The organism is Cobetia sp. Ld8 (assembly GCF_045066615.1).
GTDB classification, from domain to species: Bacteria; Pseudomonadota; Gammaproteobacteria; order Pseudomonadales; family Halomonadaceae; genus Cobetia; species Cobetia amphilecti.
Map to the genome: position 1 here is coordinate 56916 of NZ_JBISHF010000004.1, position 57481 is coordinate 114396.

Here is a 57481-nt window from a genome sequence, read left to right on the forward strand (position 1 = left end):
AGTCGCGACGTCCCGCTGTCCACCGAGTCATTGACCTGTTCGAGGTTGTAGGCGAACAGGCGCACCAGCCCGACCAGATCATCCGTCTCCCACTGGCCATCCATGTAGGCCTCCGCCGCCGCGACGGTGCCACCCAGTGCCATGCGCCGCCAGGCGCGTGAGTCATGGATACGCAGCGTGACGTTACGCGCGCCGCCCTTGCCCAGCACGTGGCGCTCACGGCCTTCCAGCACCGTCAGGCTGCCACCCTCGAGCTTGTCGAGCATGCGCAGCAGGCGTGGCCGCAGCAGCCGAGTCAGGCGGTCTGCCGGTGCCCGGGTCGTGGCCAGTGTGGGGGGAGCGGGTTCGAATTGGCTCATGATGAGTTCCTCATGATGAAGACGGCGAGCGCGGATGGTCGAAGATCGGCACGCGCTTGAGCGCCAGACGCAGCGCCTCGAAATGAATGCCTGCGACCGTCTTGAGCGTCATCCAGGGGAAACGCAGCAGCAGGCGATGAAAGGCGCGCGGGGTCGCCGGTTCCAGATGCAGGCTCAGGCTGGCATCGAACAGCGAGTGCTGCGCTATTCGCGCCGTATCCCCGGTGAGGGGGTGGTTTTCCATGTGCAGCAACAGCTCATCTGCGCTGGGGTCGTTGAAGCGCCAGTGATAGCGCATGCCCATCGGCATGAAGGGCGAGACATGCATGCGCTTGTCGAACTGCGCCGCCTGCATGCGTCGCTGCGGGTCCGTGCGGGCGGCATACAGCACACGCTCCCCCCAGGGAATATTGGTTACCTCACCGAGCACGGCGCCCAGCTGGCCTGAGGCGTGATAGAGGTAATAGAGGCGGATCGGGTTGAAGCCGATCCCGAAGTGGCGCAACTGGGTCAGCAGAAAGATGCGCCCCTGCGGCAGCGGCGCGTGATCGCCACTGCGGGCAAGTTCGCGCTGGCAGGCGGTGCGCACCCGTTTCTCGAGTGGGCCATCGGCAATGTCGTGGACCGCGGCCGGCAGATGGTCACTGTCGCGAAAGGCCAGTGGCGCGGCGTGACTGGCGCTCACCAGACGCTTGCCGGCCATCAGCGTCGGCAATTCATCCAGTGCCAGCCACGCCATGGCGACGCGATAGCGAAAGGCATGCTGGCGCGGCGCGTGGCGACGGTGGCGCAGCGTGCCATAACCGATGCGGCTGGCGGGCGCCTTCAATCGTCTGCCTCGCGCGCACCCAGTGCCTCGGCGACCCGCAGCGCACTCCATACACCATCCTCGTGAAAGCCATTGCGCCACCAGGCGCCACAGAAATGGGTGTGGCCGACCTTGCCGTTCGGGGTTGCCTGAACACCGGAAATCTCCTCGAAGCGGGCCTTGGCGGCTTCGGCAGCCAGCGTGAAGCGTGGGTGGTCATAGGCATAACGCCCCAGCACCCGAGCGGGATCAATCGCGTCACTGTCATTGAGCGTGATGCAGAAGGTCTCACGAGGCGGGTGCGTACGCTCCTCAAGGCGTTGCAGGATGTTCATGTCGTAGGTGACGCTGGCCCGCTGGGCGTCGTCGCGCCCGTCGAGGCGATAGTTCCAGCTCGCCCAGGCCGCCTTGCGCCTGGGCAGCAGCGAGGTGTCGGTATGCATCACCACGTCATTGCGCTGGGTCGTGATCGCCCCGAGCACTTCGCGCTCCTGCTCGCTGGCATCGCCGAGCAGCGCCAGTGCCTGTGGCGCATGACAGGCCAGCACGACCTGGTCGAAGCGCTCGCGGCGACCATCGGCATGCTCAAGCGTCACGCCGTCGGCATCGCGCAGGATCCGGGTGATCTTGCTGTCGAGCTGAATGCGCTCGGCGTAGCTTTCGGTCAGCGGTGCGATATAGGCGCGCGAGCCACCGACCAGCGTGAACCACTGCGGGCGGTCATTGACCGACAGCAGGCCGTGATGGCGGAAGAAGCGCACGAAGAACAGCAGCGGGAATTGTGTGATATCCGCGATGCTGGCGGACCAGATCGCCGCGCCCATCGGCAGCAGGTAATGCTCACGGAATACCTGCGAGTAGCCATTGGCATCCAGGTAGCTGCCCAGGGTCGCGCCCTCGGCGAGCTTGCCGTTGTCCAGATCGGCGGCAGCCTGCTTGTTGAAGCGCAGGATGTCGCGCAGCAGGCGATAGAAGCGCGGACGCAGCAGGTTGCGTTTCTGGGCGAACAGCGACAGCAGGGTATGGCCGTTGTACTCGAAGTCCTCGGCGGTGGTATGGACAGAGAAGCTCATCTCGGTGGGCTGATAGGCCACGTCGAGGCGTTCCAGCAGGCGCTGGAAATGCGGGTAGGTGCGGTCATTGAAGACGATGAAGCCGGTGTCGATGGCCCAGTCGCTGCCATCGGCGCACTGCACATCCATGGTGGCGGTGTGACCGCCCAGGCGCTCGGCTGACTCGAAGACATGCACTTCATGCTTGCGACTCAGGTAATAGGCCGCTGACATGCCGCTGACGCCGCTGCCGATGACGGCGATGCGCTGGCGGTCCAGAGGTGCTGTCGCGTGTGTCGTTGTTGTATTCATGCCACTCCAGAAGGAAAACGAGTCGAACCATGTCGTCAGCAGCTGGGCTGCGGGAAGGTGCACTGGCAGGCCTGTTTGCCTCACCGGCAATGAATCGTCAGTCGCGGGTCATGCGCAGGCCGATGCTGCGTCGCAAGGGGGCGGGCAGGATGCCCAGCAACTTGACCAGCAGCGTGAAGCGGCGCGGGAAATGGATGTCGAGCCGATGACGCGCGAGCCCCGCCACGATCGCCTCGACCGCCTGATCGACAGTGACCTGCATCGGCATCGGGAAGTCATTGCGCTCGGTCAGCGGTGTCTTGACGAAGCCGGGGTGAATCACGCTGACATCGATGCCCTGGTTGTCGAGGTCCAGCCGCAGCGACTCCAGGAAGTAGCTCACCGCGGCCTTGGAGGCGCCATACGCCTCCGCGCGTGGCAGCGGCAGGTAGGCCGAGGCACTGGAGACTGCCGCCAGCTGCGGTCGCTCACCGCCGTCTGCCGCTGCCATGCGCAGCAGCGGCAAGGCGCTTTCGATCACATCCACGGCGGCCTGGAAATTGGTCGCGAACACGCGGTGGACCAGGTCTGCCTCGAATTCCCGTGCATCCAGATATTCGCAGGTGCCAGCGTTGAGCAGTGCAAGGTCGAGTCCACCAAAACGGGCCTCTATCTGGCTGGCCGCCGCGCGGATGGCCTCACGGTCGGTGAGGTCGAGCGTCACGACCAGCGCTTCCCCGGGGCCTTGCTCGGCATCGGCTGCGATGGCCTCCAGCTTGTCGGCGGAGCGCGCGCTCAGGGCGACTCGGTGGCCATCCGCCAGCAGCCGGCGCGCCAGCCCTTCGCCGATGCCGGAGCTGGCGCCGGTCAGCCAGATGCGTTTGCGAGCCTTTGTGGACGTCGATGCGGTCGTCGATGTGGTGCTCGAACCATGACTGGCCATTTCCCCTCCTTGGCATGTGTGTGTCTGGCGTGCCTGTGCGTGTCTGCGCCTTGCCTGTCTGGCCTGGCGAATCTGGATGGCACTGATTCAGAGAACGCTGGGTTTGTCCGTATGGATGTCACCAGTGGCCAAACCCTCTGCTGCTCAGTCCATGCGACGTTTCAGCAGGCCGATCACGTTGCGCAGTACGGGCACCTGCTCGTAGAGCAGCTCACCGGCATCGAAGAAATCACGGTGCTGGATGACCTTACCGTCTCGGAACTCGATGCGTGAGGCACCCTGCACGCTGATGTCCTTGCCCCCGTTCAGGCGGGGATGGCGATAGGTCATCGTCCAGCTGAGCCAGGCAAGTCCCTGTTCATTGCCTTCATTCGCATTGCCTTCATCCGCAGGGCCGGCGGCTTGCGCAGGCATCGGCCCCAGCGGGTGATGAAAGACGAAGTCGATGGCGGCGACATTCATGTACAACCCTGAGAAATAGGCGTTGAGTGCCGTCAGACCGCGGACTTCATGCAGGGGGTCGCGGAAGACGATATCGTCACTGTAGACTGATTTGAGCAGTTCTGTAGAGGTTTTGTCCAGCTTTTCGTAAAGACGACATACCCGAGTCAGGGCCGGGCTCATCTCGTCGGGTAGCGATTGCATGGCAATGCTCCTGAAGGGGAGGGATACAAGAGCGGCCTGCTGAAGATCAGCAGGCCGCTTGAGGGGTCATTCGCTTTTTGATAGCGCCTTGAAGGTATCCAGCGCCCGCTGGCGGGCGGCCTTGTGATCGACGATCGGTCGTGGATAGCCCGTCTGTTGGCAGTCATCCGCACTGGGCTGGTGGCGCCGCTTGGCCGGCAGCTCGGCCAGTTCCGGCACCATGCTCGCGATGAACTCGCCGTCCTTGTCGAAACGTTGACCCTGGGTGGTCGGATTGAAGATGCGGAAATAGGGCGCGGCATCGGTGCCGGTGGAGGCTGCCCATTGCCAGCCACCATTGTTGGCGCCCAGCTCACCATCGACGAGGTGGGTCATGAAGAAGGCCTCGCCACGTCGCCAGTCGATCAGCAGATGCTTGGTGAGGAACATCGCCGTCACCATGCGCAGGCGATTGTGCATCCAGCCGGTCTGCACCAGCTGACGCATGGCGGCATCGACGATGGGGTAGCCGGTACGGCCCTCGCACCAGGCGGCAAAGCCTGCGTCGTCATCGCGCCACTGCAGGGCTTCGGTATGACGCTGGAAGGGACGGTGGCGATTGACGCGCGGGAAGCCGACCAGGATGTGCTGATAGAACTCACGCCAGATCAGCTCGTTGACCCAGCTGGTCAGGCCGACATCGCCATCGGCGAGGCTGCCGTTCTCTGCCAGCACGGCGGCGTAGCATTGGCGGGCCGAGATCATGCCCAGTGCCAGATAGGGCGAGAGCTCGCTGGTGCCCCGGGTGGCGGGGATATCGCGCTGTTCGTGGTAGCGGCGCGCTCGGAAGGTCAGGAAGCGTTCCATACGCTCCTGCGCGGCCTCTTCGCCGGCCGGCCACAGCTCGGCGTCCAGCGCTGTCGCCGGCTCGCCCTTGAGCGTCTCGGGCAGTGGCGGGATGGCATCGTCGTGGATCTCGCGCCCCTGGGCGTCTCGGGGCGTGGCTTGCACTTCAGGTGCCTCGTTCAGCGCCAGACGGCGGGAATCGACTTCCTTGTGCCAGCGCTTGGAGAAGGGTGTAAAGACGCCGTAGTAATCGCCCTTGCCGGTCAGCAGCTCGCCGGGCGTGAAGGCCAGCATGTCGGTGTAGCGATGCAGGCGGACGTCGCGCTCGGCCAGGCGCTCACGCACGCGCCGGTCGCGCTCACGCTCATTGACGGCATATTCGTCATTGAAGTGCAGGCCCTGGGCTCCCAGTTCGTCGCACAGCGCGGCCAGCGCCTCGGGCACCTCAGCGAAGGTGTCGCAGTCGAGCACCTTGAGCGGGATGTGATAGCCGGCGAGTGCCTGTTGCAGGACATGCAGGCCGCGGCGCAGGAAGTCGAGCTTGTTGGCACCGTGGCCATGCTCGACCCACTGCGCCAGGCAGGGGGCGACGACGGCCACGACCGGGCCACGTGCGGCAGCCTGGGAGAGCGCGGTATTGTCATGTACACGCAGGTCACTGCGCAGCCAGACCAGCTGCAGGGGAGCCCCCGCTGGTGCGTAGGCGGGGGAAGAGGCGGATGGTGAGTCAGATGACATCGGGGCTCCTTGGCGATCGGTGAAACCAATGCCGAGCAGGAGCCTGCGATCAACGTGCCATCAAGGACCTCAGGCGAGCGACCGCCTGAATCGGGTCGGCTCCCAGGCCTTCAATGGGCCCGTCTACCAGCTCCTGCTGGCGAATCTGGGCGGCCGGGCCAGCGATGGCCAGCGGCACGCTCAATTGTTCTGCGACCCGCGGCAGCTGACGGCGCATGACATCCGAGCGCTCGGCCTGGGTGCCGACCAGTACCACGGCCTGTGCCTGCAGGCGCTCTGCGGCCAGCGGCAGCTCCGCCAGCGGCAGTGGGCCATCCAGCAGGCTGACGTGATAGCCGGCGTCGCTGGCGACCAGCGCGAACAGCAGCAGCCAGCTCAGGCCCGGCTCTTCCGGCAGGCGCGTCAGCGTGATGTGCGGGGCGTGACGCTCCTGATTGGCAAACACCAGCCGGGCACCGATGCGCGAACGCAGGAAGCTCTCGAAGAAGCACTGGGCCAGGCGGGTGCCGAAGGTGGCGGTACCGCGCTCCTCGAGCTGCTCGAGCAGCGGACGCCACAGGCGCTCGACCACGCTGCTGACCGGGTACAGCGCCAGACTCTGGTTGTACAGCTCGGCCAGGCGCGCCTCGTCCTGGGCGTCGATGGCGGCCAGTGCCAGCTGCTGCTGGCCACTCCAGCTTCCTTCGTCCGGCATCGGCGTGCTTTCCGGCTGCGGCTGGTCGAGCAGCTCGCGTACCTGGCTGACAGGTACTCCGCGGTTGAGCCACTGCAGGATGTGTTCGATCCGCTCGATGTCCTCGCGGGCATACAGGCGATGCCCCTTGGGCGTCCGGCGGGGCTCGATCAGTCCGTAGCGGCGTTCCCAGGCTCTCAGCGTGACCGAATTGACGCCGGTCAGGCGAGAGACTTCGCGGATCGGAAACAGCGGCGAACTGGCAGTTTCCGTGGCCTTGTCAGTCATGAATGGTGTTACCTCTGGGTGACGAGGCATCCCGGGTGAAGCACAGGTGAGGACGACACACAGGGTAAAGTTGAAGTGTCGTCACTTGGGGCGCTGTGGGATACCGGCAATGCATCTTGTGCACTAGCTGTACATGTGGGCATCAGGATGGCGCAGCCGCCAGAGCCTGACAAGAGGCAAGCTGCGTCGCATCCCCGGTGCGCATGTTTTGAAGGTGCATCACAGCGCCTTTGACGCCGAAGGTCCCGTCATGAAATCGGCCGTCTAGGCGTTGTCCTGTTGCTCCACAATCTGGATCAAGGCCTCGACAAAGGCCGGATGTGCACCCACCGGGTCAAGCAGACTGATGGGGCAGTCGGGGTGCTGGCGCTGCGAGTCTTCCAGCATGGCGGGCACGTCCTCGCGCAGATGACGGCCGGCCGCGAAGAACAGCGGCAGGATGTCGATACGCGCGGCACCGTCTGCCGCCAGGGCATCGATGGTGTCGGTCAGCAGCGGATCGCACAGTTCCATATAGGCCAGACGCGTCGGGCGCTTGAGGCGGGAAGCCAGTGTGGCTTCCAGTGCCTCGAAGGGCTCGCGCCAGCGCGGGTCACGTGACCCATGGGCCAATAGAATCAAGGCGTTGTCGTGATCAGTGGACGTAGTCATGCAGCTATCCTGTGGGCGATGAGGGGTCGAGGCAGCGTATCAGCTGTCGGCGAGGGTGTTGAGCAGCTGTTCGGCTACCTCGTGTCCTGACAGCCAGGCGTCTTCGACGCGCGGGCCACGCAGGGCGTCTCCGGCCAGCCATAGCCCGGATCTCCTCTGGCCGCAGACATTGTGGCCATGGACATTGTGGGCATGGGCATTGTGGCCGGTTGCCGCTGAGGTCTGCAGCAGTGTCTGGGTCGGGTGAGCGTAGCGCCAGCGATGCGCCGTGAGGGTGACCTTGCCCTGGCTCCAGCCCGGCGCCAGCTCGCGGATCTCCGGCAGTGCCTCGAAGGCCTGCCACAGCAAGGTCGCGACTTCCTGTGGCGACTTCTCCAGATTCGCTCGGCTCCAGCCGGCGGTCGCCAGCAGGCTCAGGGTTTCTTTGCTCAGGGTCTCCTTGGCATGTGACGGTGTCTGGCGGCCGGGGCGCGAATGCTGGCGCATCACGCAGCGCAGCGGGCCATCATCACCGCGACTGACCAGCAACCCTTGCCAGTCGGCGTCGCCCCCCAGTGCGGGTAGCGGCGTCTCCAGAGTGGCCATCAGTGTCCAGGTCGGCGCCATCTCCACCTGCGCCAGCGCCTCACTCAGGGCCGGGGCCAGCGAGTCCTCGCAGAGCGCCGCCCCCTGGGCGTCGGTACCGGCCGTGCTCAGCAGGGCGCGTGCCTGCGGCGCCGGTGCGCTGATCGCCACGTGATCGAAGGGGCCGTGGTGATCTCCGTGACTGTCCTCGAGCCGCCAGCGCTTGCCTGATGCTGTGCCTTCGTCCGCGATCAGGCGCGTGATGCGCGTTTCGCTGTGCAGACTGGCGTGGGCCGGCAGCTGTTCACTGAGGTGGCGGCTCAGGGCGCTCATGCGCGGACTGGCCACGTAGCGGGTGGAATCATCGCGCAGCCGCTGCCATTGGCTCTCGTCAGATGGCGACTTGCCGAGGCTCAACAGTCTCTCACCCCAAGTTGCGACGACGCCTGCGGTCCGCCACTGCTCGAGCGCGGACTGGAAGCGTGGGTCACGCGCCGTGAAGTATTGCGCGCCGATGTCGATGGGGCCTTCGCTCGTGCGGCGACTGGCCAGGCGTCCGCCGGGGCCGCGTGCCTTCTCGAATATCGTCACCGCATGGCCCTGTGCGGCCAGTCGGGTAGCGGCTGACAATCCGGCGATACCGGCACCGATGATGGCGATGGACGATACTGGCATCTGGAGGCGACTCCTGCGCGGACGGTGTTCAGGGGGGACGGGTCGTCATGTGACCCGACAGCAGATACGCTAAAGTTAACTTCTTGCGCATAATTGTACAATGTAAGTATAGATTTATGGCGGAAGTCGGCACACTCGATGCTTCATCGCCGAGGAGGGCAACATGCGAATATTGATAACGGGTGCAACGGGGTTCGTCGGCCAGGCGCTGTGTCAGTCACTGGCCGCTGCGGGTCACTCGCTGGCGGTCGTGTCGCGCCGCCCGGAGCGTGCTGAGCGCCAGTTTGCCGACCTGGGGCTGACGGTGGTCGCGGCGGATTCGTCGCTGGCCTTCAAGGATTGGCAGCCTGAGGGCATCGTCAATCTGGCGGGGGAGTCGATAGCCGGACGGCGTTGGAGTGAGGACCATAAGCGTGAGCTACGGCGTTCGCGGCTGGAGACCACCGAGCATCTGGTGATGCTGTGTCAGCAGCTGGCCGCCGAAGGCCATCCACCGCAGGTGATGGTGTCCGGCTCGGCGATGGGCTATTACGGCGCACAGCCCAAGGCGGGCGAGCCGGACGATGTCGAGATCGACGAGCAGGCGACGCCCCACGACGATTTCAATCATCGCCTGTGTCGCGACTGGGAAGCGGCCGCCATGCCCGTCACCGAATACGGCGTGCGGCTGGCCATCATCCGCACTGGCCTGGTGATGGAGGCCGATGGCGGCACGCTGGCCAAGCTGCTGACGCCCTTCAAGCTCGGGCTCGGAGGACGGCTGGGTGATGGGCGCCATTACATGCCGTGGATTCACCGCCACGACATGATTCGCATCATCGAGCGTCTGCTGGGGGATGACAGTCTCAGCGGTGCCTTCAATGCCAGCGCGCCGCATCCGGTCACCAACATGGGCTTCACCCATGCTCTGGCTCGCGGTCTGGGGCGTCCGGCGATCCTGCCGCTGCCGGCCAAGGCGCTTGAGCTGGGGCTGGGGGAGATGAGTACCCTGCTGCTGGAAGGCGCCCGCATGGTGCCGGCGCGTCTGCTGGCTGCCGGTTTCACCTTCGACTACCCGACCCTCGACGTGGCCTTCGCCGATATCCTGTCACGCAAGTGAGCCTTGGCAGCAAGGCGCCGCTAGAAGGGCAGCGGCGCTTCCAGCACCAGTGGCGGCGCATCGCTGTCGCTGGCTGGCGGAATCACCAGGCGCGCCGCATGCAGCAACAGGCGCGGGCTGGCATTGAGTGCCGCTCCGCGCGCATAGAAGCCATCGCCGATGATCGGATGGCCGAGCGCCAGCATATGCAGGCGTAGCTGGTGTGAGCGCCCGGTATGCGGCGTCAGCGATACACGACTGGCGGCGAGGGTCTGGGGCGTACCATCCGGGCGCCGGCCCTCGAGCGTCAGATGCTGCTCGACCCGATAATGCGTCAGTGCCGACTTGCCATGCGTGAAGTCGACGATCTGACGCGGGCGGCGTGGCCAGTCACAGCGCAGCGGCAGGGCGATGCTGCCCTCGGCGGGCGTGAGATGACCTGCCACCACGGCCAGGTAGCGTTTCTCGATGGTGCGCGACTGGAAGAGCCGCGACAGCCGCCGCTGGCCCTCGACATTGCGCGCCACCAGCAGCACCCCGGAGGTCGCCACATCCAGACGGTGCACGGCGCGGGTATCGTCGCTCAGCTGGCACAGGCGCGAATGGACACTGTCGAAGCGCGAGGGATCACGCCCCGGCACCGAGGGCAGCTCAGCCGGCTTGTCGATGGCCCACCAGTCATCGCCTGCGGCCAGCAGCGACAGCCCCACCTTCGCGACACGCTCGCCTTCCTCGGCCAGGCGCTCTCCCTGCCAGCTCTGCCCTGACGCTGCCTCGTCGCTCTCTGGATATGATCTCGCCATGAGGGTGCTCTGTAGTAATGAAACGATAGGATGAAACGATAGGGGTGAAGCGGAAGTGATGAAGCGTACGTGATGGGCCGCGAATCGTGACACGCAAGCGATGGCATCGTCGCGGCCGCTGGTCGATCTGGCAAGTCCAGCGGGGCATTGTCGCTGGCGCACACGGCAAAACGCCCCACCTGCCGATGGCAGGTGGGGCGTTTCAGGTGCATCACTGACGCCTGGGGTCAGCTCAACGCTCGTGGGCATCCACGGTGACGATGACGCGCACGCTGTCCAGACGCAGACGGGTGGTCTCGATGGCGCCATCCAGCGCGGCACGCTCCTGACGCAGCGCTTCGAGCTCTTCCTCGCGCACGGCCGGGTTGTGGCTGGCCAGGGCTTCCAGGCGCGCCAGTTCGGCACTGAGCTGCTCGCGCATCTGCTGCTGGGCCTGCTCGACGATGGTCGGCAGTTCGCGCTCGGCTTCCTGCTCGGCATCGCTCATCAGCTTGCGCAGCGTGGCGTGGCTCTGCTTGATCAGGTCGCGCGCGACCGCCTTCTTGACCGGCTTGAGGTTCTTGGCCAGACCGCCGAAGGACACCTTGTCGGACAGGTTGCTGCCGGTTTCATCCAGCAGCACACGGATGGCGGTCGGCGGCAGGAAGCGGCCCAGACGCAGGCCGCGCGGCGCGGTGGACTGGGTGCGGAACACCACTTCCGTCATCAGGCGGCCACCGGGAATCGCCGGGTGCTTGAGCAGCGCCAGCGCGGTGTTGCCCATCGAGCCGTCCAGGATGCGGACCAGCATCTCGCGTACCAGCGGGTGCTCCCACGACAGGTGCTGCACGTCTTCGCGTGACAGCGCGGTGGCGCGGTCACTGGTGACGCTGAAGCCTTCCTCACCCTTCACCAGCCCCGGCAGGCCGTCGAGCATGTGCGGGCCCGGCGCCAGATAGGTGATGCCGTCGCCGAGGTCCCGGCTCTCGATGCCGAAGATGTCGAAGGCGCGCTCCAGATAGCCGGGCAGTGCCTTGTCGTTGTCCAGCGTCTCGATGGCGGCGATGACTTCCTCGGCGCGCTCGTGACGGCAGGCATTGAGTTCCAGCAGGCGGTTGCGGCCGGACTGACGCTCTTCCTGCAGGGCGTCGAAGCGCTCGCGGGTCTGCTCGATGATGCTGTCGATCTCTTCGCTGTCGAGCAGGGCTTCTTCCAGCTCGTCGCCGAACTGGGCGTAGAGCTCGCTGCCGATGCCGTGCGGCGCGCTGAAGGCGTCCATGCCGTCACGGTACCAGCGCAGCAGCTGGGCACCCGGCGAGCCTTCGAAGACCGGCACGTGGATCTCGATCGGGAACTGCTGACCGATGCGGTCCAGGCGCCCGATGCGCTGTTCGAGCTGGTCCGGGTGTACCGGCAGGTCGAACATCACCAGGTGGTGACAGAACTGGAAGTTGCGACCTTCCGAGCCGATTTCCGAGCACACCAGCAGCTGCACGCCTTCCTCTTCGGAGGCGAAGGCCGCGGCGGCGCGGTCGCGCTCGACCAGGCTCATGCCCTCATGGAAGACCGGTGCATGCACACCGCCCAGTACGCGCAGGCCTTCGGACAGCTCACGCGCGGTATCGGCGGTATGGCAGATCACCAGCGCCTTCTCGTTGCCGAGGTCGGTCAGGGTTTCCAGCAGCCACATGACGCGCGGGTCGATCTGCCACCAGGGTTCCGCGTTCATGCGGTCATCGGGCAGGGCGCGATACATCTCGTCGAGGAACAGCACCACCTCGGGGTGGTTCATGCCGGTCTCGATCAGCAGATCATCGAGATAGTCCTCGTCACGCTCCAGCTTGCGCACCACGCGACGGTAGGAGGAGGGCAGCTCCAGCTCGTGGACGTGCAGGCGACGCTCGGGGAAGCCGGCGACATGGGTGCGTGAGTTGCGGAACATCACGCGGCCGGTGCCGTGGCGGTCGAGCAGCTGGTCGCGCAGCTGGCGACGCGCGCTGTCGCGCTGGGCATCGTCGGCATCGCTGTCCATCAGGGTGTCGAGCAGGGCGCGGCTGTCGCTGTCATCCAGCACGCTGGCGAGGCTGTCGAGACCGGATTGATCGGCGGGCAGCGCTTCCAGGGCGTCGATGGCGCTGGCGACGGCCACATAGCCCTGTTCCTCGGCCTTGAAGCGCTCGATGTCGTGATAGCGCTCCGGGTCGAGCAGGCGCAGGCGCGCGAAATGGCTCTCGAGTCCCATCTGCTCCGGTGTGGCGGTCAGCAGCAGCACACCGGCGGTCTGGCGAGCGAGGGATTCGACACAGGCGTAGCCCGGGCCGACCTTGTCTTCGCTCCAGTCGAGGTGATGGGCCTCATCGACGATCAGCATGTCCCAATCGCAGGCAGCAGCCTGGACCTGACGCGACGGGTTGGCGAACAGCCAGTCCTGGCTGGCCAGAATGATCTGGTTGCCTTCGAAGGGATTGCGCGTGCCGTAGGCCTTGCACTGCTCCTCGTCGAGCAGTGAGACATCCAGCGCGAAGCGGCGCAGCATCTCGACCAGCCACTGGTGGGTCAGGCTCGCCGGTACCAGGATCAGCGCTCGGCTGGCGCGGCCGCTGAGCAGCAGGCGGTGCAGGATCAGGCCGGCTTCGATGGTCTTGCCGAGGCCGACTTCATCGGCCAGCAGTACGCGCGGTGCGTGACGTCGCGAGACTTCATCGGCGATGTAGAGCTGGTGCGGCACCAGATCGACCTTGGGGCCGGACAGACCCAGCGCCGGGCTCTGCTCGACACGATGGAAGTGGCGCAGGGTGCGGTAGCGCAGGTCGAACCAGTCATTGCGGTCGACCTGGCCGGTCAGCAGGCGGTCACGCGCCTGATTGAACTGCATCTTGTCGTTCAGGCGGGCTTCGGGAAGCTCGATGAGCTCGCCGGCATGTTCGCCGCTGCGCTCACAGATGTAGACGATCTGGCCGCGCACTTCCTTGAAGTCATCGACGATCAGCCATTCGCCATCGTCGGACTGGATGCGGTCGCCATTGCCGAAGGCCACCCGGGTAAGGGGCGCTTCGCGCAGACTGTAGGTGCGGGTTTCTTCGCTGGCGGCAAAGAGCACGGTGACGGTGCGGAAGTCGACATTGAGGATGGTGCCAAGGCCGAGATCAGCCTCGCCGTCACTGATCCAGCGCTGACCGGGAATGAAGTCGCTCATGAAGCCTCGGGGTAGGACAAAGACGGGAATCGGGAATACAGGGGCGCGGTATCTTACCGGATCAGACGCCGTGGCTTAAGCGCCTTTTCTTGTGGCGAGCGTCTTTGTCGCACCGAGCGAGGCCAGCGGCGTGTCGCACTATGGCTGTGACGCCGGTAGCAGGGCGTCCAGCTGGGCGCGGCTCAGCTCGCCGATATGACGCTCGATCAGCTGTCCGTCGCCATCGAAGACGAGGGTCGCGGGCAGTCCCTGCGCCTCGGCCAGCGCCATCAGTTGCATGGCGGGGTCGAGCAGCGCGTACTCGAGCGTCAGCTGTTCGCTTTTCAGAAAGCGGGTCACCGCCAGTGCCTGCTCGCCCTGATTGGCGAGTACCACGGTGACGCCGGGTGTCTGATCGGCCTCAGCCAGCAGTGGCATCTCGCGCCGGCAGGGCGGGCACCAGGTGGCCCACAGATTGACGATCACGCGCTCGTCCCGGATGTCATTCAGCGCGACGGGGCGGCGATCCAGATGATTGAGGGTGATGGCAGGCATCGCCTCGATGGCGGAGTCATTGCCCAGCGGGTCGAGTTGCTTGAGGCCGAGGAAGGCGGTCAGGCCCAGGGTCAGACTACCCAGCGCGATGACCTGGCGAATCGCGCCATGCCGGCGCAGCAGCCACAGGCTGGCCAGGGTCGCGGCCAGCATGCCGCCGAGCAGGTGGTAGCCCGGTTGCCACAGCTTGAGGATATCCAGCGGTGCCTGCTGATAACTTGCCCAGTGCAGCGCGACATGAGTGAGGCGCGCACCGATCACCCAGCTGACCAGCATGCGATTGAACCAGCGCGAGGGGCTCAGCGGCGGTGAATCGTGAGCGGGCGCGGTCGTGCCCCTGGCGTGCATGCGTGCCAGCAGACGAATCAGCAGCGAGAACTCGATCAGCATCACCAGGGCTGCCACGAAGGCATAGAGGCGTTCGACGGAAATCAGGGCAGGGCCCAGGGCGATGGCGTCCATGCGGTTATCCTCTGGCGGTGTCCGGGGAGGCGTTCAGGGCAGCAATGCCTGTCGGCCTGTATGTGGCAGGCGCTTGGCAAACGCTCGGCAGTCGCTGCAGTCGCGAGGCTCGAGTATGCGATAATCGACGGACTTCGACATCCACGCCTCGCGCACTGATCAATGCTCTGCCGCGAGGACGCTGCAAGGATATCCCCATGCTGTCACATCATTATGACCGTAGCCGTGCGATCGCCGTTGCCAGTCAGGCCACTGGTCTGATCGCCATCGTCGCGCTGGAGACCTGGCTTGGCGATGCCGCCCGCCCTTGGCAGGGCCTGGTATTCGCCCTGATGCTGGCCTTCGGTCTCGGCCTTGCCCTGCGCAGTTACTACCTCAAGCAAAAGGCCCGCCGCGACCGTGAACGTGCTGGTCGCGAGCGGGCCCGCAAGGCGAGTGACAGCTGGATGTCCGACTGACTCGCCGCTCGATATGGTTCAGTGCGCGCTATGAATCAGTAACTCTGCAGGCGGTAGCCGTCGCGCTCCATGCAGTATTTCAGCAGTGTCTGCTTCTCGTTGGCGGAATTGTCGGTCAGGCCAAGCTCGTACTGGCAGCCCGCATAGGTATTGTGGGCTTGTGTGCTGTTGGCGCCGGGCTTTTCCCATTGGGCGCGCGGGGTGGCGCAGGCGGAGAGCAGTGAGGTCAGCAGCAGGGACAGCAAGGCAAGACGCAGTGTGTGCATGGGGCATCCTGAGGGATGTAGCGCGTTGGGGAGCGCGTCGCAGGCGCGAGCAAGCAGAAGGAAGCTTGTGAGGCAGGGAAAACCTTCCAGCATCAAAAAAGCCGCTGATCAGTGATCAGCGGCTTTTTCATATATCTGGTCGGAGTAGCAGGATTCGAACCTACGACCTCTGCCTCCCGAAGGCAGCGCTCTACCAAGCTGAGCTATACTCCGATGCGTCGTGAGCTTGTCTCGACGGAGGTGAATTATACGCAGGCAGCTTTGCTTTGCAAGCCCTTGAGGTCAAAAAGTTTTATCTGAGTCTCAAGGGGCAATTCCGCTGTCGAGAAGCGCACTTCTCTTCACCTCATCCTGCCGGCGCTTCTCGCCACGTTGGCGGCGCTTTTCTGCTGTCTTGATGGACTGACTGACCCACTGGCTGACGACCTGCCAGGCAGGCCATCGCCATGCGGGTATCAGGCCTGGCGGCCGACGCTCAACAGCGCGATGCGCTCGAGGCTGTCGCGGAATTCGCTCTCCGGCAGTGCCTTGAGCTCGCTCAGGGCGTTGTCGGCCATCTCCTGGGCACGGCTGCGGGTATAGTCGAGGCCGCCCGTGAGGCGCACCACTTCCAGTACCTCGTCGAGCTGCTCCAGCCCACCTTTCTCGATGGCGCCGCGCACCAGACTGGCCTGCGCCGGGCTGCCGACCTGCATGGCGCGAATCAACGGCAGGGTCGGCTTGCCTTCGGCCAGGTCATCACCGACGTTCTTGCCCATGGTCTCGGCATCGCCCTGATAGTCGAGCAGATCATCGATCAGCTGGAAGGCGAGGCCCAGGTAGCGGCCATAGTTCTGCAGCGCGCTGACCTGTGCCGGGGTGACGGTGTCGTCGGTTTCCCTGGCCAGAATCGCGCCGGCATGTGCGGCCGCCTCGAACAGCATGGCGGTCTTGCCGTGGATGGTCTCGAAGTAGGCGGCTTCATCAATGTCGGCATTGCCGATATTGGTCAGCTGCAGGACTTCGCCCTCGGCGATGGTGCAGGTGGCGGCGGAGAGAATCGCCATCACGTCCATCGAGCCGACTTCGACCATCATCTGGAAGGAGCGCGAATAGAGGAAGTCACCGACCAGCACCGAAGGCGCATTGCCCCAGGTGTCATTGGCGGTGGAGCGGCCACGCCGCAGGCTGGATTCATCCACGACATCATCGTGCAGCAGGGTCGAGGTGTGCATGAATTCGATCAGCGCGGCCAGATGAACGTGTTTCTCGCCTTGATAGCCCAGCGCGCGGGCCGCCAGCAGCACCAGCACCGGGCGCAGGCGTTTGCCACCACTCTGGATGATGTACTGACCGATGGTCTGGACCAGCGGCACGCGCGACTCGAGCTGCGCGAGGATGGTGCGGTCGACGGCGGCGAAGTCATCTGCCACTGCCGCGTGAAGGGTCGATGCGTCGGCTTGCATGAGATCGTCGTGCCCGTAGCGAGAGGTGAGGCCGCCGTGGCGTGCCGTTTGGCGGTAATGCTATGGGGCACCCCTATGGCCGTCAAGGCGTGCACCCGCGCAAGGATGCTGGCTGGCGGCCGATTGGTCGCGTAAACCTTGACATTGCTTGTCGGTCGCGGCACGTGGCGCTATAATACGCGGCCGTGACTCATCCCGCTCCCTGTCAGATGGCTCCAGAAGGGGCGCCACTCGCAGCAGGCCACCCAAGAGCACACCCTTGATGAGTCCGATGGAGAGAATCATGTACGCAGTTATCAAGAGCGGTGGCAAGCAGTACCGCGTTCAGGAAGGCCAGACCCTGAAGCTCGAGAAGCTTGAAGTCGCGACTGGCGAAGCTATCCAGTTTGACGAAGTCCTGATGGTCGCTGAAGGCGACGACATCAAGGTCGGCGCTCCGCTGGTTGAAGGTGCCAAGGTTTCTGCCGAGGTCGTGTCTCACGGCCGTGGCGACAAGGTCACCATCATCAAGTTCCGTCGCCGGAAGCACTCCATGCGTCGTGCGGGCCACCGTCAGTGGTTCACCGAAGTCAAGATCACTGGTATCTCTGCTTAATTGCAGTGCTACCCACCATAGGAGAATTATCCAATGGCACATAAGAAGGCGGCGGGCTCTACCCGCAACGGTCGCGATTCTGAATCCAAGCGCCTTGGTGTGAAGCTGTTCGGTGGCCAAGCGGCTATCGCCGGCAACATCATCGTGCGTCAGCGCGGCACCCGTTTCCACGCTGGTACTGGCGTCGGCATCGGCAAGGACCACACTCTCTTCGCGCTGGCCGACGGCCACGTGAAGTTCGAGACCAAGGGTCCGAAGAACCGCAAGTTCGTCAGCATCGTTTCTGCCTGAAACGTCTGACAGCTTACGCAGACTGCTCGATGCCCCGGTGTCGCATGGCAGTCTGCAAGGAAGCCCCGCTCAGGCGGGGCTTTTTTGTCGCATGACGGCCCGGGTCGTCGTCAGGAGAGAGCAGCATGCAGTTCCTTGATGAAGCGTCGATCATTGTAGAGGCCGGACGTGGCGGCAATGGTTGCCTGAGTTTTCGCCGTGAAAAATACGTGCCGCGCGGTGGTCCCGATGGGGGCGACGGCGGGCACGGCGGCAGTGTGTACCTGATCGGGGATGACTCCCTCAATACCCTGATCGACTTCAAGTTCCAGCGCTACTATCAGGCGGAGAGCGGCGATGCCGGTCAAGGCCGCCAGATGGCAGGCAAGGCGGGCGAGGATCTGATCGTCAAGGTGCCGGTCGGCACCACCGTGATCGACGAGGAAACCCTCGAGATCATCGGTGACGTGACGGAAATCGGTCAGCTGTTGCTGGTCGCGCAGGGCGGACGTCGTGGCCTGGGTAACATCCACTTCAAGTCCTCGACCAACCGCGCGCCGCGCCAGACCTCCAAGGGAACCTGGGGTGAGCGTCGCAACCTGCGTTTCGAGATGAAGGTGATGGCAGATGTCGGTCTGCTCGGCATGCCGAATGCCGGCAAGTCGACGCTGATCCGCGCCGTCTCCGCCGCCAAGCCCAAGGTCGCCAACTACCCGTTCACCACCCTGGTGCCGAACCTCGGTGTCGTGAAGATCGGTAGCCACCAGCACTTCGTGATGGCCGATATCCCCGGTCTGATCGAAGGCGCTGCTGATGGCGCTGGCCTGGGTCTGCGCTTCCTCAAGCACCTGACGCGTACGCGCCTGTTGCTGCACGTGGTGGATATTGCGCCCTTTGACGAGAGCGACCCGGCCTATGCGGTCGAGGCGATCCTCAAGGAGCTCAAGAACTTCTCCGCGGCACTGACGGAGCTGCCGCGCTGGCTGGTGATCAACAAGATCGACCTGCTGCCCGAGGACGATCGCGACGCGATGGTCAAGGACCTCGTCGAGCGCCTGGGCTGGGAAGGCGAGCTGTTCGTCGTCTCCGCGGCCAGTGGTATCGGCACTCAGGAGCTGGTGCAGGCCGCTCACCGCTGGCTGGGCGAGCAACGCCTGCAGCTGGCGGAAGATCCGGAAGCTGCCGAGGCACATGCCGCCTTGCTGGCGCGCATGGAGAACGAGTCGCTGGAGCGCGCTGAAGAGCGCCTGACACGTCGCAAGCGCAAGAAGGATGACGAAGAAGAGGACGATGACGACTTCAATGACGACGATTACGACGTCGAAGTCGAATACGCGCCCTGAGGTCTCAGTTCGTCCGGTGGCTGTCCTGCGCGGCAGCCACTGAGTGACGAGCGACCCGCTTCGCGATTCACGCCCCGCCCCGAACCTCATGGTCTCGCGGCGGGGCGTTTTCGTTGTCGGGGCCGGCGAGGAGTGATGACAGCGGGCGGGCGGGAGCAGACAATGGCAAGCAGGGAGGCAGAGCCTGCCGGGCGAGGGATTACATGACAGGAGAGAGCACGGTGTCGGAGCAGAAGGTGGCGGAAGTGGCGGAACTGGGCAGTCAGACGGGGCGCGAGGCCTTGGCCAATGCACGACGCGTAGTGGTCAAGATCGGCAGTGCGCTGCTGACCGACGATGGCCGCGGGCTGGATGATGCCGGTATCGGCCGTTGGGTCGATCAGATCGCGGCGCTGCACGCGCGGGGTGTCGAGGTGATCGTGGTGTCCTCCGGGGCGATCGCCGTTGGCATGTCGCGGCTGGGCTGGTCGGCTCGCCCCAGCGGCGTGCATGAGCTGCAGGCGGCAGCGGCGGTCGGTCAGAATGGCCTGACCCAGTGCTATGAAGAGCATTTCCATCGTCATGGACTGACCACGGCGCAGATTCTGCTGACCCACGATGACCTCTCCAACCGCAAGCGCTACCTGAATGCACGCTCGGCGCTGCGCACCCTGGTCGACCTGCGGGTGGTGCCGGTGATCAACGAGAACGACACCGTGGTCACCGACGAGATCCGCTTCGGCGACAACGACACCCTCGGTGCGCTGGTCGCCAACCTGCTCGAGGCCGATGCGCTGTTGCTGCTCACCGATCAGGAAGGCCTCTATGATGCCGACCCGCGTCATGACCCGGCGGCCAGCCTGATCGAGGAAGCCCAGGCCGATGACCCGATACTGGTCAAGGTGGCCGGCGGCGGTGGCGTGCTCGGGCGTGGCGGCATGGCGACCAAGGTGCGCGCGGCGCGTCTGGCGGCGCGCAGTGGCGCATTGACCGTGATCGCCTCTGGTCGTCAGCCCGAGGTCATCACCCGGCTGGCTTCCGGTGAGCGCTTCGGCACGCTCCTCTTGCCGGAGCATGCGCCGATCGCGGCGCGCAAGCGCTGGATCGCGGGGCAGCTGCAGGTGCGCGGCACCCTGACGCTGGATGCCGGCGCCGTCAATGTGTTGACCACGCGTGGCTCCAGCCTGTTGCCGGTGGGCGTCAGGAAGATCGAGGGCGCCTTCAAGCGCGGTGACCTGGTGCAGTGCGTCGATGAATCCGGCCAGCGCATCGCCAAGGGCCTGGTGAATTACAGCGCCGAAGATGCGGGGCGGATTCTCGGCCTGCCCAGCCATCAGATCGAGGCCACGCTGGGCTATGTCGAGGCGCCGGAACTGATCCACCGCGACAACCTCATCGTGCTGTAGCACCCATGAGGCCTGCTTCCTGGCTCTGTGCTTGGCTCTGTGCCTGGGGCCGGCGCAGGCAAGCTCAGACTGGCGATATACGCTCGGGTCATGCTAGACTCTGCCGTCCTGTCGGGTGCTGGTCCGCCCCGATGGCGAAGGTTTGACGGGGCTTCCACGTCAAGTCGCTGATTTCTCGAAAGTCTTCACTTCAGTGTCGAAAGGCGAGAGATGATCGGACTCGCTGTCGCGGTGCGACAACGTCTTCCAAATTCAAGTTCATGAGTACGCGCCTACGGGTGGACTCATAAGGAGCATCAAAGTGGCAAATTCCAAGCAAGCACGTAAGCGCGCTCGTCAGGCTGAAGTTCGTCGTCAGCACAACTCCGCACAGCGTTCCGCCGTGCGTACCAGCATCAAGAACGTGCTGAAGACCGTCAAGACTGGCGATCACGCTGCTTCCATGGCCGCTTTCAATGTCGCGCAGAAGGTCCTCGACCGTTACGCCGACAAGGACATTCTGTCCAAGAAGAAGGCCGCTCGTCTGAAGAGCCGTCTGAACACTCGCGTCAAGGCACTGGCTGTCTAAGACGTGTGAGTGTGAAAAAACCGGCTTCGGCCGGTTTTTTTGTGTCTGTCTGTCGAGTGGATGACATCGGTGTCAGGTCAGGGAAGCGAGAGGGGTGTCAGGGTGAGCAAGCCGCAGGATGAGTCGCCCGCAGGCGAGAAGGAAGTCAGGGGAGAAGACGGCAAGGCCGAGGCCGCCGCGCAGTCGGCTTCACAGGCGAGTGCCCAGGGCGAGACCCGCTCGGGCGACAGCCTGCCGGTGCGGGGTGGTCTGCTGCGCTCCGGGTTGATCGTCAGCGTGATGACGATGCTGTCGCGCGTGCTGGGCCTGGCGCGCGATGTGACCATCGCATCCCTGCTGGGGGCCGGCAGCGGGGCAGATGCCTTCTTCGTCGCCTTCAAGATCCCCAACTTCATGCGCCGCCTGTTTGCCGAGGGTGCCTTCAACCAGGCCTTCATTCCGGTGCTGTCGGAGTATGCGACTCGCCGGACGCGGGAAGAGGTCCGCGAGTTGCTGGACGCCGTCAGCGGCAGTCTTGGCGTCATACTCGCGTTGATCACCGCGCTTGCGATGCTGTGTGCGCCCTGGCTGGTGTGGGTCTTCGCGCCCGGGTTCGGTGACGATGCCGGCAAGCTGGCGCTGACCGGCGACATGCTGCGCCTGACCTTCCCGTATCTGCTGCTGATCTCGCTGACCGCCTTCGCAGGCAGCGTGCTCAATACCTGGAATCGCTTTGCGGTGCCGGCCATCACGCCGGTGCTGCTCAATCTGAGTCTGATCGGCGCGGCACTGTTGCTGGCCCCGCGCTTCGAGACACCCGCCATGGCGCTGGCCTGGGGCGTGCTGATCGCAGGTGGCGTGCAGTTGCTGTTCCAGGTGCCGTTCCTGCTGCGGCTTGGCCTGATGCCCAAGCCATGGCCGAATTTCGCCCATGAAGGCGTGCGCCGCATCCTCAAGTTGATGACCCCGGCGCTGTTCGGTGTCTCGGTCTCGCAGATCAATCTGCTGCTGGATACCGTGCTGGCCTCGTTTCTGGTCACCGGCAGCGTGTCGTGGCTCTATTACTCCGACCGTCTGGTCGAGCTGCCGCTGGGCATCATCGGCATCGCCATCGGGACGGTGATTCTGCCGGCACTCTCCAAACGCCACGCCGAGCAATCACTGGAGCACTTCCAGAAGATGCTCGACTGGGCGCTGCGTTCGGTGCTGTTGATCGGTGTGCCGGCGGCGCTGGCGCTCGGCGTGCTGGCCGAACCCCTGCTGATCACGCTGTTCCACTACGGCGCGATGACCGACAACGATGTGGTGATGTCGGCCCAGAGTCTGCGTGCCTACAGCTTCGGTCTGCTGGCCTTCATGTTGATCAAGGTGCTGGCGCCGGGCTTCTATGCACGTCAGGACACGAAAACGCCGGTCAAGATCGGTATCATCGCGATGGTCGCCAACATGGCCTTCAACCTGGCGCTGATCGTGCCGCTGGCGCACGCCGGGCTCGCGCTGGCCACGGCGCTGTCGGCCTTCCTCAATGCGGGTCTGCTGGCACGCGGCCTGTATCGTGACGGCGTGCTGCGCTTCCAGTCCGGCTGGGGACGCTATTCGCTGACCCTGATCGGCGGTTGTGCCCTGATGGGCGGCGGCCTGATGTGGCTGTCGCCGGACTGGACCACCTGGCTTGGTTGGGGCCTGTGGGAGCGCTGTGCGATGATGGGAGCGCTGGTCGTCGGCGGTGTACTGGCCTATGCGGTGTGGTTGGGGCTGTGCGGTGTCCGCCCGCGCCATTTCCGCATGCAGAGCTGAGTCTGCTGCCCGAGTGCCACGCAGGTTGGTGCCCTCGGTTCCAGCTGTTTTCTCCCTGGCGGGGCAACGGTGGCTGTCAGCGCCGTGCCCCTTCGCTATAATCGACCACTTTCGGCGGCTTGTGTGATGCACGCATGGACTTGATCAGAGGACTCCACAATCTCGCCCGCCTGCGCAAGCAGGATGGCAGTCGCGGCTGTGTGGCCACCATCGGCAATTTCGATGGCGTGCATCTCGGCCACCAGGCGATTCTGGAGCAACTTCGCGAGCGCGCGGCGGCCTATGGTCTGCCCGCCACGGTGGTGGTGTTCGAGCCGCAGCCGCGTGAGTTCTTCGCGGGTGACAAGGCGCCGCCGCGGCTGACGCGTCTGGCGGACAAGGTGCGTCTGCTGGGCAGCCATGGCGCCGAGCGCGTACTGTGTCTGCCCTTCAATGAGACGCTGCGCTCGCTGTCGGCACGCGAGTTCATCGAGCAGGTGCTGATCGATGGCCTCGGAGTGCGTCATCTGGTGGTCGGTGACGACTTCCGCTTCGGCTGCGATCGCGCCGGAGACTTCGCGCTGCTGGAGCGCATCGGCGCCGCCGAAGGCTTCGCGGTGGAGCATACCCGCACCTTCGAGATCGCCGGTGAGCGTGTTTCCAGTACCCGCGTGCGTGAGGTGCTGGCCGCAGGCGACATGGCGCTGGCCGCCCGGTTGCTGGGGCGTGCCCACCACTGGCAGGGACGCGTGGTCGCGGACCGCCAACTGGGCCGCACGCTGGGCGTGCCGACCGCCAACCTGCCGCTGCCGAATGCGCCGCTGGCGGTCTCCGGCGTCTACGCGGTGATGGCGCACCTTGCCGACGGCCGCGACTGTCCGGCGGTGGCCAACATCGGCTGGCGCCCGACGGTCGGCACGCCGCGGCCGGTGCTCGAGGTCCATCTGCTGGACTTCGCGGAAGACCTCTACGGCCAGCCGATGCGCGTCAGCTTCTGCGCCTTCCTGCGCGGTGAGCAGCGTTTCGATGGCCTGGAAGCCCTCAAGGCCGCCATCTACGCCGACATCGCCCTGGCGAAGCGCTTCTTCGCGCTGGCCGCGGGCGAGACGCCTGCCGGTGATGAGCAGGCGTTGCTCGATTGCATGACCTCGATGGCTGACCTGCCGCTGGCCAGCCGTCCGCTGAGCGCACTGATGACGGATGCGCCGACGGCACCCTTACACGGCACTGCTGAGGTGTCTGATTCCACAGCTCGGGAAGCCCAGGCTTCCCGCCCCCACGACGGCTGACCCGAAAGGCTATGAGCGACTACAAGCACACTTTGAATCTGCCCGATACCGACTTCCCGATGCGCGGCAATCTCCCCAAGCGTGAGCCGGACCAACTGGCCCGCTGGAACGAGATTGACCTCTACGCGCGTCTGCGTGAAGCAGGCAAGGGCCGTCCGAGCTTCGTGCTCCACGACGGCCCTCCCTATGCCAACGGCAATATTCACATCGGTCATGCCGTCAACAAGATTCTCAAGGACATCATCGTCAAGTCCAAGACGATGGCGGGCTTCGACGCGCCTTACGTGCCGGGTTGGGACTGTCATGGTCTGCCCATCGAGCACAAGGTCGAGACGACCCACGGCAAGCATCTCGAGTCCGAGAAGGCGCGTCATCTCTGCCGTGAATACGCCGGCGTGCAGGTGGAAGGTCAGAAGCACGAGTTCATCCGTCTCGGCATCGTCGGTGACTGGGGCAACCCGTATCGCTCCATGGACTTCGCCAATGAAGCCGGCGAGATCCGTGCGCTGGCCGAGATGGTCAAGGGCGGTTATGTCTTCAAGGGCCTGAAGCCGGTCAACTGGTGCTTCGACTGCGGCTCTGCGCTGGCGGAAGCGGAAGTCGAGTACGCCGACAAGACCTCTGACGCCATCGACGTCGCCTTCGCGGCAGACGATAGCGCGGCGCTGGCCAAGGCCTTCGGCCTCGAGTCACTGAGCAAGCCGGCGGCGATCGTGATCTGGACCACCACTCCGTGGACCATTCCGGCCAACCAGGCACTCAACGTGCACCCGGACTTCGTCTACTCGCTGGTCGACACCGGCGAGCGCCTGCTGGTGCTGGCCGAGGAACTGGTCGAGGACAGCCTGGCGCGCTTCGGCCTGAGCGGCGAGACGCTGGCGACCGTCAACGGCGCGGCGCTGGAGCTGACCAACTTCCGTCACCCGATCTACGATCGTCTGTCGCCGGTCTATCTGGCCGACTACGTCGAGACCGGCGCCGGTACCGGTATCGTCCACTCCGCGCCGGCCTACGGCGAGGATGACTTCCATACCTGCCGTCGTTACGGCATGAGCTTCGACGAGATCGAAAGCCCGGTGCAGGGCAACGGCGTCTACGTGCCGGACCTGCCGGAATTCGGTGGTCAGTTCATCTGGAAGGCCAATCCGAACATCGTCGCGCGTCTGGAAGAGCTCGGCGCGCTGATGGCGCACGAGAAGATCAGCCACAGCTACATGCACTGCTGGCGCCACAAGACCCCGGTCATCTATCGCGCGACGGCCCAGTGGTTCGTCGGCATGGACATTGCCGGCACCGACGGCGTGACCCTGCGTGACAAGGCGCTGTCCGCCATCGAGGACACCGCCTTCATCCCGGCCTGGGGTCAGGCGCGTCTGAAGAGCATGATCGCCAACCGTCCGGACTGGTGCATCTCGCGTCAGCGCAACTGGGGCGTGCCGATTCCGCTGTTCCTGCATCGCGCGACGGGGGAACTGCACCCCGACAGCGTGGCGCTGATGGAAGCGGTCGCCGATCGCGTTGCCGAGCACGGCATCGATGCCTGGTGGTCACTCGACAGCCAGGAGCTGCTGGGCGATGAGGCCGAGAACTACGAGAAGGTCACCGACACGCTGGACGTGTGGTTCGACTCCGGGACGACCCACTGGCATGTGCTGCGTGGCTCGCACCCGCATGGTCACGAGCAAGGCCCGCGTGCCGACCTGTACCTGGAAGGCTCCGACCAGCACCGTGGCTGGTTCCACTCGTCACTGCTGACCGGCTGTGCCATCGACGGCCACGCGCCCTACAAGGCGCTGCTGACTCACGGTTTCACCGTGGATGCGCAGGGTCGCAAGATGTCCAAGTCCGTCGGCAACGTGGTCGCGCCGCAACAGGTGATGGACAAGCTGGGCGCCGACATCCTGCGCCTGTGGGTGTCCTCCAATGATTACTCCGGCGAGATGGCCGTCTCGGACGAGATCCTCAAGCGGACCGCCGATGCCTATCGTCGCATCCGCAACACCTCGCGCTTCCTGCTGTCCAATCTGAACGGCTTCGAGCCCGAGCGTGATGCGCTGGCCTTTGACGACATGCTGGCGCTGGACCAGTGGGTGGTCGATCGTGCCGCCCAGCTGCAGGCACGTGTCGAGCTGGCCTACGAGGAATACCGCTTCCTCGACATCTATCAGCAGGTGCTGACCTTCTGCTCGCGTGAGCTGGGCGGCTTCTATCTGGATGTCATCAAGGACCGTCAGTACACCACGCAGCCGAACTCGCGTGCGCGTCGTAGCTGTCAGACGGCGCTGTATCACGTGATCGAGGCGCTGGCACGCTGGATGGCGCCGATCCTCTCCTTCACCGGTGAAGAGATCTACGCCAACATCCCGGGCCCGCGCAAGGACACCATCTTCCTCGAGACGGCCTACACCGGCCTGACCACCCTGGCGGATGATGCGGCCATGGGGCGTGAGTTCTGGGAGCAGGTGCTGCACGTCAAGCAGGCGGTCAACAAGACGCTGGAAGGCGCGCGCAACGCCGGTCTGGTCAAGAATGGCCTGGCGGCGGAAGTCACCCTCTACGTCAATGACGAGCTCAACACGCTGCTGGCAAGTCTCGGCGACGAGCTGCGCTTCGTGATGCTGACCAGCGGCGTGACCCTGGCGCCTCTCGAGGCGGCCGGTGAGGCAGAAGAGACAGAAGTGTCCGGCCTCAAGGTGGCGGTCAAGGTCAGCGAGAATGCCAAGTGCGAGCGTTGCTGGCACCACCGTCCGGAAGTCGGCACCCTGCCGGAACATCCGACGCTGTGCAGCCGCTGCGTGACCAATCTGCCGGATGGCGAAGGCGAGACGCGTCACTTCGCTTGATCGCTGATGCGACCGCGGCATCGTTCAGCCTCCGCTGAGCGCTGATATCGAACGCCGGGCTCTGGCCCGGCGTTCGTGTCTTGCCGGTCGCAGACTCATTTCACGACAGGAAGGTAACATGACGTCTTCTTCACAAGGGCCAGCGACGGATACCCCCTCGGCCGGCAGCGAGCCGATGCGTTCACCGCTGCGCTGGCTCTGGTTGTCACTGGCGATCGTGGTGCTGGACCTGGCCACCAAGTGGCTGGCCAGCAGCTCGCTGGTCTACGGCCAGGCAAACGAAGTGCTGCCGGTCTTCAATCTGACGTTGCTCCACAATACCGGTGCAGCGTTCAGCTTCCTGGCGGCCCACGATGGCTGGCAGCGCTGGTTGTTTGCGGGCATCGCGGTGGTGGCTGCCGTCGGTCTGAGCATCTGGCTGACACGCCTCAAGCGTCACGAGACCTTCACCGCGCTGGGTATCGCGCTGGTGTTGGGGGGCGCGCTTGGCAATCTCTATGATCGTGTCGTGCATGGCTACGTGGTGGACTTCCTGTCCTTCCACTGGGGCAATGCCTTCTTCCCGGCCTTCAACGTGGCGGACGTCGCCATCAGCCTGGGAGCCGTGGCACTGATTCTTGAATCTTTCCGTGGCCGCTCCGAATGAGCGCTACAAGCGAGGTCAGCATGAGCGAGCATCGTATCGCCGATAACATGGAGGTCAGCCTCCATTTCCGTCTGCGTCTGGAAGACGGCACCGAGGTGGACTCCACCTTCGACAAGACACCGGCCACCTTCCAGGTGGGTGACGGCAATCTGCCGCCGGGCTTCGAGCGTTCGATCATGGGCATGGCGGCGGGCGAGACCGGCAGCTTCACGATCACGCCGGAGCATGCCTTCGGTCAGCACAATCCGCAGAACGTCCAGACCGTGGCGCGCAAGAGCTTCGATGAAGAGATCGAGGTCGGCATGGTGATGTCCTTCGCCGAGCCGTCGGGTTCGGAACTGCCGGGCATCATCCGCGAGATCGATGAGCGTGACGTCAAGGTCGACTTCAATCACCCGCTGGCCGGGCGTACCCTGACCTTCGAGGTCGAGGTACTGTCAGTCGCCCCCGCGACCACGCACTGAGTCTTCTTTCCAGAGGTGCGCTCCCCGTGAGCGCGCCTCGCCATCAAGCGGAGCCTGTCATGCAGATCAAGCTGGCCAACCCGCGCGGTTTCTGCGCCGGAGTGGATCGCGCCATCGATATCGTCAACGGGGCGCTCGACGTGTTCGGGCCGCCGATCTACGTGCGTCACGAGGTGGTGCACAACCGTTTCGTGGTCGACTCTCTCAAGGATCGCGGTGCCATCTTCGTCGAGGAGCTGCACGAGGTGCCGGATGACGTCATCGTCATCTTCTCGGCGCACGGTGTCTCACGTGCCGTGCAGGTAGAAGCCGAGCGTCGCAACCTCAAGGTCTTCGATGCCACCTGCCCGCTGGTGACCAAGGTGCACATGGAAGTCCTGCGCTATGCGCGCAAGGGCCAGGATTGCGTGTTGATCGGTCATGAGGGCCACCCGGAGGTCGAGGGCACCATGGGCCGCTATGACACTTCCAAGGGTGGCACCATCCATCTGGTGGAAGACGAGTCCGATGTGGCGCGTCTGGAGGTCAAGGACCCGGATCAGCTGGCCTTCGTCACCCAGACCACGCTCTCGATGGATGACACGGCGCGCGTGATCGACGCGCTGCGCGAACGCTTCCCGGCGATTCAGGGTCCGCGCAAGGATGACATCTGCTACGCGACCCAGAATCGTCAGGACGCCGTGCGCATGCTGGCGGAAGCCTGCGATGTGGTGCTGGTGGTCGGCAGCCCCAACAGCTCCAACTCCAATCGCCTGCGCGAACTGGCCGAGCGCATGCAGACCCCGGCCTGGTTGATCGATGATGCGCAGCAGATCGAGGCCAGCTGGCTCGAGGGTATCGGCAGCATCGGTATCACCGCCGGGGCCAGTGCCCCCGAAGTGCTGGTGCAGGGCGTGATCGATCGTCTGATGGCGCTGGGGGCCTCGGCGCCCGAGGAGCTCGAGGGCCAGGAGGAAAACATCGTCTTCTCCATGCCCAAGGAGCTCAAGGAGCGCTTGATCGCCTCGGACCAGATCCGTGAGCTGTAACGCCTTGTAAGTTTCTGCCAGTGACGAAGCCGCGACCCTGTCGCGGCTTTTTTGTGCGCGCCATTCGCATTTTGCCATTCAATTCAGCAGTTTCTTGTATAAACGGCAGCTTTCTTGAATGGAATCGTTGATCTATTTGGCGCGTATTGAAAAAAAATGTAATGCGTGGTTACCAAAATGATACATAATGGAGGTATGGTTCGTACTCTGGAGAATTCCCCATGCCGCGACTCTTCTCGGTCAACGGTGTCAGCAGTGCAGGTGCACGCCGTGAGCCGAAACCGGGGCGCGGGGCACCTGGCAGGCGTCGGGCTCAGGGCTTCACCCTGATCGAGATGATGATGGTGGTCGCGATCATCGGCATTCTGGCGGCGGTCGCCATTCCCTCCTATCTCGGTTATGTGGAGCGCAGCTGGCGCTCGCATGCCCAGCAGGCACTGGGGCAGCAGGCCAGACAGCTGCATGGCTTCTACTACCAGAATTTTTCCGAGGCGCCCGTGGGGGATGATGACCAGCCGACGGATGGCGTCAGCCGTATAGAGGACGGCGGTGGCAATCTTCGCTACCTGATCACGTATCGCAGTCTGTCTGCCTCGGCCTTCGTCCTGCAGGCGACGCCTCAAGGGGCACAACTCAATGATGACTGCGGCGTGCTGTGGATGGACCAGGACATGAATACCGGTGCCGAAGGAGGAGGTCGGTGCTGGTGATGGTGGGCCCCAGAAGACAGACTCGAGTCCGGCACGGCCGGTCGACCCTTAGCGGCAAGGAGAAGTATCTCTCATGCGCCAATCCCGTGGTTTCACCCTGATCGAGCTGGTCGTGACAGTGGCGATCATTGCCATCATCGCGACCTGGGCGGTGCCGGCCTGGCAAGGCCTGGTGCAGCGCTCTCAGGTGGAGTCCGATGTGCGTGCCCTGACCCATGCGCTCGGCATGGCGCGCAGCACCGCCACCACGCGCGGTGTGGATGTGAGTGTCTGTCCCTATGCGCCGAGCGTCGCCACCCCCAATCCCACGACCTGCGACGATGACTGGGCGAATGGCTGGGTCGTCTATGTCGGGGGTACTTCCAACTTCACCCTCGACGACCGCCTGTGGATCCATCAGGACAGCAATGCGGTTGCCCAGTCGGGGGGCGCTTCCAGGATTACCTACAACGATCGCGGCACGTTGACTAGTGGCAACAGTACGCTGGTGTTCTGTGCGGCCTCCGATGCTACCTCTGTGGTAGTGGCGCCTTCAGGCCGTGTACGCCTTGAATCAGGAGGGGACTGCTCATGACAGCATCGTTGATGACCACATCCCTCAAGCAAGCCCTGCAGCCGAGAGCGCTGAGGAAGACATTGCTGTCTCGCCTGCAACGGCGCCGTTCCGCTCGGCATTCTCAGCGCGGCGTCGGCCTGATCGAGGCGCTGGTCGCGGTCATGCTGCTGGGGGTTTCCCTACTGGGGCTGGGGTTGTTGCAAGTTCAGACGCTTCAGCATCAGCGCGTCAGCTACAGCAATACCGTGGCACAACTGCTGTCGCTGGACATGGCTGAGCGTATCCGCGCCAACCTTGAGGCCATCGATCAATATGATGATGCCGATACCACCAATGCGCCGGCGGATGGATGCAGCTCGGACTGCGTGCCCGCAGAGCTGGCGGACCAGGACATCATTGATTGGGGTGACGCCATCATCGGCTCCACGCTGACCAGCGGCGTCGGCAGCGTGGAAGTCGACGAGCGTGTTGTCGGCGGCGCCGGCATCGGCGTTCACGACGTCAGTGTCCAGGTGCAGTGGAGTGACCCCATCAGCGGGGGAGTTGACCAGCAGACCTATCGTTTCGAGGTAGAGCCATGAATCGCTGTTCCCCTGCATCGGTCCGCCGACGCTTGGCCCCCGACACCGCCCGTCCGCATGGCTTGAAACGCCAGGCGGGCGTGGGGCTTGTCGAGCTGATGATCAGCCTGGTGCTGGGGCTGCTGATCACGGCGATGGCCGTGCAGATGTTCTCGACCTCACGCAGCACCGTGAGCACCCAGGAGGCGCTTTCCTATCTGCAGGAATCGGCCCGCTACGTGTCCTTCCGGCTCCAGCCGCTGATGCGCAATGTGGGCTACGCAGGCTGTGCCAATAGCCGCGATATCACCAATGCCAGCTCGGTGGATGCCTCCCATGACCTCACGGCGCCTTTCGGTGGTCAGCAGCGTACCCAGCGGGGCCTCAGCTATTTCAATCTGACGTTCGTCGCTGCCAGCAAGGACGGCGATGAAACCACGCTGACCAGCAGCATGACGTCGCTGGGCGGCCCACTGTCCGTGCGCAACGGTAGCGAAGATGCCTTCGTGACCAACGAGTATGCGCTGGTCAGTGATTGCAGCAGCACCGATGTCTTCAGGGTGTCGGGCACTACCCAGGGCAATGTGGAAACCAACGACACCCTGTCACGTTCCTACGGCAGCTCTCAGTCCTCGAATGCCTATCTCTACCCGGTGCAGGCCTGGGAGCTGCGACTGGATGACCAGGCCAACGATTCTTCGGTGCGTGCACTGTATATCGACCGTATCGATGCCGCTTTCGCACGCGAAGAACTGGCCTCCGGCGTACAGGGCTTCGATGTCAGTTTCAGCCTGGATACCACCGGCAATGGCAATGTCGATCGTGTCAAGGTGCCGGCCGCCACGGTGCGCAGCGAAGGCCGTTGGGATGAGGTGCGCCGTATCGAGATCGCCCTGACGCTCGAGAGCCTGCCGGGAGTGGTGCCGGGCGGGGATAACGATGGGCGTTTGACGCGAACCTTCAATCTCACGTTCACACCGCGCAATCTGCAACTGAGGGGCAGCTGATGAATACATCGTCTTCAACGTCCAGAGCCTGCACGGTCACCCGGGGGCCAGCACGTCAGCAAGGCATCGCCTTGCTGATCGTGTTGATCATGCTGGTCGTGATCGGCCTGCTGGCCGTCACCGGGGTCGAGGACAGTCAGCTGCAGACACGCATGGCCGTCAACAGCCGCAACTTCGAGCAGTCCTATTACAACGCGGAAACCAGCCTGAGCATCGGTGAGCGCGCACTGCAGGAAAGTCTGGAGGATGGCACCTGGAGCCTGAACAGCTTCGATGACTCGGCTGGCCTGATGCTGGCGCTGCCCGAGGATGCACCGCCGATCAACCCGCTCTCGGAAGCGGATTGGCAAGCCAGCGGTATCCAGACGCTCGACAGTGATACCGGTGTGGTCATCGGTGCTTATGTGATCGAGTATCTGGGCAAGGTCGGCGAGCCGCCGCTGAATGCCAGCAACGAAGTGAATGCGGTGGGCACGCGCCTGGATGCCTTCCGAATCAATGCGATGGGCGCGGGGGGCGGCAATGGTGCTTCCTGGACAGTGGTGCAAAGCGAGATGGAACTGGGCCCTTACTTCTGAGAGGAGCATGAATATGCGTTATCTGCTGAGTGGTGCCCTGTGCCTTGTCGCCTTGCCCTGTCTGGCGGCCCCCGGGGAAATCGCCCGCGCCCCAGTCACGGAAGCGACCGGGGTCCAGCCCAATATCCTGTTCATTCTGGATGATTCGGGCAGCATGGCCTGGGAGGACACTCTCAACAAAGGGGTGGAACATTGGAACCTTCAGCCGGCTTCCTCGTTGATGGGATATACCGGGGTGTATTCCAAGGGCTTGCTCACGATGAGGAACAATCATGATGCCGAGGATCGTATCTCGACATACACGGATCTTGGGGGGGCGATAGGGGCTTGCATGGGCTTCAATGTCATGGCCTACAACCCTGCTCTGACCTACACCCCCTGGGCGGGGGCAGACCGAGTGGGAATCGCCTATCAGGACATGAGCCTGTCGAATGTCCGTGAAGATCCTTACGACCCCACCAGCTCGGCCAGGATGAAGGATGACGCCTACTACGTTCGCTGGGACGACAATGGCGATGGGGACTATGACTATGGTGAATGCGGCGTCTATAGCAACAATTCAGGGCGCTTGTTTCTAGACGAAGACCATGTCGTTGAAGTGGAAGACCTGCCCGCGGCTCAGCAAGTCAATTTCGCCAACTGGTTCACCTACTATCGCGACCGAATGCTGGTTGCCAAATCCGCCATGGCCGGTGTGATCGATGCCAACGAGTCCCGGGTCGGGCTACGCACTATCCAAGGTCGCAACAATCGCAACGTTGCTGACATGACGGATGTCGATGAGCGTGAAGACCTGCTGGAGGAGCTGTTTACTGCTTATCCCTCCGGTGGCACCCCTCTGCGTACCGCGCTCAAGAATGCCGGTGAGTATTATTCCAGCACTGGAAGCAATGCTCCCATCCTGAGTGCGGATGAGGGCGGAATGTGCCAGCAGAACTATTCCATCATGATGACCGATGGCTACTGGAATGGCTCCAGTCCCAGTGTCGGCAATGTCGACGGTGGCAGCGGCGACTTCATCAGTGCCAGTCACCGTGACAGTCATTCCAACACTTTGGGTGACGTGGCGATGCACTACTACCGTACCGACCTGCGTACTGACTTGATTGACAGTGTGCCTACCATACCGGGAGTGGATGAAAATTCCGCTCAGCACATGGTGACCTACACCGTCGCTTTCGGTGTGGATGGCTCGCTGTCCGAGAACCCTGCTGATCTCGAGTCTGCCTTCACCTGGCCGCAGCCTTCCGCCAATACCAATACCACCATCGATGATCTGCGCCATGCGGCCTGGAACGGACGTGGTGAATATCTCAGCGCCGCCAATCCGCAGGCATTGATTGATGCACTGAACAATATCGCGCAGTCCATCGCAGGGCGCGCGGCCAGCACCGGTAGTCTGGACATCAGCAGCGGCGGGCAGGCCAGCGGCGCTTATGTTATCCAGACAACCTATGATCCCGCTGACTGGTCGGGGGATGTCGTGGCGCGCAAGATCGGCGCCAATGGAGCCTTGAGTTCTGCGTCGGACTGGTCTGTCGCGGACTGGTTGCGTGAGGATGCCAACCGTAGCTCAAGTCGCAAGGTAATTACCTATAACCCGGGAATCGCGGACGTTGACGAGAAGGCCTTCTTCTTCGATATCGAGGAGGCCGGATCACTCGAGGCTGAGCAGGTACTCGACCTTGTCGGCTTTCTTGATGAGTCCCTGTTGACCGATGCCGTGTTGATATCCGTGCGTGAAGCCGCGAATGGTGTCTCCAGTAGTCTTGGTAGCGGGCTTGGTCTTGGGAGTGGTGGCCTGACCGACACCTTGGGGCTGACTGGTGGGCAGAGTGGGGTCCTGGATCTTGTCGGAGACACACTGACGCAGCTGACGGGGCAGATTCTAGATACGAGCGGGACTTTCCTCCGTCTCAATGGTACTCCGCTGGCCGTGAGAACGTCCGAGCTTGAGAACCTCATTGGGTACCTCAAGGGGGATGATGAATATGAAGGTACCTTGTTCCGCGAGCGTGACGACAACTATCTCGGGGATATCGTGCATGCTTCCCCGGCGATCGTCGGGCCGCCTTCGGCCAGCTATCGCAATGACATGGAAGTGTCCTCCTACCGCTCCTTCAAGACGCTGTATGAAGATCGTCAAAACATGATCTACATCGGTGCCAACGACGGCATGCTGCACGCCATCGACATGGAGACCGGTGAAGAGAAGTTCGCCTACATGCCGTATGCCGCCTTCAGCATCGAGAGCGGGCGCGGCATTCGCCAGCTCGCTGATCAGAACTATGTGCACCAGTACTATGTCGATGCCACGCCGGTCGCGCGTGACGTGCATGTCCAATTGGGAGATGAGGATGCGCCTGGTTGGCACTCAGTCCTGCTGGGTGGGTTGGGTGCGGGGGGCAAGGCAGTCTACATGCTGGATATCACCGATCCTGAAGGCTTCGAATCATTGGGCGAGTCAAACGGCACCTCGCCTTCCGAGATCGTGCAGTGGGAGTTTACGCACGAGGACCTTGGCTATACCTTCAGCGATATTCAGGTGGCGCGTCTGGATGACGGCAAGTGGTATGCCATCTTTGGCAATGGCTACAATGCCGATAGCGACGGGCGTGCCAAATTGTTCATCGTGGACCTGGAAGATCCCGACAACTATGCGCTGCTGGACTCTCAACAGGGCAGCAATGCTGGTGGCTCATGTACATCTGGCACCAGTGACTGCAATGGCATGTCGAGTCCTGAACTGGCTGACATCGATGCCGATGGCATCACCGACTGGGTCTATGCTGGCGACCTGCATGGCAATGTCTGGGTGTTTGACATGCGCGAGTTCTCGCTGAGCAACATCGGCAGCAGCGAAATGTCGCGTCTGTTCCAGTCATGTGCCGTTGCCTTGAACAGTACGGCATCGACATGCCCGACAGCTTCTCGCCAGCCCATCACATCGCGGGTAGCTGTGGCGCGCAGCGGTGTTTTCAACAGTACCGTCGATACGCCGTACTTGAATGTCTATTGGGGGACGGGGCAGTTGCTGTCGCTGCAGGATGCGGTCGATACCTCGACGCAATCCTTCTACAGCGTGCTGCATACCGGGTCTTCGACTCGCCGTCATCATGGCCAGTTGGAAAAGCAGAGCTTCTCCAATATCAGTGGCGTGAGTGACGCGCGGACGGTCACGGGGGTAGGCGTCGATTATTCCAATCAGAACAACAATGGTATGCAGTACGGCTGGTACCTGGAGCTACCGGACGCCGGTGAGCGTCTGGTGACCATCCCGGCTGTCCGTGGTGATCTGATTGTCTTCAATACCACCATCCCGGGCTCCAATGGCCCCTGTACTGGCGGCGCAAGTGGTTGGCTGAATGCGCTCAGCTTGCGCAATGGGCTACAACCGGTGCGCAGCTACAACAATGTGCAGCAGGTCTTTGATTACAACGATGACGGCGAGGTCAACGCGAGCGACAACGTCAACAATCAGGTCGTGCTCTCGATCAAGACACAAGGCGAGCCCACTTCACCGAAATTCCTGGGAGATACCCAGTATGTCGGCCAGGGTGGCACCAATCAGGTGGTCGAGATGGCCATGGACTTCGGGATCGACGGGCTGGAAGGCCGTAGTGCCTGGTATCAGCTGCGATAGGAGTAGGATCATGCAGACATCACGACACAAGCTGGCAAGTGGTTGGCTGATGCTGGCGGCAGGCTTGCTCTTCTCGAGCTGGAGCTCCCAGGCCCTGGCGGAAGATACTCCGATTCCGCTGGTCATGGAGCAGAGCGTCACGGGCGTCATCGACGAGCGAGAGGGAGATCAGCTGCTCGTCGACGACATGGGGTTCGTGCTTCAGCCGGAGAGCCGAATACTCAATCGCAATGGGCGCGAGCTGAAGGCCTTCCACCTCACGCCGGGGCAGGAGGTCGAGGTGCGCTTCGACCCTCGTGGTGAGCCGAAGCAGGTCATCGACATCACGCTGCTGCGTCGGGGGCGCTGATGATCAGGCGAACAGGGGGGGCTCGGGCACAAGGCGGCTTTGGTCTGTTGGAGCTCATGATTGCCGTGGCCATCATCGGCATTCTGGCGGCGATCGCCTATCCCAGCTATCAGGATCAGGTGGAGCGTTCACGTCGTACCGACGCCACCACCACTCTGCTGGCGCTTGCCCAGACGCAGGAGCGCATCATGGCAACCTGCGGTGAATACGCGACCGCCAGCATGACAGCGGCGACCAGCTGTGGAGATGCGCTCGGAGGCGGTGGCGGTGGTATCGGGCTGGGGCAGGCAGATGCCGTCAGCGAGGAAGGCTTCTACAACCTGGCCGTCGCAGGAGATGCAGACAGCTATACCCTGACCGCCACTGCCGCCGGCAGTCAGGCCAATGATGAGGACTGTGCCACCTTTACGCTCACGGAGTTGGGAGTGAAGGGAGCGGCAGTCCTCGCGGACTCGGTCGGCACCGACAGCAGTGATTGTTGGTAAGCACTGATAGCCGCCATTGCATGGCAAGCGCCTGAAGCCTCGATCTACGATGATCGGGGCTTTTTTTGTCATGTGCCAGTATTTCAAGGCACGCATGTTTGGACGCAAGCTCCCTGGTCTTGTTGTTGAGTATCGGCTGAGTGAGAATGTGTAACTGCTTAACTACGAATATTTGCATTTTGGTCGTCTTTCGGGCCACTCCAATGGATGAATCAATGAAGCAATCCCTCCAGATGGCTACCAGGTACTCCGGGCAGCGGGTCAGCGCGATGCGTGGTTTTACCCTTGTCGAGTTGATGGTCACCATTTCGGTGTTGGCCATCATCTCGACAGTCGCTGTGCCTGCTTGGCAGGGGTTCATCACCCGTCAGGAGGTGGCAAGCACGGCCGAAACACTCACCGCTGCGCTCAACTATGCGCGGAGCACCGCTGTGACTCGAGGGCGCCAGGTATCCGTGTGCCCGCTTAGTGGGGACGGTACTCGTTGTGAGGATACGGCTGCCTGGAACAATGGCTGGGCAGTGGTTATAGGGAGCCCAGCAGAGGCTTTGAGCAACTTTAGTACCGATAAAGTCGAGGTATTACGCGAGCACACTGGCAGCGCTTCAGTGCAGATCGCGAGTAAAAGCATTTCCTTTGATAGCCAAGGCGCGGTGCAAAGCACGACGCGCCTTCTGATATGTGGTCGTGTAACGTCACAGGCACATCGTCAGCTGGGTCTTTCTATCATTGGTCGCCTGGCGCCAGAGGCGTATGGAGCCGGAGGAATGAGCTGTGGATAAGGCATGCTGGCCAGTACGTCCTAACCAGCACGGGGCTAGTTTGATCGAGGCATTGATTGCCGTGCTGTTGATGGGGCTTGCACTGCTCGGGTTTGCATTGATGCAGATGGAAACTCTGCAGGCGAATAATGAGAGCTTCGCTCGCACTGAAGCGCGCATTTTGCTGGTGGGTATGGCTGAGCGCATTCAGGCGAACCCTGAAGGCCAATATTCGGGGAGCAATACGAAAACCGCCACGGAGCAGCAGGCCGTGACAAGCGATGATGCGCTGGCAGCCCATGACGTCTGGTCGTGGCAGCAAAGACTTGCCAATAGTCGTTTACCTGAATCCATAGGCATCATCACTGAAAGTGGCGGCCAGCTTGATCTCACTCTTTCCTGGCAGGCAGCAGCCGACAAGGGGAGTTTCGGAGATACGGATAGCCAAACACTCACTGAGACACTTCAGATCCGGATAGCGCCATGAAACCTTCATTTTGTCACCGCCAGTGCCGACTACAAGGACTTCGCCGTCAGCAGGGTATTGGACTGGTTGAGTTGATGCTGGGATTGGTGCTGGGGTTATTCATCACGGGTATGGCGCTTCAGTACTTCCTGACGATACGCGCTACCGCAACGACCCAAGAAGCTCTTTCCTATCTTCAGGAGAGTGCTCGTCATGTTTCACACCGCCTGCAGCCGGTCATGCGCAATATCGGCTTCTCGGGGTGTACACCCTGGTCGAGTGTCAGCGATAACACGGGAACTCACGCTCAACCTCTGGCCGTTAAGTCTGTCACTGAGGATGGGGTGAGCTATGACCGCCTTGCCATGCAGATTCCTGCCTTGGCTTTGACTGATGACGGTCAACGCGGTTGGCAGTTGTCTTCCGCGGCCGCGCAGGGCGATCGCTCCATTGAGGTGAAGAGCTACAGTGGCGAGCAATTGTCATCTGGTAGTTACGTCATGATCAGCGATTGTGAGAGTGGTGACATCGACACTGTCAGTGGTAGTGAAGATGGCAAATTGTCATTGTCGAGTGGCTTGCAGTATGGCTACGGCGGTAATCAGCAAACCCGTCCTTTTGTCTATCCTTTCGAGCGTTGGTATCTGGTAATGCTGGCGTCTACCAGTGATAACCCACAACGGCTTTGCCTTAGCTCGGATAATGCGTCAGGTGACGGCCCGGAGGCTGGATGTGCAGAGGAGCTGGCCAGTTACGTGAATGAGATACAACTTCGTTTTGACCTTGCCGTAGGCGGCGGCTATGCCGTTGACCAGACGGCCAGCCAAGTCGCCGGCCGTTGGGATCAAGTGCGGCGCATCCACCTTGATCTGGCGCTCAGCACTCCGCCTTCACTTCAGATTGAAGGCGAAGCTGGTGGCACCATGCAACGTACCTTCTCCATGACGTTTAGCCCACGGAACCTTGGCTTATGAGTCCTCGTTATGCTTCGGCCCACCAGCAAGGTGGTATGGTGCTGCTGATGGTCCTGGTCATGCTGGTAGTCGTGGGCATGATGGCTGTGTCGGGTAGTGAAAATACTCAGTTGCAAACCCGTATGACGGTCAATGTGCAGCAATATGATACTGCTTATGCACGTGCTGAAGGATTGTTGAAAGAGGCTGAGGAACAGCTGGAAAGTGGTGTCATCTCACTGGGCGAATTTTCGACAGGAGAGAGCAACGGACTCTACGATCTGACGGTATCGGGTGTTGATGCGCCGAGTGATCTGCTGACTCCAGATGGCTGGACCGGTATCGGTCATTTAAAGGTAGGAGAGAGCGGAAATTATATCATCGAGTATCTGGGCAGCACCGTTCAGGGCATTCTCAATGCCGACAACATGAACAATGCCTTGCCTGAAAATGGATATCGCATTACTGCAGCTGGCTGGGATGGCAGTGAGCGCCAGGCGCTGGCAGTCGTGCAGAGCGAAATCATACTGGCACAGTAAGGATTCTTTACATGACTCCGCGTACTTTACGTTATTGCCTGCTGCCTATGTATGGCTTGGCATTTATCACTACAGCAAGCTTTGCTGCCTCTTCAAATGACGAGCGTACGCTCTCACAGCTACCGATTACCCAGAACGTGGGTGTCACTCCGAATGTTCTGCTGTTGTTGGATGATTCTGGGTCAATGTCCTTTGAAGATACAGTAGAAGGCGGGGGGTCGCCTCGTGGTTATAATAAGCTATTCGGATACAATTGGCGTTGTTCCAGTTATTGTAATTGGAATAGCAGCTGGAAGTATGTGTTCTCCCAGTATGAGCTTGATAAGCATTTTTTCTGTTCGTCATATAACTCGCAGGCCTATAACCCAAATCTTGATTATCTTCCTTGGAAGCTAGAGGAAGATGGCGCTCGGGCCGATGATAGTGATCCAGAAAATGCTTTGATTGATTATTCTAAAGGCGATGTCTCAGGAAATCACGTTGACTTGACAGATCGTAAGCGTGGTTTTTCCTATTATGTGGATAGTGGTAATGCTGGTAGTGGTTGCAGTGTAAAATATGAAGTTTCAGATCTATTACCTGCACAAAAACAAAATTATGCTAATTGGTTTACCTATTATCGAGATCGTCTGAGTGTGGGTAAGGCGGCCAGTTTGGAGCTGTTGACAGGGACGCAATATCGTACTGGCTTCATGACGATCAATCCAGATGCTGATACAGCTCAACAAGTACCAGTCGATGATATTATCACCAAGATACTAAATACGGTCGGTAGTCTTTTGGGTTCTGCTCTTGGTGGGGCCGCTGTCAATACCAATGCGCACTTCGACGATGTGCGTGATGCCATTGCTACCAGTGTAATCAGTAGTGTCAATAGTTATCGCGGCACACCATTGCGTGAAGCACTCTATCGTGCTGGCGAATATTATCGCGGAGATAGCTCACCTATCATGAGTGCTGATTTGGGCGGCATGTGTCAGCAAAACTTCACCATTCTGGTTACTGATGGTTTCTGGAACCGCGAAAGTACCAGTGGCGATCGTACTCGCGTTGAGTCGATCGGAGATGCAAATAATGATGGGCGACGTTGGTATTACTCCAATGGAGGATACGGAGGCAAAACGACATTGGCTGATGTTGCCTATTACTACGCGAACAAGGACCTCAAGGAATCATTGGGTAGTGGTAGTTATGAGAACCAGGTGATGACGACCTATACCGTCGCATTTGGTGTCGAGGCTGATGATGACAGGTGGAATACTCGGCTGAATAGCGACATACCTGGATATGTGCAGGAATCGACCTCCAGCACCATCGATGACCTCAAGCAAGCTGCGGAAGATGGGGGCGGGCTCTACTTCAATGCCGCTGATCCTGCGGCCTTGGTCGATGCTCTGGCAGCCATTTCGCGAGATATCGTGGCGCGTGGTGAGAGTGTCAGCGGTGTGGCGACCAATCTGAGTACTGCGGAGGTTGAAGCAGGTGGTGTCGTACTTCAGGTCAGCTATTCCCCCGCCAGCTGGTCGGGGGAAGTCACGGCGGTATCGGCAGTGGCTCAGGGAGACTCCGATGCCGAAGTGGTGGATAGCGAGACATTCGAGGCAAACCAAGAGGCCCCTGTATGGAATGCATCGGACAGGCTGACGGCCAATCTCAATAAGTCAGGAGTCGCCAGTCGCAAGGTCTATACCGCGGATAACGGTTCAACAGTCGTGTTGTCAGAGGGCAACCTCACCAGTGCGCAGCAGAAGGATCTGGAGCGTTATGCGCCCGATGATCTGAGCAAAAGTGAGGGTCGCGAGGCGGTGGTTGCCTGGCTCAAAGGGAGTCGCGCACTCGAGGGTAAGGGCCTGCGTACCCGTCAGGGTAGCGTGTTGGGCGATATCATTGGATCTTCCCCAGTCGTTGTGACTCGCGATGGCGGAAATGAGCAGGGCAGTGTCTTTGTGGGAGCCAATGACGGCATGTTGCATGCCTTTGATCTCGAGTCTGGCGATGAGCAGTTCGCGTATATTCCTGAGCTGTTGTTCAGCAAGGAAGATGGAGAAGGGCTCGGTTATCTGGCAAGCACCGGTTACCAGCATCGTTATTATGTTGATGCCGTACCACGTGTGACGACGTTAGCTGATGGGAGTACCTGGCTGGCGTCCGGGTTGGGCGGCGGTGGCCGTGGGGTTTTCGTGCTCAATGTCTCGGATGCCGTCAAAGGCAACGAGGTTTCGGCTGCTGGACTGGCAGGTTGGGAGTTTGGAGTCGCCAATAACCGCAATGGCCTCAAGGATAAGGATATCGGCTATGTCTATGGCGGTGTTCATGTTGGTCAACTCAACAATGGCCAGCAGGCCTTGCTGATCCCCAATGGACTCAAACCGGAGAACGACAAGGCTTCTGCCACTCTGTTTCTGCGTGAGCTGACGTCTGGTACCGCGATAGCCAAGCTTGTCGGCGGGAGTGATGCAGGAGAACTCACCAGCCTTCAGGTCGCTGACCTTGATGGCAACGGCACGATCGATTTTGCTTACGGCGGTGATATGCAGGGGAGAATGTGGAAGTTTGACCTTAGTGAGAGGGACCCAGCGGAGTGGAAGTCCAGTCTGCTTTTCACTGCCACCTGTGACTCGGATAGTAGTGAAGGCTGCGCCAGCGGGAGTGTTCAGCCGATCACGGTCAAGCCGACATTGAGCCGCCTTTCTGGTGCGACGAATACCATGGAAGAGCCCAATCTCCTTGTGTCATTCGGCACGGGTGAACAGCTCTATACGCCGATTGATGATGACGTGGCCAGCCAGCAAAGTTTGTATACCGTGCTCGATGACGGCCAGCATCTCGACCTGGGGCGTGAGCAGCTTGAGCAGCGTGAGTTTACTGGTGTGGAGCATGCTGAGGGAGAGATTGTCGGGCGCACGCTGGATGGCCAGCTTTTTGATTACGGCCAGCAGCCTTTAGCCAGTGACAAGGAGTCACGCTTCGGCTGGTATCTGGATCTCGTTGATGCTGGCGAGGAGGTCGTCCAGCCTGCCAGTTTGCTGGGCAATCTGCTGGTCGTCTCAACACGCACTGACGGGGGCGGCAGTAACTTCTGTGAAGCCAATAGTAGTGGTTGGTTGATAGCGGTCGACGTACAGACTGGTCTGCCTTCTTACGATAGCGGCAACTCAAGCTATGTCCCGATTTTCGATCTCAATGGAGACAGTAGCTTCGATGATGGAGATCTTATTGGAACAGTAAATGAAGCTGGTCCTGAGGTTGGCAATATCCTGGTCAGCATCAAACTCTCTGGTGAGCCTAGTGGCCTGGCCAGTATTGGCAATCATGTCTTTGTCGCTACAGGGGCCAGTGGCAGCGACCCTGGCACGGTTACTCCGTTCGAGCTCAATGTACAGACGTCTGCGACATCTGGCCGTGTCTCCTGGTACCAGCTGCGCTGAAGCTCTCGGTAAAGCGTGTACTTTTACTTCTTATGTCAGCCACCGCAACTTGCCGCGGTGGCTGTTTCACGACAGGACATGCCCATGATTGAACAAGCCATTGCCAATGAGCGTATAGACAGTCAGTCAAGCGCTTATCGAAGAGGGCGGGGCTTCAGTCTGATCGAGTTGATGATAGTGGTTGCCATCGTCGGCATTCTGGCTGCCATCGCGTATCCCAGTTACCAGAATCATGTTCTGCGTACCCACCGCGAGGACGCTCATGTCGCGCTGGTGTCGCTGGCACAGGCGCAGGAGCGCTACATGGCGCGCTGTGGTGAATACTCATCCAGTATCGGGGGTGGCTCGAGCTGTGATGATGACGGTTTGGGGCGTGCGACCACGTCGCCTGATGGCTTTTACACATTGAGTCTTGATGGCAATGCAACTGCTTTTACTGTCAAGGCGACGGCGACAGGTGTTCAGGCTCGCGATACTGAGTGCAAGTCCTTGAGCTTGAGTAGTACCGGGCGCCGGACGGCTGAAGGCGATGGCGATTGCTGGTAGCCGTGAAGCGCTCGGCTCTGCTCAATGCTGGAGGCTCTGCGCAATGCTGGATTGCACGCGGCTCGCTTGCACCGCCTTGCGGGCGGCGTATTCTTGACCCCTTTCCCGGGCTGATGGCAGGAGCGAACAGGCGTGAATGACTTTGTGGTGGTAGGCGGTGGCGTGATCGGCATGCTGACCGCGCTGGAGCTGGCGGATGGCGGTGCCGAGGTCACGCTGGTCGAGCGAGGCCAGTGTGGGCGTGAGGCGTCATGGGCGGGCGGCGGTATCGTCTCGCCGTTGTATCCGTGGCGTTATAGCGCGCCGATCTCACGCCTGTCTGCCTGGTCGGAAGGCTTCTACCCCACGCTGGCCGAGCGCCTGATCGAGACCACCGGCATCGACCCCGAATATCGCCAGCAGGGCCTGCTGTACCTGAATGTCGAGGATGCCGAGCAGGCACTGGCCTGGTCCCGGGAATATACCAAGCCGCTGACGCGCGTGGACGCCGACTTCGTCTATGACAAGGCACCGGCGGTCGCGCCCGGTTGCGAGTCGGCGCTATGGATGCCGACGCTGGGCAGCATCCGCAATCCGCGTCTGGGCAAGTCACTGCGCGCCGCGCTCGACGCTCACCCGCGCGTGCGCCTGCTGGAGAATGTCGCGGTGCAGGGCATTCTGCTGCAGGACGACACCGCCATCGGCGTACAGACCGCCAATTCAGTGCTGTCTGCCGGGCAGGTCGTGGTCTGCGGTGGTGCCTGGAGTCGAGAGATTCTGAGTGAGGCGGGGCTTGCGCTGCCGGTGCGGCCGGTACGCGGCCAGATGGTGCTGTTCAAGGCACCCAAGGGGCTGGTGGAGCGCGTGGTGCTCAAGAATGGTCGCTACGTGATACCGCGGGGCGATGGCCGTATCGTGGCCGGCTCGACGCTGGAGGAGGTCGGCTTCGACAAGGCGACCACTGCCGAGGCGCGCGAGTCACTGATCAAGAGCGCCTGCGAGATCATCCCCGCGCTGGCGGAGTGTGAGGTCGAGCACCACTGGGCGGGACTGCGCCCCGGTTCGCCGACCGGCACACCGTTCATCGGTGCCGTGCCTGAACGCCGCCACCTGCACGTCAATGCCGGCCATTACCGCAATGGGCTGGTACTGGCGCCGGCCTCGACCCGCCTGCTGGCGGATCAACTGCTCGGGCGCACGCCGATCATCGACCCCGCGCCCTACCAGCCCGAGACTCTGCTGGCCGAGATCGCTGCGCTGGATACGTCGTCAGATGCCGGTGAGACCCGCTGGGCCTGAGTATTTTCGTGTTGTCTTTCGCCATTGAGCGCTTCGCCTCGGTGGCGAGTCATTTGCGCGGTCCTTCGTCGAGGAAGTGTTGCTGGTGTTCCTGGCAGCAGAAGTGCAGCGCCTCATGGCGGATGGCGTCATTTTCCGGCAGATGCAGGTCGCAGTAGGCGCAGCGCACCATGTTCTGCGCCTCGCGTTCGGCGGGGCTGTCGTTGCCGTAGTCGTCCTGGCTCAGCTTCCATTGGCGATACATGCGGTAAAGGCGCAGGCCGGCCCAGAACAGGGCGACGAAAACCAGCAGACGGATGATCAACAGGCTCATTCCTATATGACTCCCAGATGAGGCGGCGCGCGTGGCTTTTGCCAGCGGCGCGACCTTGCGGGACAATGGCGGCCAACATGATGACAGGTGGGCCGGTGCACGGCTCAGTGATCTGAGCCAGATGTCTGGCCACAGTGTACTGGCCCCTTATCGAACCGCCAATCGAGAGATCCTTACCGCATGCAAGATCTGACTCTGGTGATGGCCCAGCTCGACCCGCTGGTCGGTGATATTCCCGGCAACACTGCGCGTGCCATCGAATCGGTGCGTGAAGCGAGTCTTGAGCACAAGGCCGATGTCGTAGTGCTGCCCGAGTTGTGTCTGACCGGCTACCCGCCGGAAGACCTGCTGCTGCGCGAGTCCATGGAATCCCGCCTCGAGGAGGCGCGCGCCCAGATGGCGAAGAAGGTCGCGCCGGGCGTGATGGTCATCGTCGGCTACCCAGGCATGCGTGACGGCAAGCGCTACAACCTGGCCGGCGTGCTCAAGGATGGTGAGTGGATCGCCGAGTATGCCAAGCAGGCCTTGCCCAACTATCAGGTCTTCGATGAGCAGCGCTATTTCACGCCGGGCAGCGAGCCGTGTGTGGTCGAGTGCCGTGGTGCCCGCCTGGGCATCGTCATCTGCGAAGACCTGTGGGACGGCGCGCCGATCTGTCAGGCACGCGATGCCGGAGCCGAGATTCTCGTCAGCCTCAACGCCTCGCCCTATCACCTGGAGAAGCCGGCCGAGCGCAATCAGTTGTTCGCCGAGCGGGCAGCCGAGGTCAATTGCCCGCTGGTCTACGTCAACCAGATCGGCGGTCAGGATGAGCTGGTCTTCGACGGGGGCTCTGCCGCCATCGATGCCGACGGCAAGACCTGCGTGCAGGCGCCGTGGTGGGATGTCGGCCTGATGCCGGTGCAGTTCCTCAAGGTAGAGGGTGGCAACTGGGTGCCGCAGAGTGGCGAGATCGCCGAGCTGCTGTCGCCGGAGGAGTCACTCTACTGTGCGCTGGTCACCGGGCTGCGTGACTACGTCAACAAGAGCGGCTTCAAGGGTGTGGTGCTGGGGCTTTCCGGGGGCATCGATTCCGGCCTGTCGCTGGCCATCGCCGTCGATGCGCTGGGCGCGGACCGCGTGCACGCCGTGATGATGCCGTATCACTACACCGCGGACATCTCCAAGGAAGACGCCGCCGAGCAGGCCAAGCTGCTGGGCGTGAGTTACGAGGTGATGCCCATCGCGCCGATGGTCGAGGCCTTCACCGAGACCCTGGCGGAGAGCTTCGCCGGTAGCGAGCGCGACACCACCGAGGAGAATCTGCAGTCGCGGTGCCGTGGCGTGCTGCTGATGGCCATCTCCAACAAGAAGGGCCTGATGGTGCTGACCACCGGCAACAAGAGCGAGATGGCGGTGGGTTACGCCACGCTCTACGGCGACATGGTCGGCGGCTACAACGCGCTCAAGGATGTCTACAAGAGCTGGGTGTTCCGTCTCGCCAACTGGCGCAACACCATGGGCCCGGCGATTCCGGAGCGCGTCATCACGCGCCCGCCGTCCGCCGAGCTCGCCGAAGACCAGCTCGACAGCGATTCGCTGCCGGACTACGACACCCTGGATGCGATTCTCACCCACTATATCGAGGGTGACATGAGCGCCGAGGCGATCATCCGCTCAGGCTTCGAGGAAGAGGATGTCTATCGTGTGGTGCGTCTGGTCGACCGTACCGAGTACAAGCGTCGTCAGGCACCGGTAGGCGTGCGCGTCACGCCGCGCGGCTTCGGGCGGGATCGTCGCTACCCGATCGTCAATGGCTGGGTGGCTGGCGAATGACGGATTGTGGATTCTTTGCGCAAGACGCTGAAAACGCCTGAATCTAACGATTCTGGCCATGCTGGCAGCACGAAAAAGCCCGTGATCATCGATCACGGGCTTTTCGATGGTGACGCCTGCCGGTCGTCAGACCGTCAGGTCGTCAGCCTTCACGTAACGCGGCTCGAAGGTGCGGCCATCCAGACGTTCGTTGTCCGGATCATTCTGGATCAGCACCTTGAGCGTCTCGCTGGCACGGTCACGCAGACCGAGGCCCAGATAGCCCTCGACCATCACGGCCAGCGCATCGCGGGTGGCAGGAGTGTTAGGGTAGTGCTCAATGACCCACTCACCCCGCTTCACGGCAGCCAGATAGGCCTGCTTGCGCAGGTAGAAATCGGCTGTCTGCAGCTCGCCGCGAGCCAGTACGTTGCGCAGATAGATGATGCGCTGACGGGAATCTGCCGCGTAGGTGCTGTTGGGGAAGCGACGTACCAGCTCACCGAAGTCGACGTAGGCATCGCGTGTTGCGCCCAGGTCACGCTTGGAAATATCGATCAGATCGAGGGATTCCAGGCTGAAGCGACCCGCGCTGTACGCTGCCAGTCCACGCATGTAGTAGGCATAATCGACCTGCGGGTGATCGGGGTGCAGGCGAATGAAACGGCTGGCCGCGGCGCGTGCCGCCTCCCAGTTGTCGACCTGGTAATAGGCGTAGATCAGCTCCAGCTGCGACTGTTCGGCGTAGCTGCCGAACGGGAAGCGAGTATCCAGGGCTTCAAGTTGTTGCACAGCGGAGTTGAAGCGGCTGGTATCCAGGGAAACCTGGGCCTGACGATACAGGTCCTGCTCCTGAAGATCCGGTGCCGGCTCGTTGGACGCACAGCCAGCCAGCAAGGTGCTGGCCAGGGCGAGGGCAGTCAAGGGAAGGGCGCGCATCGGTTTCCTCATCTCGGGCAATCCATGGCGGGCATGCTAGAATCCGCCGATCCGCACTCACTATAAAGCAAAGGCCCTTTCGTGCGAAACGGCCTCAGAGAGCAATATGGCAGACACCATCAACCGCGAAGAGCGGATCCCGGAGGCGATGATTGGCATGCGCCTTGATCAGGCCTGCGCCGAGATCTTCTCCGACTATTCCCGCGAGCGTCTCAAGCACTGGATCAAGACCGGTGCGCTGACCCTCGACGGTGCCGCCGTCAAACCCCGCGAGAAGGTCTATGGCGGTGAACGTCTGGCCCTGACCGCCGAGCTTGAAGAAGAAGTCAGCCACGAGCCGGAAGATATCGAGCTCGAGATCGTCTATGAAGACGACGACGTGCTGGTCATCAACAAGGAGCACGGCATGGTCGTGCATCCGGGCGCGGGTAATCACGATGGCACGCTGCTCAACGCCATCCTGCATCATTGTCCGGGCAATTCCATGATGCCGCGTGCCGGCATCGTGCACCGTCTCGACAAGGACACCAGCGGACTGATGGTGGTGGCCAAGTCATTGACCGCCCAGGCGGACCTGGTCGAGCAGCTGCAGGCCCGTACCGTGTCGCGCGAGTATGACGCCGTCGTCACGGGCGTGCTGACCTCCGGTGCCACCGTGGACGCGCCCATCGGGCGTCACCCCAAGGACCGCAAGCGTCAGGCCGTCACTCACAGTGGCAAGCCGGCGGTCACCCACTTCCGCGTGGTGGAACGTTTCCGGGGTCACACCCATATCCGCTGCAAGCTGGAAACCGGGCGTACCCACCAGATTCGCGTGCACATGGCGCACCAGCGCTATCCGCTGGTCGGAGACCCGGTCTACGGCGGGCGTCTGAAGCTGCCGCCGGGGGCCAGTGACCCGCTCAAGGAGCTGCTGCGTCAGTTCCCGCGTCAGGCACTGCATGCCCGTCGTCTCGCCTTCATCCACCCGATCACGGGCAAGGAAGTCGAATTCCGCGCCGAGATGCCGGGCGACATGCTGGTGTTGATCGACTATCTCAAGGAAGACATCGCTCGCTGAGGCGGCAGGCTCGCGCGACACGCCGCACAAGGAGAGGTTATGCACGACGAGAGTCTACGCCCGACCCTGATACTGCCGGACTGGCCCGCGCCGAGCCCGGTGCAGGCCTTCGTGACCACGCGTGAGAGCGGCCCCAGCCAGGGGCCGTATGCCGGCTTCAATCCGGCGCTGCATGTCGGCGATGACCCGGCGATGGTGGCGCAGGTGCGCGAGCTGCTCGCCGCGGAGGTCGATGATGGCCGTCCGCTGGCGTGGCTGGATCAGGTGCACGGCACTCAGGTGGTGGATGCCTTCGATGTCTGCCACGCCGAAGACCGGCCGGATGCCCCGCCACGGGCGGATGCCTGCATCAGTACCGGCACCGGGCAGGCCTGTGTGGTGATGACGGCGGACTGCCTGCCAGTGCTGTTCTGTGATCGGCAGGGCACGCGTGTCGGTGTGGCGCATGCGGGTTGGCGCGGGCTGGTCGAAGGCGTGCTGGAAGCCACCATCGAGCGTCTCGGCGATGACCCCGGCGAGCTGATGGCCTGGCTGGGCCCGGCGATCTCCAATGCGCAGTTCGAGGTCGGCCCCGAGGTGCGTGATGCCTTCATCGCGGACCTTCCCGAGGCCGATGACGCCTTCGAGGCCAGCCCCTACCGGCTCGGTCACTACATGGGTGATCTCTACAAGCTGGCACGCCTGCGTCTCGAGCGTGCCGGAGTGGGTCATATCAGTGGCGGCCACTTCTGTACCGCCTCTGAATCCCGCTTCTATTCACACCGGCGTGATGATGGCGTGACCGGACGCCTCGCCACGGTGATCTGGCTGCGCTGAGGCGCTGATCAGCGCATTGACATGCAGCATCTACAAGCGCCCCGTTGACCTGATATCTCAGGTTGGCGGGGCGTTTCTGTGTGTGGCAAAGGTGATGACCGGCGGGGGCAGCCGGAATCTGACCTGGATCAGGCAAATGCCACAACATGCTGCAGCGCGGCGAATCCTGCCTTGAAAGCCGTGCGCCAGCCCCCATCTTGAGAGTCAGATACGAAATGTTACAGGCGAAGCTCCTGAGAAAAGGAGTACCGCCATGACTCTCAGGAGAAGGCACCATGCGCATCGACAAACTCACCAGCAAGCTGCAGAACGCTCTGGCGGATGCCCAGTCGCTCGCCGTCGGGCGAGGCCACAATGAAATTCACCCGCAGCATCTGCTGCTGGCACTGCTGGAAGACCGCGATGGCGGGCTCAAGGCACTGGTCAACAAGGCGGGCGGCGATGCCACCAGCCTGATGAGCGGCCTCAAGCGCCAGTTGGATGACCTGCCCACCGTGTCCCAGTTCGACGGCAATGTCGCGCCCTCGCAGGCCCTCGGCAAGCTTCTGAATCTGGCCGATCGTGAAGCGCAGAAGCGCGGCGATCAATTCATCGCCTCCGAGCTCGCGCTGCTGGCTGCGCTGGAGCTGGGCGGTGATCTCGGCAAGTTGTTCACCTCCTCGAGCATCAAGAAGCCCGCCCTGACCTCCGCCATCGATGCACTGCGCGGTGGCGAAGCCGTGGGCGATGCCGATGCCGAGAACAATCGCGAGGCGCTCAACAAGTACACCCTGGATCTCACCGAGCGCGCGCGGGATGGCAAGCTCGACCCGGTGATCGGGCGCGATGAGGAAATTCGCCGCACGATCCAGGTGCTGCAGCGTCGCACCAAGAACAACCCGGTGCTGATCGGTGAGCCCGGCGTCGGCAAGACCGCCATCGTCGAGGGCCTGGCCAGCCGTATCGTCAATGGTGAGGTGCCGGAAGGCCTCAAGAACAAGCGCGTACTGTCTCTCGACATGGGCTCGCTGCTGGCAGGGGCCAAGTTCCGCGGCGAATTCGAGGAGCGCCTCAAGTCGGTGCTGAAGGAGCTGGCGCAGGAAGAAGGCCAGGTCATCCTGTTCATCGACGAGCTGCACACCATGGTCGGCGCGGGCAAGGCCGAAGGCGCGATGGATGCCGGCAACATGCTCAAGCCGGCGCTGGCGCGTGGCGAGCTGCACTGTGTCGGTGCCACCACGCTTGACGAGTATCGTCAGTACATCGAGAAGGATGCCGCACTCGAGCGCCGCTTCCAGAAGGTACAGGTCGACCAGCCCAGCGAGGAAGACACCATCGCCATCCTGCGTGGCCTGAAGGAACGCTACGAGGTGCACCACGGTGTCGACATCACCGACAGCGCCATCATCGCCGCCGCGCGGCTGTCCTCGCGCTACATCACGGACCGTCAGCTGCCGGACAAGGCGATCGACCTGATCGATGAGGCCGCGTCACGTATCCGCATGGAGCTGGATTCCAAGCCGGAGGAGATGGACCGTCTCGACCGCCGCCTGATCCAGCTCAAGATGGAGCGTGAAGCGCTGAAGAAGGAAACCGACGAGGCGGCGCTCAAGCGTCTCGGCGCGCTTGAGGACCAGATCTCGGAGCTGGAGCGGGAATACGCCGACCTCGATGAGGTCTGGAAGGCCGAGAAGTCCAGCATCCAGGGCGCGGCCCAGTTCAAGGCCGAGCTGGAGCAGGCGCGGATCGATCTGGAGCAGGCGCGCCGCGCCGGCGACCTCAGCCGCATGTCGGAACTGCAGTACGGCGTGATTCCGGGGCTCGAGAAGCAGATCAGCGAAGCCGGCGAAGGCGAGGCGGATACCTCCGCCCACGTGCTGCTGCGCTCCAATGTCACCGAGGAGGAGATTGCCGAGGTTGTCTCGCGCTGGACCGGCATTCCGGTCGCCAAGATGCTCGAAGGCGAGCGTGACAAGTTGCTGCGCATGGAAGAGGCGCTGCACGAGAAGGTGATCGGCCAGGACGAGGCGGTGATCGCGGTATCCAATGCGGTGCGTCGCTCACGCGCTGGGCTGTCGGACCCGAACCGTCCCAACGGCTCCTTCCTGTTCCTCGGCCCGACCGGTGTCGGCAAGACGGAGCTCTGCAAGTCACTGGCCAACTTCCTGTTCGACACCGAAGAGGCGATGGTGCGCATCGACATGTCCGAGTTCATGGAGAAGCACTCCGTGGCTCGCTTGATCGGCGCGCCTCCCGGCTATGTCGGCTATGAAGAGGGCGGCTATCTGACCGAGGCCGTGCGTCGCAAGCCGTACTCCGTGCTGCTGCTCGACGAGGTCGAGAAGGCGCATCCGGATGTCTTCAACATCCTGCTGCAGGTGCTGGAAGATGGCCGCCTGACCGACGGTCAGGGACGTACCGTCGACTTCCGCAACACCGTGATCGTGATGACCTCCAATCTGGGCTCGGAAATGATCCAGCGCATGAGCGGCCTCAATGGCGAGCTGGCGGAAGACGAGGGCAGCACGGAAAGTGTCGACGAGCGTGCCGAGCGCAAGGCGGCCTTCCAGTACGACGACATGAAGACGGCGGTGATGGAAGTCGTCGGCAATCACTTCCGCCCGGAGCTGATCAACCGCATCGATGAAGTGGTCGTGTTCCACGCGCTGGGACAGGCGCAGATCGCCTCCATCGCGGGCATTCAGCTTGAGCGTCTCAAGGCGCGTCTGGCCGAGCGTGATCTCGGCTTCGAGATCACCGACCCGGCGATGGCGTTGCTGGCCAAGGCCGGCTTCGATCCGGTCTATGGCGCTCGCCCGCTCAAACGCGCCATCCAGAGCCGCATCGAGAACCCGCTGGCCCAGGCCCTGCTGGGCGGCGACTTCGTGCCCGGTGACGTCATCCATGTCGGCGAAGAGGGCGGGGGGCTGACCTTCACGCGCTGATTCGTGCGCCCGTGAGTGACGCCCCACCGTGACGGAAGCACGCCCTTCCGCTTGCGGTGGGGCGTTTTCGTGTCTGCCGCCTGGGCGCAAATAGACAACCCGGTGTGAGGCAGGCTGAAATTCACGAAGCAGAAAATTGCGAATTTATCGCCATTGGTGAGGTTTTGCGCACGCTTATGGCCGGATTCGTTGTTATCGGTGTGGCATTTGGCGCAGGCGGCGCACACTGGCGTAAGGTTGAGTTGACAGCCCCTTGCGGCTGTTGGACTCTTGACCATTCCTGATTGCGGGCGCGGCCATTCGGGCGACCCTCGAAGCGCCGCGTGAAGGACAGACGCTGAGTCGCTGTCCGCCTGTCAAAGGATACGCCGGTCCGGGTACGCCAACCGTACCGACCGGCCATCAGCCCCGACCGCATCCAACCGATGCGACAAGAGTGCAGGCCCTAACCGGGCCGCAGACGCCAGGGTTTGGCATCAGGTGCCGCAATTTCTGCGGTAGCGACATTCAGGTCGCACTCGATCCGGCTTGCGCATTGCCGCCGGACGCACTCGAGACCTCCAGGGGAGAATAACCAAGTGGAATTGCTTTCCGGCGCTGACATGATCGCCCGCGCCCTGCATGACGAGGGCGTGGAATATATTTACGGCTATCCCGGTGGAGCGGCGCTGCATATCTATGACGCCCTGTTCCGCCAGGACAAGGTCCAGCACATTCTGGTCCGTCACGAGCAGGCCGCGACCCACGCCGCCGATGGTTACGCGCGCGCTTCCGGCAAGCCGGGTGTGGTGCTGGTCACCTCAGGCCCGGGCGCGACCAATGCCGTCACCGGTATCGCCACGGCCTACATGGACTCGATCCCCATGGTCGTGCTGTGTGGTCAGGTCGCCAGCCACCTGATCGGTGAAGACGCCTTCCAGGAAACCGACATCGTCGGTGTGACTCGCCCGATCGTGAAGCACAGCTTCTCGATCAAGCACCCGAGCGAGATTCCCGAGGTGATCAAGAAGGCCTTCTATCTGGCCTCCAGTGGTCGCCCGGGGCCGGTCGTCATCGATATCCCGAAGGACATGACCGCCCCGACCGAACGCTATGAGTACAGCTACCCCAAGAAGGTACGCATGCGCTCCTATAGCCCGGTCACCCGTGGCCACAGCGGCCAGATCAAGAAAGCCGTCGAGCTGATGCTCAAGGCACGTCGCCCGCTGTTCTTCACCGGCGGTGGTGTGGTGTCCGGGCGTGCCAGCGAAGCGCTGACTGACCTGGTGCGCCGCCTCAACTTCCCGATCACCACCTCGCTGATGGGCATCGGTGCCTACCCGCAGGGCGATCGGCAGTGTCTGGGCTGGCCCGGCATGCACGGCTCCTACGAGTCGAACAATGCCATGCACCACACCGATCTGATCATCTGCATCGGTGCGCGCTTCGATGACCGCGTGACCAACAACACCTCGAAGTTCTGCCCGACGGCCAAGATCATCCACGTCGACATCGACCCGAGCTCGGTCTCCAAGACCGTGCGCGCCGATGTGCCGATCGTCGGTCCGGCCGATGCCGTGATCAACGAGATGATCAGTCTCGTGCAGGGTCGCGAGCTGGCCAATCCTGATGCACTGGAGGCCTGGTGGTCTCAGATCGATGGCTGGCGTGCCGAGCGTGAAGGCAAGCTGTATGAGCCGTCCGCCCCGGGTGAGCCGCTCAAGCCGCAGCAGGTGGTGGAAGCCGTGCACCGCGCGACGCGTGGTGAAGCCTTCGTTGCCACCGATGTCGGTCAGCACCAGATGTTCGCCGCCCAGTACTACAAGTTCCAGCGCCCCAACCGCTGGATCACCTCCGGTGGTCTGGGCACCATGGGCTTCGGGTTCCCTGCGGCCATGGGCATCAAGATGTCCTACCCGGAAGACGATGTGGTGCTGTTCACCGGTGAAGGCAGCTTCCAGATGATGATGCAGGAGTTCTCGACCTGTAAGCAGTACGGGATCGGGGTCAAGATCATCAACCTCAACAACCAGTCGCTGGGCATGGTGCGTCAGTGGCAGGACCTGAACTACAAGTCCCGTCACTCGCATTCCTATATGGAGTCGCTGCCTGACTTCGTGCAGCTGGCGGGTGCCTATGGCTTCCGTGCCATCAAGGTGCACACGGTGGAGGAGCTCGAGCCTGCGCTGGAAGAAGCCTTCCGCAACAAGGACGAGCTGGTGTTCCTCGACATCTATGTCGACCCGCGTGAACACGTCTACCCGATGCAGGTGCCTCTCGGCTCCATGCGTGACATGCTGCTTACGAAGACGGAGCGGACCTGATGCGCCATATCATCTCCATTCTGATGGAAAACGAACCGGGCGCGCTGTCACGGGTCGTCGGCCTGTTTTCACAGCGCAACTTCAACATCGAGACCCTCAACGTGGCCCCGACCGAAGACGCGACCCTGTCCCGTCTGACCGTCACCACGGTCGGTGAAGATCGCGTCATCGAGCAGATCACCAAACACCTCAACAAGCTGGTGGATGTGGTCAAGCTGGTGGATCTCACCGAGGGCAGCCACATCGAGCGCGAGCTGATGCTGGTCAAGGTCAAGGCGCTGGGCGCCCAGCGTGATGAGATCAAGCGCACGGCGGACATCTTCCGTGCCCAGATCGTCGACATCACGCCGAGCCTCTACACCATCCAGATCACCGGCGACGGTGGCAAGCTGGATGCCTTCCTGGCAGCGATGCAGCCGGTGGGCGTGCTGGAAGTGGCACGTACCGGTGTCTCCGGCATTGCCCGCGGTGAGAAGGTATTGAGCCTGTAAGACGGTGGTGGAAACGCAAGACAAGAACGGCGCCCCTCGGGGCGCCGTTTTCGTTGGCTCGCTATCAGATATCAGTCAGTGGGGCGCTGCGGCGAGCCGGGCAGTTGCTCCCACAATGCGCGCACCAGCGGGTGACGCAGGCGTTTTTCCTGTACGCATAGGCCTACCTTGTAGGGGGTCAGCGGCGGATCGACATCAAGGATGCGCACCTGGTCGGCCAGCGGCGAATTGTCGAGCACGATCTGCGGCACCACGCCGATCCCGAAGCCCAGCCCGACCATGCTGACGATGGCCTCGTTGCCGGCGACCTGGGCATACAGGCGCGGCTTGATACCGCGTGTATGGCACCAGGCATCGAAGCGCTCGCGCGCCAGGCCGGTCTCCGACAGGATCATCGGCACGCGCGTCCAGTCGATGTGGTCGTCGCCCGCCGCCGAATCGTCCGCCTCGCCGATGCCTTCCAGTTGCTGGCCGGGGCCATCACGACGCGGGGCAATGAAGCGCAGTGGCGACTCGGCGAAGTCGGTGAAGGCGAGACGGGAAGGCAGCACGTCGGGGCGCGCGGCGATCGCCAGGTCCTCGTGCCCCATCAGGACGCGCTCCAATGCCACGGCGGGGTCGCCGGTATGCAGCTTGAGCTCCACATGCGGGTGGCGGGCACGGAAGGTGGCCAGAATCTCGTAGAGAAAGCTGTAGCTGGCGGTCACCGAGCAATACAGGGAGAGCTCGCCGCGCAGTTCATCGCTGTCTTCCAGCAGTGACTGGCGAATGTCATCCCACTGACTCAGGAGTTCGCGAGCATGACGACGGAAGCGTTCACCCGCCGGTGTCAGCGCGACGCTGCGGTTGTCGCGCTCGAACAGGCTGACGCCCAGCTCTTCCTCCATGGCCCGGATGGCACGTGACAGGGCAGAGGCGCTCAGGTGGCAGGCAGTGCTGGCGCGCCCGAAATGTAGCGTTTCGGCGAGGGTCAGGAATTGCTTGAGTTGACGATTGTCCATGCCGGAGTCCGCTGTCGGTGAGTGCTGTAGAGGGAAATGCCTTGCATTGCGCAATATGGCATATGATGGTGCAAATATAGCATTTTACGCAATGTCGAGGTGCAGGTAAGGTGGACTCATCGCCGCGCAGGAGGAGGACGGCAGACCTTGATCCAAGGCGCACGACCTCCCCAGGACGCAGAGCGGCCGAGACAGATGGCCGTCGGCGCTGGACACTGTCATACGCCTTTCCCTCGCGGGAAGGGTCGCAAGAACAACAGACACTCTTTCAAGATCTCACGCCATCCCGCTGACGGGGTGAGCCGCCAGGAGCAATGACGATGAAACTCTATTACGACAAGGATTGTGACCTCTCCCTCATCCAGGGCAAGAAAGTGGTCATCCTCGGTTACGGTTCCCAGGGCCACGCCCACGCGAACAACCTGAAGGAATCCGGCGTCGACGTCACCGTAGCCCTGCGTCGCTCTTCCTCCAGCTGGGCCAAGGCCGAAGCGGCTGGTCTGAAGGTTGCCGAAGTCGAGGAAGCGGTCAAGGCTGCCGACCTGGTCATGATTCTGGCGCCGGACGAGAACCAGAAGGCCATCTACGAGAACCAGGTGGAACCGAACCTGAAGCAGGGCGCGACCCTGGCCTTCGCTCACGGCTTCAACGTCCACTACAACCAGGTCGTGCCGCGTGCTGACCTCGACGTCATCATGATCGCGCCGAAGGCACCGGGTCACACCGTGCGTTCCGAGTTCGTGAAGGGCGGCGGTATCCCGGACCTGATCGCCATCCACCAGGATGCGACTGGTCAGGCCAAGGACATCGCACTGTCCTACGCGGCAGGCGTCGGCGGCGGTCGTACCGGCATCATCGAGACCACCTTCAAGGACGAGACCGAAACCGATCTGTTCGGTGAGCAGGCTGTCCTGTGTGGTGGCGCGGTCGAGCTGGTCAAGATGGGCTTCGAGACCCTGACCGAAGCGGGCTACGCACCGGAAATGGCCTACTTCGAGTGTCTGCACGAGCTCAAGCTGATCGTCGACCTGATGTACGAAGGCGGCATCGCCAACATGAACT

General features: G+C 62.5%; 52 protein-coding genes and 1 tRNA gene (2 of these 53 only partly in view). 35 read left to right on the forward strand and 18 right to left on the reverse strand.

Annotated features, from left to right (window positions below; translation table 11 throughout):
- The 9 genes from ACJJV2_RS00325 to ACJJV2_RS00365 all read right to left on the reverse strand — a co-directional run.
- Positions 1-359, reverse strand: the beginning of a protein-coding gene (locus ACJJV2_RS00325) for a class I SAM-dependent methyltransferase (protein WP_405277539.1). The gene continues 925 nt to the left of window position 1, outside the view; the window shows 359 of its 1284 coding nt (coding positions 1-359); its start codon is at positions 357-359; its stop codon lies off the left edge, out of view.
- 10 nt (positions 360-369) lie between these two features.
- Positions 370-1188, reverse strand: a complete 819-nt coding sequence (locus ACJJV2_RS00330; protein ID WP_405277542.1) for a DUF1365 domain-containing protein — start codon at positions 1186-1188, stop codon at positions 370-372.
- Positions 1185-2531 carry an NAD(P)/FAD-dependent oxidoreductase gene (locus ACJJV2_RS00335; protein ID WP_405277545.1) on the reverse strand — a complete coding sequence of 449 codons (1347 nt, stop codon included), beginning with the start codon at positions 2529-2531 and terminating at the stop codon, positions 1185-1187. The genes ACJJV2_RS00330 and ACJJV2_RS00335 overlap by 4 nt, the downstream gene beginning before the upstream one ends.
- Before the next feature lie 97 nt (positions 2532-2628).
- Positions 2629-3453: an SDR family NAD(P)-dependent oxidoreductase gene (locus ACJJV2_RS00340; protein WP_405277548.1), complete on the reverse strand. Its 825-nt coding sequence runs from the start codon at positions 3451-3453 to the stop codon at positions 2629-2631.
- Between the two features lie 144 nt (positions 3454-3597).
- The gene (locus ACJJV2_RS00345) at positions 3598-4098 is read right to left on the reverse strand and encodes a nuclear transport factor 2 family protein (protein ID WP_405277551.1); all 501 of its coding nucleotides are present in this window, start codon (positions 4096-4098) and stop codon (positions 3598-3600) included.
- Between the two features lie 66 nt (positions 4099-4164).
- A complete protein-coding gene (phrB, locus tag ACJJV2_RS00350) occupies positions 4165-5661 on the reverse strand; it encodes a deoxyribodipyrimidine photo-lyase (RefSeq protein ID WP_405277554.1) in 1497 nt (498 codons plus the stop codon).
- Between the two features lie 49 nt (positions 5662-5710).
- Entirely contained in the window at positions 5711-6622 is a 912-nt protein-coding gene (locus ACJJV2_RS00355; RefSeq protein ID WP_043335996.1) for a MerR family transcriptional regulator, read from the reverse strand.
- A 264-nt stretch (positions 6623-6886) separates the two neighbouring features.
- The gene (locus ACJJV2_RS00360) at positions 6887-7273 is read right to left on the reverse strand and encodes a sirohydrochlorin chelatase (RefSeq protein ID WP_043335994.1); all 387 of its coding nucleotides are present in this window, start codon (positions 7271-7273) and stop codon (positions 6887-6889) included.
- 39 nt (positions 7274-7312) lie between these two features.
- The gene (locus ACJJV2_RS00365; RefSeq protein ID WP_405277559.1) at positions 7313-8512 is read right to left on the reverse strand and encodes an NAD(P)/FAD-dependent oxidoreductase; all 1200 of its coding nucleotides are present in this window, start codon (positions 8510-8512) and stop codon (positions 7313-7315) included.
- A 163-nt stretch (positions 8513-8675) separates the two neighbouring features.
- On the opposite strand from ACJJV2_RS00365, the gene ACJJV2_RS00370 reads away from it, so the two are divergent.
- A complete protein-coding gene (locus ACJJV2_RS00370) occupies positions 8676-9611 on the forward strand; it encodes a TIGR01777 family oxidoreductase (RefSeq protein ID WP_405277562.1) in 936 nt (311 codons plus the stop codon).
- A 20-nt stretch (positions 9612-9631) separates the two neighbouring features.
- On the opposite strand, the gene ACJJV2_RS00375 is transcribed toward ACJJV2_RS00370, so the two are convergent.
- From ACJJV2_RS00375 to ACJJV2_RS00385, 3 genes are all read right to left on the reverse strand, one after another.
- Positions 9632-10393: an RluA family pseudouridine synthase gene (locus ACJJV2_RS00375; RefSeq protein WP_405277565.1), complete on the reverse strand. Its 762-nt coding sequence runs from the start codon at positions 10391-10393 to the stop codon at positions 9632-9634.
- 232 nt (positions 10394-10625) lie between these two features.
- Positions 10626-13568, reverse strand: a complete 2943-nt coding sequence (gene rapA / locus ACJJV2_RS00380) for an RNA polymerase-associated protein RapA (protein ID WP_107335838.1) — start codon at positions 13566-13568, stop codon at positions 10626-10628.
- Positions 13569-13706: 138 nt separating this feature from the next.
- On the reverse strand, positions 13707-14564 hold the full coding sequence (locus tag ACJJV2_RS00385) for a prolipoprotein diacylglyceryl transferase family protein (protein WP_405277569.1): 858 nt from the start codon (positions 14562-14564) through the stop codon (positions 13707-13709).
- A gap of 197 nt (positions 14565-14761) precedes the next feature.
- On the opposite strand from ACJJV2_RS00385, the gene ACJJV2_RS00390 reads away from it, so the two are divergent.
- Positions 14762-15022 carry a hypothetical protein gene (locus tag ACJJV2_RS00390; protein WP_153636672.1) on the forward strand — a complete coding sequence of 87 codons (261 nt, stop codon included), beginning with the start codon at positions 14762-14764 and terminating at the stop codon, positions 15020-15022.
- 35 nt (positions 15023-15057) lie between these two features.
- Here ACJJV2_RS00390 and ACJJV2_RS00395 read toward each other — a convergent pair whose 3' ends face one another.
- The 3 genes from ACJJV2_RS00395 to ispB form a co-directional block, all read right to left on the reverse strand.
- Positions 15058-15288 (reverse strand): hypothetical protein, encoded by a 231-nt coding sequence (locus ACJJV2_RS00395; protein WP_405277573.1) that lies wholly within the window; start codon positions 15286-15288, stop codon positions 15058-15060.
- Between the two features lie 136 nt (positions 15289-15424).
- Positions 15425-15501, reverse strand: a tRNA-Pro gene (locus ACJJV2_RS00400).
- A gap of 242 nt (positions 15502-15743) precedes the next feature.
- A complete protein-coding gene (gene ispB / locus ACJJV2_RS00405) occupies positions 15744-16733 on the reverse strand; it encodes an octaprenyl diphosphate synthase (protein ID WP_131432825.1) in 990 nt (329 codons plus the stop codon).
- A gap of 283 nt (positions 16734-17016) precedes the next feature.
- Here ispB and rplU point away from each other — a divergent pair, with 283 nt between their 5' ends.
- The 26 genes from rplU to thiO all read left to right on the forward strand — a co-directional run bounded on the left by rplU (position 17017) and on the right by thiO (position 44778).
- Entirely contained in the window at positions 17017-17328 is a 312-nt protein-coding gene (gene rplU / locus ACJJV2_RS00410; protein ID WP_043335971.1) for a 50S ribosomal protein L21, read from the forward strand.
- Between the two features lie 33 nt (positions 17329-17361).
- The gene (gene rpmA, locus ACJJV2_RS00415) at positions 17362-17619 is read left to right on the forward strand and encodes a 50S ribosomal protein L27 (RefSeq protein WP_043335969.1); all 258 of its coding nucleotides are present in this window, start codon (positions 17362-17364) and stop codon (positions 17617-17619) included.
- A 125-nt stretch (positions 17620-17744) separates the two neighbouring features.
- Entirely contained in the window at positions 17745-18941 is a 1197-nt protein-coding gene (cgtA, locus tag ACJJV2_RS00420; RefSeq protein ID WP_043335967.1) for an Obg family GTPase CgtA, read from the forward strand.
- A gap of 221 nt (positions 18942-19162) precedes the next feature.
- Positions 19163-20326, forward strand: coding sequence for a glutamate 5-kinase (proB, locus tag ACJJV2_RS00425; protein WP_405277579.1), 1164 nt, complete (start codon positions 19163-19165; stop codon positions 20324-20326).
- Between the two features lie 301 nt (positions 20327-20627).
- Positions 20628-20894 carry a 30S ribosomal protein S20 gene (gene rpsT, locus ACJJV2_RS00430; RefSeq protein ID WP_043335965.1) on the forward strand — a complete coding sequence of 89 codons (267 nt, stop codon included), beginning with the start codon at positions 20628-20630 and terminating at the stop codon, positions 20892-20894.
- A gap of 279 nt (positions 20895-21173) precedes the next feature.
- Positions 21174-22670 (forward strand): murein biosynthesis integral membrane protein MurJ, encoded by a 1497-nt coding sequence (murJ, locus tag ACJJV2_RS00435; RefSeq protein ID WP_405277652.1) that lies wholly within the window; start codon positions 21174-21176, stop codon positions 22668-22670.
- A 134-nt stretch (positions 22671-22804) separates the two neighbouring features.
- Positions 22805-23938, forward strand: a complete 1134-nt coding sequence (gene ribF / locus ACJJV2_RS00440) for a bifunctional riboflavin kinase/FAD synthetase (protein ID WP_153636667.1) — start codon at positions 22805-22807, stop codon at positions 23936-23938.
- An 11-nt stretch (positions 23939-23949) separates the two neighbouring features.
- Positions 23950-26781, forward strand: coding sequence for an isoleucine--tRNA ligase (gene ileS, locus ACJJV2_RS00445; protein ID WP_405277584.1), 2832 nt, complete (start codon positions 23950-23952; stop codon positions 26779-26781).
- Between the two features lie 118 nt (positions 26782-26899).
- Positions 26900-27427, forward strand: coding sequence for a signal peptidase II (gene lspA, locus ACJJV2_RS00450; RefSeq protein WP_405277587.1), 528 nt, complete (start codon positions 26900-26902; stop codon positions 27425-27427).
- A gap of 20 nt (positions 27428-27447) precedes the next feature.
- A complete protein-coding gene (fkpB, locus tag ACJJV2_RS00455; RefSeq protein WP_043335961.1) occupies positions 27448-27891 on the forward strand; it encodes an FKBP-type peptidyl-prolyl cis-trans isomerase in 444 nt (147 codons plus the stop codon).
- A gap of 59 nt (positions 27892-27950) precedes the next feature.
- A complete protein-coding gene (gene ispH, locus ACJJV2_RS00460; RefSeq protein ID WP_405277591.1) occupies positions 27951-28919 on the forward strand; it encodes a 4-hydroxy-3-methylbut-2-enyl diphosphate reductase in 969 nt (322 codons plus the stop codon).
- Positions 28920-29140: 221 nt separating this feature from the next.
- Positions 29141-29629, forward strand: a complete 489-nt coding sequence (locus ACJJV2_RS00465; protein ID WP_405277593.1) for a type IV pilin protein — start codon at positions 29141-29143, stop codon at positions 29627-29629.
- Between the two features lie 73 nt (positions 29630-29702).
- The gene (locus ACJJV2_RS00470; RefSeq protein ID WP_405277596.1) at positions 29703-30203 is read left to right on the forward strand and encodes a GspH/FimT family pseudopilin; all 501 of its coding nucleotides are present in this window, start codon (positions 29703-29705) and stop codon (positions 30201-30203) included.
- A complete protein-coding gene (pilV, locus tag ACJJV2_RS00475; protein WP_405277599.1) occupies positions 30200-30766 on the forward strand; it encodes a type IV pilus modification protein PilV in 567 nt (188 codons plus the stop codon). Before ACJJV2_RS00470 ends, pilV (ACJJV2_RS00475) begins: the two co-directional genes overlap by 4 nt.
- Positions 30763-31752, forward strand: a complete 990-nt coding sequence (locus ACJJV2_RS00480) for a hypothetical protein (protein ID WP_405277602.1) — start codon at positions 30763-30765, stop codon at positions 31750-31752. The genes pilV (ACJJV2_RS00475) and ACJJV2_RS00480 overlap by 4 nt, the downstream gene beginning before the upstream one ends.
- Positions 31752-32330: a hypothetical protein gene (locus ACJJV2_RS00485; RefSeq protein ID WP_405277605.1), complete on the forward strand. Its 579-nt coding sequence runs from the start codon at positions 31752-31754 to the stop codon at positions 32328-32330. The genes ACJJV2_RS00480 and ACJJV2_RS00485 overlap by 1 nt, the downstream gene beginning before the upstream one ends.
- The gene (locus ACJJV2_RS00490; protein ID WP_405277608.1) at positions 32236-35973 is read left to right on the forward strand and encodes a pilus assembly protein; all 3738 of its coding nucleotides are present in this window, start codon (positions 32236-32238) and stop codon (positions 35971-35973) included. The genes ACJJV2_RS00485 and ACJJV2_RS00490 overlap by 95 nt, the downstream gene beginning before the upstream one ends.
- 10 nt (positions 35974-35983) lie before the next feature.
- Positions 35984-36322, forward strand: a complete 339-nt coding sequence (locus ACJJV2_RS00495; RefSeq protein ID WP_405277611.1) for a hypothetical protein — start codon at positions 35984-35986, stop codon at positions 36320-36322.
- A gap of 56 nt (positions 36323-36378) precedes the next feature.
- Positions 36379-36807, forward strand: a complete 429-nt coding sequence (locus ACJJV2_RS00500) for a type IV pilin protein (RefSeq protein WP_405277614.1) — start codon at positions 36379-36381, stop codon at positions 36805-36807.
- A 215-nt stretch (positions 36808-37022) separates the two neighbouring features.
- The gene (locus ACJJV2_RS00505) at positions 37023-37589 is read left to right on the forward strand and encodes a GspH/FimT family pseudopilin (protein ID WP_405277617.1); all 567 of its coding nucleotides are present in this window, start codon (positions 37023-37025) and stop codon (positions 37587-37589) included.
- On the forward strand, positions 37582-38055 hold the full coding sequence (pilV, locus tag ACJJV2_RS00510) for a type IV pilus modification protein PilV (protein ID WP_052384816.1): 474 nt from the start codon (positions 37582-37584) through the stop codon (positions 38053-38055). Before ACJJV2_RS00505 ends, pilV (ACJJV2_RS00510) begins: the two co-directional genes overlap by 8 nt.
- Positions 38052-39008: a PilW family protein gene (locus tag ACJJV2_RS00515; protein WP_405277621.1), complete on the forward strand. Its 957-nt coding sequence runs from the start codon at positions 38052-38054 to the stop codon at positions 39006-39008. Before pilV (ACJJV2_RS00510) ends, ACJJV2_RS00515 begins: the two co-directional genes overlap by 4 nt.
- The gene (locus ACJJV2_RS00520; protein WP_043335947.1) at positions 39005-39526 is read left to right on the forward strand and encodes a pilus assembly protein; all 522 of its coding nucleotides are present in this window, start codon (positions 39005-39007) and stop codon (positions 39524-39526) included. Before ACJJV2_RS00515 ends, ACJJV2_RS00520 begins: the two co-directional genes overlap by 4 nt.
- 11 nt (positions 39527-39537) lie before the next feature.
- On the forward strand, positions 39538-42954 hold the full coding sequence (locus tag ACJJV2_RS00525; protein WP_405277625.1) for a pilus assembly protein: 3417 nt from the start codon (positions 39538-39540) through the stop codon (positions 42952-42954).
- Positions 42955-43038: 84 nt separating this feature from the next.
- Positions 43039-43500, forward strand: a complete 462-nt coding sequence (locus ACJJV2_RS00530; RefSeq protein WP_052384920.1) for a type IV pilin protein — start codon at positions 43039-43041, stop codon at positions 43498-43500.
- A 132-nt stretch (positions 43501-43632) separates the two neighbouring features.
- A complete protein-coding gene (thiO, locus tag ACJJV2_RS00535) occupies positions 43633-44778 on the forward strand; it encodes an FAD-binding oxidoreductase (RefSeq protein WP_405277629.1) in 1146 nt (381 codons plus the stop codon).
- A 49-nt stretch (positions 44779-44827) separates the two neighbouring features.
- Here thiO and ACJJV2_RS00540 read toward each other — a convergent pair whose 3' ends face one another.
- Entirely contained in the window at positions 44828-45091 is a 264-nt protein-coding gene (locus tag ACJJV2_RS00540; RefSeq protein ID WP_043337174.1) for a PP0621 family protein, read from the reverse strand.
- A 180-nt stretch (positions 45092-45271) separates the two neighbouring features.
- Here ACJJV2_RS00540 and ACJJV2_RS00545 point away from each other — a divergent pair, with 180 nt between their 5' ends.
- Positions 45272-46906 carry an NAD+ synthase gene (locus ACJJV2_RS00545; RefSeq protein ID WP_405277633.1) on the forward strand — a complete coding sequence of 545 codons (1635 nt, stop codon included), beginning with the start codon at positions 45272-45274 and terminating at the stop codon, positions 46904-46906.
- 126 nt (positions 46907-47032) lie between these two features.
- On the opposite strand, the gene ACJJV2_RS00550 is transcribed toward ACJJV2_RS00545, so the two are convergent.
- Positions 47033-47836, reverse strand: a complete 804-nt coding sequence (locus ACJJV2_RS00550; RefSeq protein WP_054556941.1) for an outer membrane protein assembly factor BamD — start codon at positions 47834-47836, stop codon at positions 47033-47035.
- Between the two features lie 94 nt (positions 47837-47930).
- Here ACJJV2_RS00550 and rluD point away from each other — a divergent pair, with 94 nt between their 5' ends.
- The 5 genes from rluD to ilvN all read left to right on the forward strand — a co-directional run bounded on the left by rluD (position 47931) and on the right by ilvN (position 55418).
- The gene (rluD, locus tag ACJJV2_RS00555; RefSeq protein ID WP_054556942.1) at positions 47931-48884 is read left to right on the forward strand and encodes a 23S rRNA pseudouridine(1911/1915/1917) synthase RluD; all 954 of its coding nucleotides are present in this window, start codon (positions 47931-47933) and stop codon (positions 48882-48884) included.
- 39 nt (positions 48885-48923) lie between these two features.
- Positions 48924-49700: a peptidoglycan editing factor PgeF gene (gene pgeF, locus ACJJV2_RS00560; RefSeq protein WP_405277637.1), complete on the forward strand. Its 777-nt coding sequence runs from the start codon at positions 48924-48926 to the stop codon at positions 49698-49700.
- A gap of 275 nt (positions 49701-49975) precedes the next feature.
- On the forward strand, positions 49976-52624 hold the full coding sequence (clpB, locus tag ACJJV2_RS00565; protein ID WP_405277640.1) for an ATP-dependent chaperone ClpB: 2649 nt from the start codon (positions 49976-49978) through the stop codon (positions 52622-52624).
- Between the two features lie 578 nt (positions 52625-53202).
- Positions 53203-54927 carry an acetolactate synthase 3 large subunit gene (locus ACJJV2_RS00570; protein WP_043337225.1) on the forward strand — a complete coding sequence of 575 codons (1725 nt, stop codon included), beginning with the start codon at positions 53203-53205 and terminating at the stop codon, positions 54925-54927.
- Positions 54927-55418: an acetolactate synthase small subunit gene (gene ilvN, locus ACJJV2_RS00575; RefSeq protein ID WP_043337227.1), complete on the forward strand. Its 492-nt coding sequence runs from the start codon at positions 54927-54929 to the stop codon at positions 55416-55418. The genes ACJJV2_RS00570 and ilvN overlap by 1 nt, the downstream gene beginning before the upstream one ends.
- Positions 55419-55489: 71 nt before the next feature.
- Here the strand turns inward: ilvN and ilvY are convergent, their stop codons facing one another.
- A complete protein-coding gene (gene ilvY, locus ACJJV2_RS00580) occupies positions 55490-56419 on the reverse strand; it encodes an HTH-type transcriptional activator IlvY (RefSeq protein ID WP_405277645.1) in 930 nt (309 codons plus the stop codon).
- Positions 56420-56739: 320 nt separating this feature from the next.
- On the opposite strand from ilvY, the gene ilvC reads away from it, so the two are divergent.
- Positions 56740-57481, forward strand: partial view of a ketol-acid reductoisomerase gene (ilvC, locus tag ACJJV2_RS00585; protein WP_043337232.1) — the 5' portion only. Its footprint extends 275 nt past the window's final position; only the first 742 of its 1017 coding nucleotides appear in the window; it begins with the start codon at positions 56740-56742; its stop codon lies beyond the right edge, outside the window.

Excerpts from the sequence above, each read along its gene's own strand:
- ACJJV2_RS00335 (WP_405277545.1), bottom strand. The coding sequence starts at position 2,531 with ATGAATACAACAACGACACACGCGACAGCACCTCTGGACCGCCAGCGC.
- ACJJV2_RS00340 (WP_405277548.1), bottom strand. The coding sequence starts at position 3,453 with ATGGCCAGTCATGGTTCGAGCACCACATCGACGACCGCATCGACGTCC.
- ACJJV2_RS00345 (WP_405277551.1), bottom strand. The coding sequence starts at position 4,098 with ATGCAATCGCTACCCGACGAGATGAGCCCGGCCCTGACTCGGGTATGT.
- phrB (WP_405277554.1), bottom strand. The coding sequence starts at position 5,661 with ATGTCATCTGACTCACCATCCGCCTCTTCCCCCGCCTACGCACCAGCG.
- ACJJV2_RS00355 (WP_043335996.1), bottom strand. The coding sequence starts at position 6,622 with ATGACTGACAAGGCCACGGAAACTGCCAGTTCGCCGCTGTTTCCGATC.
- ACJJV2_RS00360 (WP_043335994.1), bottom strand. The coding sequence starts at position 7,273 with ATGACTACGTCCACTGATCACGACAACGCCTTGATTCTATTGGCCCAT.
- ACJJV2_RS00365 (WP_405277559.1), bottom strand. The coding sequence starts at position 8,512 with ATGCCAGTATCGTCCATCGCCATCATCGGTGCCGGTATCGCCGGATTG.
- ACJJV2_RS00370 (WP_405277562.1), top strand. The coding sequence starts at position 8,676 with ATGCGAATATTGATAACGGGTGCAACGGGGTTCGTCGGCCAGGCGCTG.
- ACJJV2_RS00375 (WP_405277565.1), bottom strand. The coding sequence starts at position 10,393 with ATGGCGAGATCATATCCAGAGAGCGACGAGGCAGCGTCAGGGCAGAGC.
- rapA (WP_107335838.1), bottom strand. The coding sequence starts at position 13,568 with ATGAGCGACTTCATTCCCGGTCAGCGCTGGATCAGTGACGGCGAGGCT.
- ACJJV2_RS00385 (WP_405277569.1), bottom strand. The coding sequence starts at position 14,564 with ATGGACGCCATCGCCCTGGGCCCTGCCCTGATTTCCGTCGAACGCCTC.
- ACJJV2_RS00390 (WP_153636672.1), top strand. The coding sequence starts at position 14,762 with ATGCTGTCACATCATTATGACCGTAGCCGTGCGATCGCCGTTGCCAGT.
- ACJJV2_RS00395 (WP_405277573.1), bottom strand. The coding sequence starts at position 15,288 with ATGCACACACTGCGTCTTGCCTTGCTGTCCCTGCTGCTGACCTCACTG.
- ispB (WP_131432825.1), bottom strand. The coding sequence starts at position 16,733 with ATGCAAGCCGACGCATCGACCCTTCACGCGGCAGTGGCAGATGACTTC.
- rplU (WP_043335971.1), top strand. The coding sequence starts at position 17,017 with ATGTACGCAGTTATCAAGAGCGGTGGCAAGCAGTACCGCGTTCAGGAA.
- rpmA (WP_043335969.1), top strand. The coding sequence starts at position 17,362 with ATGGCACATAAGAAGGCGGCGGGCTCTACCCGCAACGGTCGCGATTCT.
- cgtA (WP_043335967.1), top strand. The coding sequence starts at position 17,745 with ATGCAGTTCCTTGATGAAGCGTCGATCATTGTAGAGGCCGGACGTGGC.
- murJ (WP_405277652.1), top strand. The coding sequence starts at position 21,174 with ATGACGATGCTGTCGCGCGTGCTGGGCCTGGCGCGCGATGTGACCATC.
- ribF (WP_153636667.1), top strand. The coding sequence starts at position 22,805 with ATGGACTTGATCAGAGGACTCCACAATCTCGCCCGCCTGCGCAAGCAG.
- ileS (WP_405277584.1), top strand. The coding sequence starts at position 23,950 with ATGAGCGACTACAAGCACACTTTGAATCTGCCCGATACCGACTTCCCG.
- lspA (WP_405277587.1), top strand. The coding sequence starts at position 26,900 with ATGACGTCTTCTTCACAAGGGCCAGCGACGGATACCCCCTCGGCCGGC.
- fkpB (WP_043335961.1), top strand. The coding sequence starts at position 27,448 with ATGAGCGAGCATCGTATCGCCGATAACATGGAGGTCAGCCTCCATTTC.
- ispH (WP_405277591.1), top strand. The coding sequence starts at position 27,951 with ATGCAGATCAAGCTGGCCAACCCGCGCGGTTTCTGCGCCGGAGTGGAT.
- ACJJV2_RS00465 (WP_405277593.1), top strand. The coding sequence starts at position 29,141 with ATGCCGCGACTCTTCTCGGTCAACGGTGTCAGCAGTGCAGGTGCACGC.
- ACJJV2_RS00470 (WP_405277596.1), top strand. The coding sequence starts at position 29,703 with ATGCGCCAATCCCGTGGTTTCACCCTGATCGAGCTGGTCGTGACAGTG.
- pilV (WP_405277599.1), top strand. The coding sequence starts at position 30,200 with ATGACAGCATCGTTGATGACCACATCCCTCAAGCAAGCCCTGCAGCCG.
- ACJJV2_RS00480 (WP_405277602.1), top strand. The coding sequence starts at position 30,763 with ATGAATCGCTGTTCCCCTGCATCGGTCCGCCGACGCTTGGCCCCCGAC.
- ACJJV2_RS00485 (WP_405277605.1), top strand. The coding sequence starts at position 31,752 with ATGAATACATCGTCTTCAACGTCCAGAGCCTGCACGGTCACCCGGGGG.
- ACJJV2_RS00490 (WP_405277608.1), top strand. The coding sequence starts at position 32,236 with ATGCCTTCCGAATCAATGCGATGGGCGCGGGGGGCGGCAATGGTGCTT.
- ACJJV2_RS00495 (WP_405277611.1), top strand. The coding sequence starts at position 35,984 with ATGCAGACATCACGACACAAGCTGGCAAGTGGTTGGCTGATGCTGGCG.
- ACJJV2_RS00500 (WP_405277614.1), top strand. The coding sequence starts at position 36,379 with ATGATTGCCGTGGCCATCATCGGCATTCTGGCGGCGATCGCCTATCCC.
- ACJJV2_RS00505 (WP_405277617.1), top strand. The coding sequence starts at position 37,023 with ATGAAGCAATCCCTCCAGATGGCTACCAGGTACTCCGGGCAGCGGGTC.
- ACJJV2_RS00515 (WP_405277621.1), top strand. The coding sequence starts at position 38,052 with ATGAAACCTTCATTTTGTCACCGCCAGTGCCGACTACAAGGACTTCGC.
- ACJJV2_RS00520 (WP_043335947.1), top strand. The coding sequence starts at position 39,005 with ATGAGTCCTCGTTATGCTTCGGCCCACCAGCAAGGTGGTATGGTGCTG.
- ACJJV2_RS00525 (WP_405277625.1), top strand. The coding sequence starts at position 39,538 with ATGACTCCGCGTACTTTACGTTATTGCCTGCTGCCTATGTATGGCTTG.
- ACJJV2_RS00530 (WP_052384920.1), top strand. The coding sequence starts at position 43,039 with ATGATTGAACAAGCCATTGCCAATGAGCGTATAGACAGTCAGTCAAGC.
- ACJJV2_RS00540 (WP_043337174.1), bottom strand. The coding sequence starts at position 45,091 with ATGAGCCTGTTGATCATCCGTCTGCTGGTTTTCGTCGCCCTGTTCTGG.
- ACJJV2_RS00545 (WP_405277633.1), top strand. The coding sequence starts at position 45,272 with ATGCAAGATCTGACTCTGGTGATGGCCCAGCTCGACCCGCTGGTCGGT.
- ACJJV2_RS00550 (WP_054556941.1), bottom strand. The coding sequence starts at position 47,836 with ATGAGGAAACCGATGCGCGCCCTTCCCTTGACTGCCCTCGCCCTGGCC.
- rluD (WP_054556942.1), top strand. The coding sequence starts at position 47,931 with ATGGCAGACACCATCAACCGCGAAGAGCGGATCCCGGAGGCGATGATT.
- pgeF (WP_405277637.1), top strand. The coding sequence starts at position 48,924 with ATGCACGACGAGAGTCTACGCCCGACCCTGATACTGCCGGACTGGCCC.
- clpB (WP_405277640.1), top strand. The coding sequence starts at position 49,976 with ATGCGCATCGACAAACTCACCAGCAAGCTGCAGAACGCTCTGGCGGAT.
- ilvN (WP_043337227.1), top strand. The coding sequence starts at position 54,927 with ATGCGCCATATCATCTCCATTCTGATGGAAAACGAACCGGGCGCGCTG.
- ilvY (WP_405277645.1), bottom strand. The coding sequence starts at position 56,419 with ATGGACAATCGTCAACTCAAGCAATTCCTGACCCTCGCCGAAACGCTA.